Genomic DNA, 57671 nt, shown 5'->3' on the forward strand with positions numbered 1-57671 from the left:
AAGACCTACGCTATCCTCTTGAGGAAACGATACCCACATCTTCCAGTTTTAACAATGCATATACTAATTTTCACGGACAATTGCTCGCAGGATATGAATATCTCTTTAGCGCAAAATTTTCTACTGCTATAGAAGGGGACGCGGATTTATTCACTGGCAAGTCGCACTATAAAATCAATGAATGGTTTTTAAATGAAGATGTTGATGCACAAGAGAAGTTAGAATATGGATTCGCTCTTTTTTTACTGCCCGCGTATCAATACAACGAGGCGGTTCGTTTCTTTGCCGGGCCAGGGATTTCATGGAGCCGTTTTGCAGTTAAAATGGACAATACCGCAGGTAATGTGGGAGTCAGCGCGAATTTCAAGCAATGGCTAACCGGCGGCGGATTAAAGGCAGGAGCAATTACCAAACTAAACAATAGCCTGGATCTGCTTTTAACTTATCAATTCACTCAATACAACAGCATTGAACGCACTCAAATTGAACCCCTATCCGGGGATACTTTACGAGGACATTATAAACCGAATGTAAATACTGTCTTAATTGGCCTTCGAATCAATATGCCAGAGCAAATAGCCAATATGAACTATTTTGTCCCTAAATAAAAGAACATAGGGTTGGGAGAGCATCGACATTTAGTTCCCTATGAGAACAAATTTCGAGAACTATACGATGAATTCGAGATGATATATCACTTTTTCCTACCTAAAAACCTTCTTTATGTATTTGTCTCTCATATTTTGCCCTGAAATCAAAAACCAAACATTAGAAGCCATTGAGAAAAGGCTTCATAATGGAGCTAAATTAAGAAACTTAGGGGCACATTAGGCTTCTAGGGAACCTACTACAGAGGAAAATTGCTTTGTTACTCAAATCCTCACGTACTGCGTGTACACTCCGGTTCTGTGCTCTTTCTTGCACCTCTCTCTTTAGCGAATTTCTGAAGAAATCTATTCAATCGTCCTTGTACAAGCACTTGCACTTTCGCAAAACATTCAATATAGTGAAATATCAAGTTGGTATGTAGTTCCACATTTAGACTATGGATTTAGCTTTATAAGGAATTTTACATGACAAGACTAGAAGAATTACTTTATTCTTTGACTGCTGTTGTAGTTCGCTATCACGACAGTCAACCCAAAGTGAGAAAATTGGTCGTTGCAACTGATGAAAATCTTCTTAGAGAAAAATCACTCTCTTGCGCTAAAGAAATAATTCAGAATCAAAACATCCATTTTAAAATACGCTTGAATGATCTCATTAAACAATGCTCAGACAGCGGCCGAAGACCGTTCTTATATTATATTTTGCATGAAATAACTTCCCTAAAAGAACTACTCGACCAAAAAACTTCTTTTGAACCCTCAAAATTAGAAGAGAACAAGAATCAAATTTCTCAATTATTAATCGATCTTAAGTTTCTTTTAGATACCCCAAAACACAAAACTTACAGAATAACCTACAGTAAACCCGAAGATACCAAAAAGACTACCCTTGATTTATCAGGCTTAAAAAGTGATAGTTATCTTGGCGGGGAGCTTTGTAATTCCGGGGAAATTTTAAATGATGAAGTTTTAAGGCGATTTAATATATGCACCTACACTTCCAATGAACGAATTAAAGATATTGCCGAACAAATTTGCACGGAACATCAACATGCCCTTTTAGTACCTGAACTAATAGAACAAAATGAAGTTCAAAAAAAGATAAATTCAGAACAAGAGCAGGAACTGAGTTCATTAACAAACCAACAAGAAGAAAATCAAAAAAAATTGCAAACTACTTCTACAAAACACTATGCGGCTCTTTATGTGTTTTACATTCTCTTTAAAAGACTGCAAGCGAAAGAACAACAGCAAAAAACAGTAATTGAGCAACAACACGAGAAAATTAGCGAACTGCAACAAAAAATCAGTGAGTTAACCCATGCAGCGGATTCAAAACCAACGAGTTATAGGTTTTATCCCTCTTACTGATGGGTCTTTATATGCACAATGCAATTAGTGTAACCACCAGGAGCTTCACAGGTATATGGCACCCTGTTAGATGCTGCACACCCATATTAAAGACTCACACTAATTACGCCCAGTTTCTGGAAGTGAATCCTTAGTCTTCTTAGACTTTAACTGAATCAATAGATAACCACCAACGACTGCAATAATTAATAAGCTAATGGAGAGGAGCGGTCGGGTAGCAAACCAGGCAATTGCAGTGACAATGAGCCACACACACAAACCTAAGAGGAGCGCTATAAATCCAGTGCCAAATCCTACAATAGTTCCTAAAAAAGGTATGACATCAGCTAAAATAACCAATGGTTTCAGGATTAAAGAAAATCCACCTATCAACAGGAGTAAAGAAAATACACGCAAAACCCATGCAAGGAGAGTATTTTCTGATTGAGCCTGAGCAATCATTTCATCGGATGAATGTTGCCCCGTTGATAAAAGCATAATACTTTGTCCTGCAGGGGCAAAATAAGGCTGAAAAGTCTCTCCTGTTTGCTGCGCAATAATACTCACTGTTTGTGGTTCAATCACCGATAGAGTAATGCGCAGGTCTCCCAGCTGGGGATTTTGATAATCTTGTCCCAAGTATAATTCATTATTCCTCAGAGTGACTGGCTTATTCAATTTGTTCTTTAGAGTTTCTTTATTAACCTTAGTTAAACTTACTGGTTTACTGACATCAATTTGTTTAATTAAAGCTTCGGGCAGCAAAAAATCACCTACGGTTACGGTTTTTGCATAGTTCGTTTGTGACTGAATAGGCATGGTTGGATTTTGATGTCCTGTGGGATTTTTAAAATTAGAGCTGTCGATTGAACTTTCCGACCAGACTTTATCATAGGTATAGGTTGTTACATGTTTTTCTGATCCGCCCAGTTGCGATTCAGTTCTCGTTTCAGTTTTTTGTTTCCATTGATACATTTCAACCTTGCGATGGAGATTGATGGCATTTATTGATACGCCTAACAGGGCGTCGACTAAAGTATCTTTGGTAGTCGCCAAGCCGCTTAAATAAACCACTTTAAGATTATTTTGTTTATTTATAGGGGTATTAGGTACTGAAATGAGAACGCTTTTGGTTTGCTCCAGAGATTGCGCCATATGCAAACTGTGTCCTTCATTCCAAAACACAAGAACAATAGCACCAATAATCAAGGCAATTCCAATAAAAATGCCAAGAAAAGCATCTTTTAATCGAGAAAACCATGAGGTTGTTGTTATTTCTTCCTCTGCCATGATTATAGCACTCCTCGATTACTTATTATTTATAAATAATAGTACTGATGAATAAAATTGACAGGAATGAATTATCTTTTCGATATCAGAAAAAATTAATTATCCACCAGGATTGATCGTCGGCTTTATTGTAATTGCTGTAATTTTTATAGTGAAAGGCTAACTTCTTGAGTCCGCTTACAACGGGCACATAAGCCCTTAATTTCCACTGTACAATTTATAATTGAAAATTGAATTGAATTCGCAAATTCTGTTAGGGCAGAGAAATCCACAACGCATTCTAATTCTTTGACAAAACCACATTGGCTGCAAATGAGGAATTGGGCCTGCCCTATATGATGTCCATGCAAACACGCAACATAGGATTTCAGACTATCAATACAATGAATAAATCCTTCTTGATGCCAAAACTGAATGGCTCGATAAACCGTGGGCGGCTTGGGGTTTTCAGTTTGTTCGGATAGTTTTTGCAGGATTTCATAAGCCCCAAGAGGCTTTCTCTCTTCCACTAAAATTTTGAGGACACGCTCTCTCGGTTCTGTAAATCGATAACCATGCTTTATGCAATGCTTATAGGCCTTGTCCAACAAATTATATTTCATCAATCATTTTTAGGTTTAATAGATCAAATACTATTGTATCACAGTCATTATTTTACCGAAAAATAATTAAACAAATACCTCTAAATATTTAACAGAAATCCTATTGGCATAAAAATTATTAAATGTGACTTGTTCTTTGGCAATAGAATGTTACAATGTAACACTTTCAAAGGGTTGGTTTGCAAATAATTAATAATCATTGTCCTATAGGATTTAAGGACAGGAAAATCTTCTTTGCTTACTGGATCTTATCTAATTTTAAGGTTTAAAAGTTACTGTGACTATCAATGACTTATCTGAAATTCATATTGATGTACAACTGATTAAGTCAGGAGAGTTCGCTTTTATTGTCCTTTAAATGGAGGAAACCAATGTATTTTTATAATTATAGATTCCGCCTTCCAGATGACATCCAGCTGCACAATCCTGAGCAAACTGCAACACGAATTGAACAGATGTTGAATCATTCCCAATGCCCGGGCTTAGTACGTATAGCATTCGATTTGACCAGCCCTCATAAAAGCATCAGTTTGCTATGTGAATCCAAAAATGCTCAAGCCATAGAATCAGCAATGACCCACGTTTTGTGGAAAGAAGGAATTACGTTGTGCGATGAAATGGAGGAAGAAGCACTGTGGTTTGAAGAGCAAATGGCGCCTAACGATCAGGTAACTAAAACGAAGCCGGAGCTTACTGGCAGCGTTAAAAAGAGAAGAAAAAAAACGCATCATAAGCCTTCTCACGACCATTCTCACGGACACTCTCACGGACACTCTCACGACCATTCTCACGGACACTCTCACGGACACTCTCACGGACATTCTCATGGGCATGAAAATCATTGGGTCAAAGCTGCATTAGGTTTGATTTGGGGAATAGGCATGCTCGTTCTTGCTGTGGGAAGTTTTAATATTCCTCTTCTTGCCTATTATGCCTTAACCGGACTGACTACTTTGATGACCCTGTATTTGGGTTACACTGTTTATCAATCATCATGGTATGCATTGCTTGAAAAAAAATGGGATACGACAACTTTATATACGATAAGTACTTTAACCATCGTTGCCGTATCTATTGCTAGTATATTTATTCCCGGACTGCCCATGATGTTTGAGGCAGCACCTTTGGTTTTAGGTTTTTGGCATTTAGGCGAAGGCATTGAACATACCTTAATCGGTAAAATCACTAAAAAATTAGATGTTCGTGATTGTGTGGATCCATTAGTTCAATTAAAAGGTTCGAATACAGAGATTTCAGTTAAGCACATCATTCCAAACGATATAATTCTCATTAAACAAGGACGAGTTATTCCTGTTGATGGGGTATTAACCACAGAAGCGTTACTTTATACCACACGAATCGATGGTTCACCTGAGCTCAAGAAGTTTAAACCGGGAGATGAAGTCAAAGCCGGCATGCGTTTAGCCGATCATATTCCTTCATTGGAAATGCGGGTTACAAAAACCTATCAAAACTCGTACCTTTCATTATTGGCAGAAAATATTAATAAAGCGAATGATGAGAAAGCTCCTGTAGAACTCTTTGCAGATAAGGTATTGAAATATTTTATTCCTAGTTTGCTTGGAATAGCGCTGCTCTCAGGCATTATTATAGGATCAGTGTTTAATCCCGCGCTTGCAATTCAATGTGTTATATCGGTTCTTGTGAGTGCATGTCCATGTGCTTTAAGCTTGATTACACCCCTAGCGGTTAAAATCGGTATGCAAAAGGCGTCTGAAAATGGAATTATTTTTAAGAACGGTAAAGCATTACAATCAGCAGCTGATATTGATACCGTTGTTTTTGATTTAAATGGCACGCTGACTCAAGGAAACGTTCAAGTAGTGAAGTTTAAGATTGATGATGAAAAGCTCTGGAGTCGTGTCGCGTTATTAGAAAGTAAATCTGAGCATCCAATAGGAGAAATTATTAAGAATCATATAGAATCTCGAGGCTTCATTGCAGATGATCAATTATACATAACTGTTGATAAAGAGAACCCCCATCATTCAGGCATTAAAGCTGAAATCAAGGGTAAAGGTGAGATAAAGGGTGAAACATTCATAATCGGCAATAAAGACATGCTTGCTGCGAATCATATCACAGATTTTGGAAACTATAATAACCCTGAAGACGGTTCTATCTATATTGTTCGTGAAAGGAAAGTAGTAGGACAAATCGCCTTAATGGATCCATTACGTGAAGATGCCATTGCTACAGTAAACGAATTAAAGCGTCTGGGTAAAACGGTACATATTTGTACCGGTGCAGATAAAGCCACCGCAGAAAAATATGCAAAATTATTGCGTATCCCTAAAAAGAATATTTTTGCGAATACTGTAGGTGTTGTCACGCGAACTGGCGAGATATCTAAAGAAAGTTATATTGAACAGTTAAAGCATGATGGCTATAAAGTGGCTATGGTAGGTGACGCGCTCAATGATCTCACAGCCATTAAGCACTCCAATCTCGGTATTGCTGTTCAATCGAAAATTGGTGATGACATTACACAGCAATATGCAGGCATAGTGGTTCAGCAAGGAAGATTATTTTCTATTGCAACTGCATTTGATGTCGCAGCAAAAACGAAGCAAAACATTGTCCAAAATTTATGCGTGAGTTTAACCTATAATTCAACAATCACTTTAGTGGCAGCAGGATTGTTTGTTGCTTTAGGTTTTGCCCTTAACCCTGCACTTGGAGTAGCATTGATGGTGCTTGAATCGGCGATTGTTTTAATGAATCTATATCGTTTTAAACAACAAGAAATTGTAACTACTACATCAAATAACAATACAGAGATGGATGTTGTTTCTGAAGATTCAACCTCTGATTTATTGAATAGTTTAGGTTATCGTCCCCAACCTAAATCAAGTCTGGACAGCACAGAAGCAGAACCTTTCACAACGGGCTTTCAAACGAACCCTTTATTTATATCCTCCAAGCCTAAAGCGACGAAACAAACTTTCCCCACTCAAAATCTCCCTGCATACGATGAATTCGATAAAACGTGTCAAATCTTTTGATTAAATTTCTTGCGAACTGAATCGACTAAAATAAATATTTAGAAAATTAAAGCTAGCCAAAGAATTTACAGAGAAAGTATTCAACCTCATATAAGAGGTCCTGCGATTAAGGAGTGCCTGGCGTATTCTCGATGGTATGAAGCAACAAAGACTCATTTTCAATCTTAGGTTCACCTGGTGTTATATTGGCTTGCCAAAAATAGACTCTACTGTCTATGCGCTCTGAGCTGAGATGAGTTAAAGGACAATGACTCTCAGTAAACTCTTCCCAAGTCAAATAACATGGATCCTCCAGTTGATAATCAGCTAAATGAGTTCCAGGGAGCAATTTATTTTTAAAACGATCCCCATATAAAAGACACTCATATATTGAAATGAATTTTTGATACTCATTAAAAGAAAAACGTTCGTAAAATTTACCCCTATAACTATAAAGAATGAATAACAACTCACGAACTCCCGTTGTTGCATCAAGATCCAGAGTGATTGACTCCATACTATTTTTTTTATTAATTATAAGTTTCATTAGTGACCATTAATTAAAAATGAGCCATAACTTATTAATATATTTAAAATAGCGAGAAATCAATATGGTTATCTTCACTTTAACCGTCGCATCGACTAAAAACTCATAATTAGTACTGGAACCTGATTTCACTGCCATGCTTTATTATTGTTCCATATCTGTTTCACCACAACCACTTCATATGGATATGGCGTTTCCTCTCTTCTTAGAAACTCCAGCGCAACATTTTCGGTAAGAAAGAATAAGATCATAAAAAATTCTACATTGTGATCAGTTGATAATATTTTTATCTCATTTTCAGTTAATTCCTTGTTGTCTAACGATTTCTTTCTGGAAGTTATAAATTTTTTGATATGATTAACTGACCTTCGATCGCATTTTGCATTCTTTCAAGTGAGAATTTTGATTAAGATCATCTATTGTCAGGATGTTCATACACTAGGACACTCATAGTTATTAAGATGAAGAGAGCGCATATTATTAAAAATCATCAGAATAACGATACAGTACGTTTAAGAGACATAATATATCACTATTTAATAAACTGGATATTAACATGAAAAAACTGTTTTACAGTCTGTTGGTTGTTTTGGTGAGTTTTGGATTATTGTACTTGTTTCAACCATTCCTGGGATTTAATATTTCAATTTCTGAAGTATTAGGCGGATCTTTTCCATTTTTAAAACCTCAACCTCCTAAAAGTATTGATCTAAAGAATGATTTTATACTTAAACCTTATGTCCAACATTTGGATAGCCCCCGATTTATGTACGTTACTGAGTCTGGAGATTTGCTTGTAACTGAACCTCCAAAAGGAAACGTACTCCTCATACCTTATAAAAAACCAAACCAGAAACGAGTACTGCTTTCGGGGTTGAACAATCCTCACAGTATGGATGTTTACAAGAACTACTTATATGTCGCAGAAGAAAATGCTATTGGACGAGTCGAATATGATGCAAAAGAGGGGCGCACCATTGGTCGTTATGAACGAATAATTAAAAATATTCCGGATGATGGCGGCCATTGGACCAGAACCATTAAGTTTGGTCCTGATGGATATGGCTATGTATCTATTGGTTCTTCTTGCAATGTCTGTATTGAAAAAAATCCCTTAAGGGCCTCTATCTCTCGGTTTAAGCCAGGAGAGGATCATGTGACAGTTTATGCAACAGGGCTACGAAACGCCGTTGGATTTGATTGGTCACCTACAGATGGAGGACTTTATGCAACCGAAAATAGTCGTGATTATTTGGGCGACAATTTTCCCCCCGATGAACTAAATCTAATTCAGGAAAATCAATTTTATGGATGGCCTTATGCAAACGGTGATCGCGTGCCAGATCCAAAATTTGGTAATGGGCAAGAACAAATGATTAATCGATCACAAATTCCTGTTTTAAAATTTGCTGCCCATCAGGCTCCCTTAGGCATCACTTTTATAAAAAATCCCCAATCCCCATTGTATAATAAGGCACTGGTTGCCTTTCATGGCTCCTGGAATAGCTCTATTAAGGTCGGTTATAAAGTAGTTAGTTTAACTTTTGAAAATGGAGTTATAACTCAAAATGATTTTATTACTGGATTTCTCAAAAACGGTAAAGTAATTGGCAGACCAGTACATGTCGTCGAAGGTAAAGAGGGTGAATTGTATCTATCCGATGACTTTAATGGGGTAATTTATGTGATCGAACATAAATAGGGTCTGTTAGCAATTCTACTATATTGGCCAAAATGATGCATGCTAACTGTTTTTGTGTTAAATTGACCCTAATTTTATATTTATTGAGCAGTTAATATGTTTTTTATTCGTTTAGACGCATTATTGATCGCATGTTTTTTAATGTTATTTCAACAATCAGCACACAGCCACGGACTTATAGAAAAACCAATGTCTCGTGAGTATTTTTGTGGCAAAGTGACTCAACCCCATCATATTGAACCTGGCAACAAACTTCCTTATGAAGAATGCCGCCCCATTTTAACAAAGAAAGATGGCAGCTATAATCATGATGTCTACCAGTTTATGAGCGTATTAAGCCATACCAGGGGTTATTATCAAAATGACAATCTACCAAAACACGTTTGCGGCTTTGGAAGCGAAACATTTAAAGGAAAAGCTTCTCCCTGGGATGCTGCCATTAATTGGCCAACCAACAAAATAACCTCAAACATGCAAGAATTTGTCTGGGATGTTTCTTATGGCCCCCACTTTAGTGACACGGAACATTTTCGGTATTGGATTACCAAAGCGGATTATCAATTTAATAGAAATCTACCCCTGAAATGGAGTGATTTTGAGGCAGAACCCTTTTGTGAATTCGCATGGGATGATAAAAATCCGCCTCAAGATAAGAATACCATTTGGGCTGATAAGAAGAGCAATAAATTTCATATGATCTGTACGGTACCTGCACGTGCTGGCCGCCATGTCATCTATGCGGAATGGGGAAGAGATCACAGCACCAATGAACGATTCCACTCATGTATTGATGTTGCCTATTAACTACCATCACTAAATTATAAAAAGGCTGTTGGAGAGGCACTAAAAAATAGGGCGTGTGACCATCCATTCCCAGGCTTTGCGCGATACATAGAGGCTTCATTATTGTTGTAGTGAGCAGTTTATGTATGTATTCAGAACTATTTTAGTTATTATCTATCTGATTTTGCAGAATTATTTTTGTCTTTATATTACCTTAAAAGATCAAACCATTAGTCTCATAACCTTATTTGGTTTGATTTCAGTTTATTTATTTATTTATTGGACTCACTTTTGCTTATTTTTTTACTCTTGGAATTGTTAAGTCCAACTTCGTTTTCTGGTTTAATCACCAAACATGAATCACAAGCAATCTATTTTTCATTTATTACCTTAACAACCGTAGGTTATGGTGAGATTGTACCTCTGAAACCAATTGCTCAAACGATTACCTGGATTGAATCTTTAATAGGACAATTTTATTTAGCCGTTATTATTGGACAAATGGTCGGACGTTTTGTCGCAAGAAAGGAATCCAAGATGTAGCCATCCGAGGTAATGAAACAGGCTCGATTAATTTTTAATACCTAATTAAGAATCAATCGAGCCTTTTGCACTTAATCCATTTATTTAAGATGTAGGGGTAGTGACCTTGATAAGTTTGGGACAGGTTGAATTTCAAACTGCAGCCACTGCATTCTTAGTATGAGTTGCTGGGCTATCATGGCATTATTTTCATTCACTCCTGTAATCCTAATCTTTTCCATACATGCCAGCATAAGTTCAGAAAAACTAATTTCTTTGTTATCTGCCAATGAAATTTTGTCAATTCCATTGTCTTTAAGGGCCACAGCAAAATGAGTGCTGTCAAAAAGCATATGCGAAACCTGAGGATCTAAAATTGCAGAAGAAGAGAGAAACTTTTCTATAAGTACCTCCAAAGTAGGTGGGGTACTATCCAATTTCAAATACTCGAGTAAGGTTTTCAAACCACGATTGACCTCAGAACGAAGTTATATGAAACAGAACTCTGTTTCATCATTTATCCATTATGGGGTTTTATTAAAAAATAAGTTGCCATCTCACCAACTCCTTTGACCAATATAGTTCCTCTCTTTTCAAATTCAAATCGATCTTTCAGGATTTGGTATGTTGCTTCACTTACATGGATTCGACCTGACTCGCCATGAGATTCCATACGGCTTGCTAAGTTGATGGTTTTCCCCCATAGATCATAAGAAAATTTTTTCTTTCCGATGATACCACCTACTACAGCTCCAGTATGAATCCCTATGCGTACTTGGATGGGAAAATGAAGGATTTCGTTCATGCTATTTATCTTTTCAAGCACACTGCATGCAAAATTAGCAACGACTTCCGCATGAAATTGATTGTTTATTGGAGCACCTGCCACCGCCATATAGCAATCGCCTATTGTTTTAATTTTTTCAAGACCGAATTGATCAGTAAGTTCATCCATGGTTGAAAATATAGTATTCAACATTCCGATCAATTTACCCGGACTCAGTTTATCTGCCAAATGAGAAAAATTAACAATATCAATAAATATGGCGGTTACAGAGGGAAATCGCTCAACGATTGTTTGCTCACCTAGTTTTAAACGTTCTGCAATAGCACTCGGCACAATGCTGAGCAATAAATCATCTGATCTTTTCTTGGCTTCTTGTATTTGGATAAGATAAAGTTTTTCTTTATCCCTAAGTATCTTTTTTTCTATAGAAGCTTCGATTCGCGCTTTAAAAATAACCGGATTAAATGGCTTAAGAAGATAATCATCCGCTCCCAGCTCAAGACATCGTACTACTGCATCAATTTCTTTGAGAGGAGAAATAACAATTACAGGAAGATAATAATAACGGCTGTCTCCCATTATTCTTTTTAAAACATCAAAGCCACTTACTCCTGATGTGATAATTGATAAAAGTATTAAATCAAAATCACCAACACTTAGTTCATCAAGTACTTTGGAAGCATCACTACAAGGTGTTGCCTTAAACCCATAATGCTTTAGGCGACGTATTAATAAATCTCTTGCCATTTCATTATCTTCAACAACAAGAATAGAACCTTTGGGAGGTATAGGCTTATAGGTAATTTTATTGTCAAGTGGAGGAATAGAGATAATCACATCATGAATTATAATGTTCGATTTTTTAAATTGTGCTAATAGATCGGTGCCCTTCCATTGTATTTGGGCTAATTTATCTATTTCATTTATGTAAATAATGAACAATTTCGCGGCTAGCAGAATTTTTCCAATATCATGAATAAACTCTTGTTGTTCGTCTGTGAGCTCTTCATCCAAAAGCAGTTCACAATAACCAATAACTGAATTAAGTGGCGTAAGCAAATTAAATTGCAATTCGCTGCTGAATGATTTCAAATTAAACGCTTTTGATTTTCCAGCAGTAGTGCTAAAGCTTAACACCTCATCTACACGACTTTGTAAGAGTTTCCCTGATTGTAAAATCTTCTTAAGATCATCTTCATACGTTTCAAGGTGATGGAATGCAAGTTCATCAAGTAAGATTTCGGCATAGCCAACAATAACATCAAGAGGCGTGGAAAATTCACTACGTAAACTAGCAAATAAAGCCTCTCTTTCACGCATCAAGGTTGAATTATGCTCCTGCTTTGCCTTTTTATCGAAATCCATTAATGATTGTCCTCATTGAGTTTAAATATACTGTGGCTCAACCGGTTTTCACTAATCGCTCAATCTTTTCAAGAAGACGAGGAAGATCAATGGGTTTCACTTCATAATCATCACAGCCTGCTGCTACCGCTTTTTCCCTATCCCCCACCATGGCATGCGCTGTTAGAGCAATAATTGGGATCGAGTTGGTTTTTTGATCGGATTTAAGTTGCCGTGTCGCATCATATCCATCCAAAACAGGGAGGCTTAAATCCATTAAAATGAGATCGGGATTTTCAGCTTTTGCCATGCTCACTCCTTTTTCCCCATCAACTGCACTCATGATCTCATATCCTTTACGTTGCAAACGTCTTGATAGCATATCGAGGTTTAATTCATTATCTTCTACAATTAAAATCTTTACCATGACAAAATCTCCTAACGATTTTTAAGCATTTGTTCAATCTGATCCGTTATCGTTCCAATAAGTTGTTCGCGACTATAGGAATTTTTTTGTAAAACAACTTTGCTCGAATTGATTAGAAAGTCCCGTTCTTCCCGGGTTAATTCTTTTGCTGTTATGATAACCACAGGAATTTGAGCCCATTTCTCATGTTTTTGTAATTCTTTAATCACAGCAAAACCATCCATTTCTGGCATCATTAAATCGAGGAGAATAATTGAAGGAGTGTGGTGCGCTAAAACAGCTAAAGCATCACGGCCATTTTTAGCTTCCAGCACGTTCCAACCAGACTTTTTAATCGATCGTCGAATAATATTTCGCGCATCCTCTTCATCATCCACAATTAATACCGATTTGATAGCGTCCTGAGGCAATACGTGTTCAATTTTCTCCATAAGTGTCCTAGGCTCAATCGGCTTATTGAGATAGTCCACGGCACCTAAAGCAAAACCCAAGTCCTTCTCTAGCAACATCGAAACCAAAATCACGGGAATATTAGCAAGATTGGAATCAGACTTTAACGCCGATAAAGTGGCCCAGCCATCCATCATAGGCATAATCACATCAAGAGTAATCAAGTCAGGTTGATATTTTCTTGCCAAAGAAAGGCCTTCTTCTCCATGGAATGCATGCAATACTCGTATTCCTGCCTTATCTAAAGTTTTTTGCATTATCTCATGTATTTTAGGATCATCATCCACTACTAGAACCGTTTTGGCTGCTATTTTTTCTTGAGTTTTCGATTCCGGTAATTTTACCGGAGATATTTTCTCAACACCAACTGTGCTGATTAGTGGCAACATAATAGTAAAAGTAGAGCCTTTACCATATTCACTATCGATACTCACATCGCCTCCCATGATTTTAGAGAAGCTTTTGGTCAGATACAAACCTAATCCGGTACCACCAAATCGACGCGTTGTCGAGGACTCAGCTTGAGAGAATGCCTTGAACAAGGTACCTAATTGTTCTCGGGTCAGACCGATCCCGGTATCACTGACAGCAAATTGTATGAATGATTTACCATTACTCGTTATCGGTTTCACCGATAACGTAATTGTACCCTCTTTAGTAAATTTAGCCGCATTGCTTATTAAATTTAATAGACATTGCCTGACTTTCACGAGATCTGTATGCATGACATCTACATTAGGATCAATCTCACATTTAAATGTATTCCTATTTTTATTCATCAAGGGAGTGATTATGCCTTCCAGCTCCTTAATCATATCGGGAACTTTGACATCCTCCAGGAAAATATCCATCTTACCCGCTTCGATTTTCGATAAATCCAGTATATCGTTGATGAGAAATAACAAATGTTTGGCGGAAGATTCTATTTTTTTGAGGTCCTCTATATACATCTCATGACCCTCATCTTCCATCTCTTCATGCAATAATTCGCAATAACCGATAATGGCGTTAAGTGGTGTGCGTAATTCATGGCTGGTATTAGCAATAAATTCAGATTTCGCTTTATTGGCCACTTCTGAGTCTTTTTTGGCTTCATTTAATTGCACCACCAACTGTTCCAGATTCTGATTTACATTTTTCAGCTCTTTAGTTCTTGACTCCACTAATTCGTGCAAATGATCTTGAGTATATTGCAGGCTTTCAGCCATACTATTGAAGGCTCCAACGACTCGGTTAAGATCATCATAGGGTGTCATACTTAAACGTTGCTCTAATCCGACTTTGTCTTTGGTGATCTTATGCATTGCAGCGCTTAAACTTCCCAATGACCTGGAAATGGCGTGATACAAAAAGTATCCTACGATACTGATGAATAGAAGTATGCCCAGAGGCAAGACAATCATAATATTACGATTGGTTGCAATCAGTTTATGGAAAGTCCGTAGTGATTGATCCTTTAAGTTCTTGGTTATTTCATCCAAGTTTTGGAACTGTTTTGAGAGCGAAGCTAAATTTTCTTTTACCTCCATATGATTTTGTTGTAATTGCAATTGGAGATCATTGAGCTCTTTTCGCAGAGCAAGGATACTTCCTGAACCTTTGGTTAATTGATCAACAACCAAATTAAATTGATTGCCCAAGTTCAATGCGGCTTGCTGTAGTTGTGGATTATACTGTAATAAATTACTTAATTGTTGCAATTTACTGCGCGTTAAAGGAATGAGCTGTAAGAGTTGATTATCTTTTAAATTATTTAACTCATCCGAATTTTCTTCATCGGCAATTTCTTCGATTAATGCCATGAGCTGTGACAGCTCTGTATTAATTTTTTGGTCAATGCGATGGGCATCAGCAGCATTACTTAAAATCAGATTCTCCAATGCTCCTTTAAGCAAGTCGCTTTGTGACAGTTTTCCCTCCTGGAAATAAGCACGAAGTTGACGTATGTTCTTTTTATATTGATAGGTTAAAATACCACTGATATTCTCTGACTGATTGTGAATATTTTTAATTTGCTGATCAATAATTTTTTTTTGATTCGCCAACTCATTTTTCGCTTTCAAAAGCGATTGGGTCAATGTCAATAACCGATCATCAATTTTTAAAAATTCCTGATAGATCACTTTAAGATTATGCATTGCCTGCAAGACAGAGGAAACTTTATTGGTAACAGAAGCTAAATTTTCCTCACCCTCAATAAAAATTGCCTCTATCGGTAAACGAGGCTCCAGTTTAGATAAATCATTTTCTTCATGTACTGTTAAAATACTTTGTTGTCGTGCCAAAAATTGAGCTCGTGCATTACTCATTTTAAATCGCGCGCTTTCAATTGAACTTACTGTTAATAGAAGGTTTTGATTCTGAAGCAGTCTATGATTAAGATAGAGTGCAGCAAAGCTAAGAATCATCGTAAAAATAACGGTAAGAATATAAAATAACAGAAACACATTGACCAATGATAATCTTAGTTTTCTGTTCATTAGTAATCCTTCCACTTATTCTTTAACTAACGAATGCAATTCAGTCCATTCAAAAGAGATAAATCTTCCATTTCTTAATATAGTAGGCCAAACCGTATGCAATGCCTGATGATTGTTTTTATCATAACTGATGGGAATACCGATGCCTATATCCACATCACGCATATTTTGCATCACATCAATAAGCCCTTCCCGTGTCAATTGATTCGCGTCCGCAGCTCGTTGTAATCCCAGGACAAACAACTTTGTCGCAAGATAGCCCTCTAATGAGATATAGCCTGGGCGGGCGTCATTTGCATATTTTTTTAGACTTTCTCGATACTCTTTGACAGCAGGAAGATCCGAATCATAACTAGGAACAACCTGCGTCACTATCACGCGGTTGTCTCCCAATACCCCAAGCTCCTTGATTAGGGTTTCACTTCCCACAAAAGAAACATTAAGAAACAAGGTACTTGGCAGATCGTCAACTGCCAACTGAATAAATCGGGCAGCTGGCAGATAAGGGGCTACTATAATAACCGCCCTTGGCATTTTTTTTGCGTCCAGTATCTCGGATAGCCCCTCTTCCACATTTAATGTATTTCTGGTGAATCGGCCATGCGTTAATTTTTCTGAATCTTTATACCCTTCTTCTTTTAATGCTTTTATAGCGCCAAAATAACCGGAATCCCCAAACGAATCATTTTGCGTAAAAAATGCAATTTCATCGGGTTTAATTCCTGCCTTCAATAAACCTTTTACCATAGCCGCGGTTTCTTCCGCATAGCCTGCACGAAAATTAAAAACGTACCGATCGGGTGGCCTTTTACGCAGCACTTCTGTTCCAGCATAACTCCCATAGAGCAGTGTTTTCAATTCTTCCGCAATAGGTACCGAAACCACCGCAGTTGGTGATCCCACATTGCCGATGACGGCCAGGACCTGATCCTGCATAATTAATTTACGCATGTTTGGTGCAGCGAGCGAAGGTTCATATGAATCATTATAGACAATCAATGTCAATTTTTGACCGTTGATGCCACCAGCAGCATTTATTCTGGCAAAATACGTTTTTATTCCAAGGGTCATGCCTTGCCCTAGAGTTTGCGCTGGTCCCTCTAAAGCAGTGCTGCTTCCTATTCTAATAGGTGATTGATTAGCCGTGGGCTGGGCAAATGATAGTTGAGCAAAAATAAGAAGTATAAAAATAATACTCCTCCTGAATGAAAATGAAATCCATTCCTTTATCATTTATTTACCCAAAAAAATTTATTAAAAAAATTATAGTTGATTAAACGAACGTAAGCACCTCGAATAAACATATATTCGCGAAATAAATTTATTCTATCCATAGATCCCATATATATATACCATTCATTAATGTTCCATACTCATAGTGGATTACCACATTAACAATGTTGTTGAAACATTGAGATGCAGCAACCCAAAGCAAAAGGAATAACAAATTACTCCGGATAATAATTAAGCATTAACAGAGTCACTGCAGCACCTTTAGCGCTTCTGTTGTAAGTCGCAAAATCATAAAACTCAACTGCTCTCAGCGCAAATCTAGAGTTAATTTGATAAGATAATGAGCCGCCAAGAAAAGGATCCACGTCAACAGAGTTTGTGTTCTGAGAAAAAAATTCACGCGGAGCAACAGTAGTCGCTGTCAGGTATGTCGAGATAACTGAGGCGCCACCAACCAAACTGGCTCTTAATCTATTTTTAGGATTAAGGGTATAGCCTATGATAGCTACCAATGACTTACTTGATCTGGAAATTTTTAATCCATCTTTTGTTTTTGAATGAGTAAAAATTTGATTGTAATCCAATTCATAAGTGAAGGGTAACTTGCCACCAAAGCCTGATCCAAACCCCCAACGCATCCCGTTCCCATTGTTAGGAAAAGCATCCTGAGGTGTAAAATTAATTTTTGGTTGTTCAGGGGGGGATAATGACAATTGATTGTCATTGAAAAAAGTATGTACAAATACATACCCGCCTGTTAAGTAAAAAGAACCATGGCAGCTCCAATCTGCTTTATTACAGTTTTTTTCAGTTCCTGCTGCACAAGTTAAGTTGCTTAGAATCATCGAAAAGATTATTGCTACTAGATGTTTAACCACATGCTTGTCCTTAAAAATTAATCCATCCTATTTTATATAAAGCTCAAACTATTGGAATACTTAATTCTGCCTTTTATGTAACGAACAAAAATACATCATACCAATAAATTACGTAATTTATGACCCTAGCACTTATATAAATAAAATGAGTCAAAACAATTTATTTTCCAATTAATTCCGTATATTTCTGAATTGTATTGGCTGTGATTTCTCTAAATCGTTCCGCTGTTAGGTCATCCGCAAGATGACTGGAGTTCGTGCTGTGAATTAAAAATTTTTCATAGGCATTTTCACCGAGGAGCGTAAATAAATTATTTAATTCTGGAATAGTAAAATTTAATAGAACCAAATTTTCTTCCGGCATAAGCGGCAGAATACTTTGCTTCGTCTGCGTCTCATAAGCATAAGCAATCTCAATTAAAGTTCCTTCTTGATATTGTTTACTAATTAACTCAACGCCAATAGGCATATGTGTATCGTGACTATAGCCTACATTAATACTGAGCGCAGGTAATCCAGAGTTAGATGAGATTGGGGCTCGCCAAGTATTCACCTTCATCGCATCATACGTCGCTGATCCATTCGAAGTAATCGGCATGAGTAAAGCATCCAGCTGATTTTTATTCATAACCTGCTCCACATATGTCTTATTTTTTTTAAAATTTTCTAAAGCTTTTTTGTAAGGTACGCTGAATTTGCTTGCAGTGTTTTTCATAAAATGCAGGCAATCTTTAATCGAACCAAAATTTCTTGTACGGTTCGATTCACAAATATCACGAAAACTCTTTCTCGTCGATGGAAATGAGGCGAGATATTGATTCACGTCCTGGATTTCCCCAGCTTGATTGAATTGTCGATCATTATTGAAATCCGGAAGTGTGATATCGATGAGCGTCGCTCCCATTTTTTGCATATCATTTGTGGCCTTTTTTATTATTTCTTCAATGTGTGGAGACATCTTATTAAATGGATTAATACCATTTACATTATGTACAATGCCAATTTTCTTGTTCTTTAAGCCATTGCTTTTCAAAAAAGTAGAATAAGTTTTTACTCGGGGAATATTGAGTGTTTTATGATCCTGAAGATCAGGCTGGGCAATCACATCAAGTAAAATAGCCAAGTCTTGCGTAGTACGCGCAATCGGCCCTGCTGCTCCATCAAGATTGCCCATTGGAAAAATCCCGTTCTGACTGATTAAGCCAGTACTTGGGCGCAGTCCGACTAAGCCATTAAATGCAGAAGGTATTCTAACCGATCCACTATTATCGGTACCGATACCAAGCAAAGCAAAATGTGCACTGACTGCAGCGGCTGGTCCACCACTAGATCCCCCAGGATTTTGGTTGGGATCATAAGCATTACCAATTCTGCCGCTACGACTGCTGATGCCAAACATTCCCCAGGCAAACTCATCCATTCCCCCCTTTCCCAAAATAATGGCGCCAGCATCGCGTAATTTTTTCACTAAAAAAGCATCGTGTATCGGTTGACTCCCCAATAAAGCAAAAGACCCTGAAGTAGTGGTCGTATCAAAAGAATCAATATTATCTTTCAAAATAACAGGGATACAATGGAGCGGCCCTAATGTCTGACCTGTTTTTTTATAATAATCATCTAACTACCGTGCGTACATTAACACCGAAGGATTAAGTTCGCTAAAAGCATTAATGGGTGCCTTGCTCTTTACGCTTAAGTTGTATTTTTTAATACGTTCCAAATATGCATTGGTTAGCTGTAAACATGATATTTGATGTTGTGCAAGCGCATTATGAAGCGAATGAATGGTCGCAACCTCTAAATGAAGAGGAAACACTTTCGATGGGCTTGCAATGGAGATCTGACAACTTAATAAAGTTGTAAAAAATAATGTAATCAAACGACTTGGCATAATGATATGACTCAAATAGAGCGGCAGTTTTATTACACCATATTTTATCTATACTTACATCACCACACAGGCTTGATATACCCGTTATTTACTCCGTGTTGCGAAGACAGTGGCACAAAGTACCATTTAAAATAGATTAGTTTGATAGCCAGATGGAAACCAATAATATTCGTTTTGCTAATCCTCGCACGACTAAGAGCTCTACTTTTGAAATGGAATTACGTGATTTTACAGAGTCATTTGCTTACGTTGATAAAGAAACATCTCTGCGAAATGCCGATTTTATTCCCGAACAGAATGAAACACCCACGCTCACTTAATCAATGAGATGGATTCAAATCATACTTTGAGTTTTAGCAAAAAAAATAAACAAACTGCCCTTTTTTAATAATTCCTTAATGTATCCAAGCTATCATAAGCAAAAAATTAGCTCCAATATGAATTACAATGAGGAAAATCCTGTGTTTAGTAAGCCGTTAAATACAACAACAGATAAAGTAAATGAAAAAATTGCTGGTATTACTCGTGCCACAGAAGTACAAGACATCCGATCTCTGCCAAATTTTGATGAAATTTTGAGTAAAAACCCGCACCGTGAAAAAGTTCAAGGTTATTATGTTGAGATTCCATTATCTCAGTATAAAACATTTGTTCCTAATGGTCCTAAATTTCCCGATCGCTATGGCAATAATTATACAGGCGGTCAATTCGATGCACCATTATTCACATTAAAAGAATGGCGTGACAACTGGACACAAGGTCACCCTGGTAGTGATAAGCCCGATTTATTAGTCAATGCGAACTGGTTTAATGTGTGGACAACGGGTGTACCCAATGTGGGAGAAAAAATCAACCCTAGAACACAACCACGTACCTTTCTTGCCGGATTATCGGTAAGTAATGGGGAGCTGGTGTCCACATATAAAGTGCTTGATCAGAATAATGTTGGGTTAGATACCATTGTTTTTGATACTACACATAAAAAAGCAGCTATCATCTCACATAGTGATATTGATGACACGTTACAAACAAATCCCAATTTTTATGATGATAAAAATGCCGTCTCCGGATTTATTATTCTAAGGGATGAAACGAGATTAAAGACACCCGATTTAAATAATAACCATGGAAATCGATTGCCACGTACTGGGGTTGGCTACAAAAATAATGGCGATAATATTGTTGTCATGGTCATTCATAATCCTGATCGTAACTGCGGTGTTACTGCAGAAGAGTTTGCAGATTTATTTGCAGCACTCGGTTGTACTGATGCCATCAACTTAGATAATAGTGGCTCTGTAGAGCTTTATTACCACGGATTAGGTGAGCTTGGTAAAAAAACTGTCACTGTGCAAACAAAAACCTGCGATTTTGGGGCGCCAACTGAACGACCCAAGCCTAATTGTTTGGGCTTTAAAAATGTAAGCAGACATACATTATTTGCCAAGGACGACTCCGATATCCCTACAAGAAAGCAACCAAGTTCTGATGTGGAAAAACCATCAGCCAAAACTGATGATGAGATAACGTATACTTATCATATTAAACGCTAACTTAAGGTCTACGAAAACTATCATAGGCAATGTGCATTTTCTCATCCATAGAAATTGTCTCAGATGAAGATACATCCGAGGCAATTTTTACTGCCAACTCAATAGGAAATTGAGTCTGACTAAAAAAACTCGTACGATCTCGATATGCTTGAGCAAGCATATGAGATACATATTGTATTTTAAAGCGTTCGGCGAAATAGGGACATAGTACTGCGATATGAAACTTTGAACCAGTGTCATGTATGCGTCTATCATTGATATAGAGTGTGCAATCGTCGACATTAGAAGCAACAAGCCTAGCTTTATCTAAATTAAGTAGATAAATAAAGTTATCTTTAGATTTAATCGTCGGAAAAGTAACGGCTAATTGCTGATTTTTTGACAAAAAAGCCGGAAGACAAACACTGTTTCCATGAATGATTATTGAATCGGTTTCTTTATTTAAACCGGATCGATGCAAAAATATATCGCACATTTCCTTATCAGGAAACTCAATTGCCAATAATTTATTTTTGTCTCTAACGCGCTCGGATAATTTGATTACTGGACCAATTACTTGCTGAGTAAAATGATTCAATCGTTGGTACAGCACCTGATCACCATAGCAATAACGCTCAATAATTCGGGTAAACCAAGTAGTACCCTGATTATTTTCAGTCAGTGCTGCACGAAATTGTTCATAGAGGTCATTAAGTAATTTTTGTTGGGCTGCTGTCTCCTGTTCTGATGTCAGGGAACCTGGTGATGATATTTGGGCACTAGCAATTTGACGAACAATATTTAGAAGAGAGCGAATTCGCGAATAATTTGCCGATTTTCGCGATAAACCATGTAACAAAGCGAAAAGATCGTTTTCGCAGGTAGTTATCCAATTTTTAGAATAAAGTTTTATATCATGCATTAGATTTCTTATTACTTTAATAGGGTTGGATCACTCTATCAAAATCAACTTGATTATGTCTAATATTTTCCATTGTGTGACTTTATTTGTCATATTTATTAGAAAACACCGTTTAGCAATTCCCGCGAACTAGTCCTGAGGGGCCTCACAAGATTCAACCAGGTAGAATTCATTGGTTACTTGAATCCATCCAGTCTAAGGAATGGACACCTATCTCGAAGTCAAAAGGGCTGTCATCCCTGTAGATGTAGAGTAGGTGTTTTCCTGCTTCGATTTTGTGAGGAATTCTCAGGAACAAATCGCGGGACGTAGAGGTAGAACATAAAGTCCTTCGTTATTAAGTTAAGAAAAGAACATTCAAGCGCGCTGAACGCAGATACTACCCAAACCATAAAATTAAACACCCATCTCCGAGCAAGACTTATTTAACACATGATCCTCCTTTATTATATTGGCTATAAAGGATACAACCACCTCCGATCAAAATGATTCCTCCGGCAAATAAAGAAAATTTGGCTAAAGGACTCCAGCCCTTTGCAGATGAGGGCTTACCTCTCTTCGCACAGGGGAGATCTTCAATATCCTCATCACTTTCTAGGAAGTCGATCGCTTTACTCAGCAATTTGTTGAATTCGCTTTTTTGGAGTTCATCATGACACTCATCTAATGAAATACCAAAAATACTCTCCGGTTTTTCCTTTCTCAACCGTGTTACTATGTTTAAGCTTAATTCATATTCATCCTCTGCAGAATGAGTGGGTAACCCCGTCTCCTCTTCATTTAATTCTAATCCAAAGTGCTTTTCTTTATTAGAAATACAAATTCCTGTTGGACTTGGCGCCTGGGAAACTTGAGGAGCTCGCGGAATTGTTTCAAAAAAATCACAGGAATTTTCTTCACTCAATACAAACGATACGGTATTTTCAAAGAAATTAGTCCCGCCTTGGGAAACGGTGGAAGATAACATCACACCGCATTGAGGATGAAGCAGGCTAGAAAAGTCAGTTGCATAAGATGCACTAAAGCAACTTCCAAAGATTATGCTGTTGATCACAACTTCCCTTTTTATGAGGCAATTATGGATTTCCTCAACATGTTGTGTTTTCAGAGCAGATAACATGCCATTCCATTTATGCTTAGGCCATCCATGCCCTCCTCCAATATAGAGTACGTGTAACTGTTGGTCTTGGCTTAATTCTCTTTCCAAATTTTCTTTAACATACTGACTCTCTTTACGTCCACATGAATCCTCATCTACTTTATTCGAATAAATAATCAGTGAAGTATTTTGCTCTTTGGCCTTTTTATTTAAGTACCTACGAATGTTTTTGATTTTTTGGTTTTCCAGGTCACTTTTTGGGGTATCAAGATTTGCTCTAAGTAGATCACCTATTTCATGAAGAGGATTGGGATGTGAGAAACACTTGGATTTCAGTTTTGGCCACAATTGATAATTGAGCGTATCTACTGTTTGGTGATTTAAATGGGTTTTTAGCTCAGCTAATTTTACCCCACAAAGATAGCCTTCTCGCGCTTCATCCTCGGTAATTTTTGAAATTTCTTTTTCAAAACGACTTCCATCGGTTTTTTTTGCAACAAGATACCATTTGTTTCCATCCTGTTCATCACACACGAGTCGTATTTCATTTTTTACAGCAGGAACATCCTCAACGACACATTTCTCAAAACCAGGCCTCACCGCAAACTTTGCAATAGAAGTACTTGTTTCATTACGTTCATAATATATCTTTGCAAGTTCAAGAAATTGTTTCACTCCTGCAGGTGCTTTTGCAATCGCTGAATCAAAATCCATCCCTTTCGTAATTCCTGCCAACATCAAAATACTTAAAATATCCTTATCTTCTAAACTCGCCGTATTTAACAAAAATAAATTACTCATACCACTATTGCCCCTCTATACTTCTTTTTTCTATTAAAAAAACACAGGTTAACAAAAAAACATTAAGGGTTTATTAAACACAATAAGAATTATAATTAAGCACAAATGGGTGTGTAGTTTGGAGTACCGCGGGAAATTGCTGGAGTAAGCCAATGCCTTCTAATGAGGCAAAATGTCACGTGTAACCACCCTGGGGGGTTAAGCCGTTTGTCCAGGAAGATAGTCTTCAATAGTCTGCCCTATTGTTAATTTGGATAATGCAGGGAAGAAAACTTAATCCGAACTAAGTTTTTCAAAATAAAACCATTGATTGCTAAGCGGATTGCTAAAAACTTACCTGTCCGGCAATAATCTAAAATAATGAGTATAATTAATAAATGTTCACTGCAACAAGGATGTTTTTTATGTATGAAGATCTGACTGTTCCTTATCAAGCGCCCAAAGATGTAGCTTCGTTACAGCTGGGAGGCATTCTTGCTGAGGATAAGGTGTTAGAAAATGCCCCCGTTAATCTCGTACTCAAATCATTTAACCGCCATGGCTTGATTGCTGGAGCAACCGGTAGTGGGAAAACAAAAACCATACAAGTGCTTTCTGAGCAATTGTCCTTAGCTGGAGTTCCTTGCCTGGTGATGGATATTAAAGGTGATGTCTCTGGTTTGGCAATGCCAGGAGAAGTCAATCCAGGTATTGAGAAACGGTGTAAATCCTTGCACTTATCCTTTACTCCCCGCGCTTTCCCTGTAGAGTTGTATACCCTAAGCAGCGTTCCAGGAGTTCCTTTACGTGCAAAGATTTCTGATTTTGGTGCCTTACTCTTTTCAAGGATGTTAGGGATTAACGAAACTCAAGCGGGTGTTGTCACGATTCTTTTTGAATATGCTAAAGACACCGCAATGCCGCTCATTGATCTGCAGGATTTTAAAGCTTTATTGCAATACGTACAAAGTAAAGAAGGTAATGCAGAAATAGAGTCACAATATGGCAGCGTTGCTGCAGCTTCTATTGGTTCCATTATGCGCAAAATTGTTGAATTGGAATCACAAGGTGGTGAAGATTTTTTTGGTGAGCCCGCATTTAAAATTGAGGATTTATTACAATATAACGGAAACGGCCAGGGAATTATCTCCGTTATTCGTTTAATGGACATGCAGGATCGACCCCAGTTGTTTTCAACATTTATGTTAAAGTTGCTTACCGATATTTACCGTCAACTACCTGAGTTAGGCGATCCCGATAAGCCAAAATTAGTTTTATTTATTGACGAAGCACATTTGATCTTCAAAAATGCCAGTAAAGCCTTATTAAGTACATTAGATACCATTGTTAAATTAATTCGCTCAAAAGGCGTAGGCTTAATTTTTTGCACGCAAACACCTAACGATATTCCCGAGGCTGTTTTAGGGCAACTCGGATTGAAAATTCAGCATGCCCTGCGTGCGTTTACAGCAAAAGATCGGCAAGCAATGAAATTAGTTGCGCAAAACTTCCCTCCATCAACCCATTATGATACAGAGAATATGTTAACTTCTTTAGGCATTGGTGAGGCCCTTTTGAGCGCTCTTGACGCAGAAGGAGAACCCACTCCGTTAATTCACTGTTTGATGCGGCCGCCAGAGTCAAGAATGGGGGTATTAACTGAGGTTGAAGTCCAGCAGTTGCTTAACAAATCTCTTTTGTTTCAACGCTATTCTCGCCGGGAAAACTCTCCCTCTGCTGCCGAAATGCTTGCAGCAAAAAAACAAAGCACAACAATGGAGATGCCCCAGCCTTCACAAGAAAAAACCACACCATCAGAACCTTCTATATTCGTAACAATGAGTAAAAATACTCTAGTGAGACAAGTCATTCGGGATTTTTTTCGGTGGATACTAAAAAATTTGACCAAGCGTGGACGCTAACATAAGGTCGAATTCTTACGCCCCATTTATTAAATAAGAAATTAACAGCAGGATGAATCAAGGCCCAGCCTGCTACTGGATTTTTATTGCATGTTCCCTTACTCTGAATCAAAACACAAAATAATTTCAGGGAAAAGCATGAAATCGATAATCATATTTGGTGCAAGTGGGATGATTGGGCAAGGAGTATTACGCGAGAGTTTGCTAGATAGCCAAATCGAGAAAGTCATCATCGTTGTGCGAAATCCTTTAGGTCAATCTCATCCTAAACTGCATGAGATCGTACAAAAAGACTTGTTCGACTATAAGAATATCGAGGACCAGTTGGTTCATATCGATGCATGTTATTTCTGCCTAGGCACACCTTCGGCTGGAAAAACAGAAGCAGAGTACGCGCGGATCACCAAAGAGTTAACCTTAATAGCCGCACAGACCTTATTGAGATTGAATCCTCAACTTACTTTTATCTACGTTTCTGGTGAAGGAGCAGATAGCAGTGAAACGAGTCCAATGATGTGGGCGCGTGTCCGGGGCCAAACTGAAAATGAATTACTCAAGATGCCCTTTAAGCAGGTTTTCATCTTTCGTCCGGGAATAATTCAACCCCTGGATGGAATTCAGAGCAGAACTCGTTTATATCGCTTGGGGTATAGTATGCTAAAACCTCTATTACCCATTTTGCGCTATTTTTTACCTGGATTTATCTCTTCAACCCAATTGTTAGGACAGGCGATGTTAAAAATCACCCGCAATGGCTATAACAAATCTATTTTAAAAACTAAAGACTTTTACCTTCTGAGTTTATCCGAATAGAAAAATAAGCAATCGCAGTACGTAGAGAAACTTAAGTGGTACATGATAAATTTAAAAAACTGACGATCGTTCAGGGCCTGTATACCTGCGGTATTGTCAGTTTTTGAGAAACCTCCACTAAATTTTTCGCCTACCTACCGCGCTTAATTTCTTTGTCTACGTACCGCGCTTTATGCGCGGTATCCAGGGGATCTTTCTATAGAAATGCTCAGCGGCATCTTAAAATATCGTTCTGGATACCGCGCATAAAGCGCGGTACGTAGGAAAGCAGTACGTAGAGAAACTTAAGTGGTACATGATAAATTTAAAAAACTGACGATCGTTCAGGGTCTGTTTACCTGAGGTATCGTCAGTTTTGAGAAACTCCACTAAATTTTTCGCCTACCTACCGCGCTTAATTTCTTTGTCTACGTACCGTGCTTTATGCGCGGTATCCAGGGATCTTGCTATAGAAATGCTCAGCGGCATCTTAAAATATCGTTCTGGATACCGCGCATAAAGCACGGTACGTAGGAGTAAAGCTGGACTGGTTTTTCCGATGTGTAGAAGATTCCATTGCGACTAATTAATCTCCTAATTTTATTTCCTCCTTTACGCGTCGCTTTTTACCCAATCTGTTCTTAAAAATTTTCCTTAACTTAAATTTGCAAAAAATGTATCATCAATGAAAATTTAAACAGAGCTTTTTAAGAGAATACGATGTCACTAGCAGAAATATATGCAGAAGAATCCAAAGATTTCGAACAAAGAGTGAAAAAAATATCGAAAACAGCAAAAGAAATTCTGTCAAAATATCCCCATGATTTTGATGAGGGACTCTTGATCTTTGCAGTTCGGTCTATACTAAGAGCTAATAAGATAGATGCCTATGACGAAATTCCAGAAGCCAGGTTGTCAGAAATACTTAATGCGAAAACACTCTTTAATGCAATTCTTGCTGACTATTTTTCAGCGCTTGATGAGCAGCTCTTTCGACAGTCAAATTGGCTTCAGAAAAATGATGTACCTACAGAAAAGGATTACATTAATTTACGTAGCCAATTTTTAAGTGATTTGTATGCTGTTCGGGAAAAAAAATTTGAGGGGCATTCTATTGAGGAAGCAATTCGATTTAAGTTAAAACAAGTCCAAGAATTAAGTGATGTAATAGCAAAAACCGATATAGAAAGCCTTAAAGATCATCAAACACTAAAGACCATGGAAGTTATTTCCAGCTTATTAAAATTATTTTGTATGGCCATTTTTTCTCCGCTTTATTTCGATCCCATAATTGCAAACAAATGCAGTATGGGAAATGCATTCGGTACCATTTGGTCAGGAAAATCATTAAACACGATTCACATGGAGCATTTGAAAGCCAAATCTGAACAACTGGAACAAGCATGCAACATAGTAAGTAAGGCTTTAGCAATTTCGCCCGATAATCTTAGTGAAGATACCGTCTCAATAATGCGTAACTAACAGGATTTTACTCAATTCCTGTCTGTTATTTATCAAAATCATGATAACAACATTCTTGAATAACTCCAGGATGGAGCACATTGATGCCGTCAAGTGAATGTTCTAACGTTAAAGCAAGAAGATGGAACATACCCAATCTTCTTGCTTATTTCTTACTTCGGACTCAATACAGAAAAATAAGAACTATTCGCTATATGATGTTCCGTAGCCTTTTCTAGATGATGCTCACTTGCATACTGAGCAATTTTCATCATTGCTTCATTTTGTATGGCAGCCATTTTTCGATGCGTCGTTTTTTCGAAAGATTGGATCTGTTTGGGTTCTAGCTTAGGAAAAAAAAGTCCTTGCCGCTGTCCTGATGCTAAGATTTTTGCAGCTTTTCTGATTGCTACAAAATCCTTAGCACCATCATCAATCATCTTGGGCAATGAAGGCGAGCAGGGGGTTCCCCCTAAATCCTCTGCTAAAGCTATAGAATTGATCGGATCGCTGATAATGCTATCAAAATTTAATTGATCCAATTGCTTACTATTCGCCAAACATCGTGCAGCACTAGTCAGCGTTTTAACATATTTCAACTTGGGTATTACCTTATGAAAATTGGATATATCCAAGAGATTTGTTGACTTCATTATTTCGCATAATTGAAGCAAAGAATCATCAGTTAATTCAGCTTTACACACTGCAGCAACAACTGCATCAGTAGGCAGTTTAATTCTGCCGTTAGCCGCTCCAAGTTTATTATTTGAATGATGTATTAGCGAGTTTTCTTGTAAGTACTCAATAACTTTTGCTACCTTGTCAGCACTTTGAGGATATTGATCTAATCCGTCATAGGCTGCATCAACAGTGCAGTTGAGATGGCTCAATTGAATCATGGCCTGTGCTAACCCAATAGCATGTTCAGGATGAGAACAAATAACATCTGGTGTTTGATTATTGAAAAGCTTTGCCTTTTTAAGCAGCACCACTGCTTCAGCAACTCGATCAGGATATTGAGTGGCAAAAGCCAGATTTAACGCATCCTCTTCCAAACTTTCTTGATTTAAGATAGCCACAGCATTGACTAATGCCATGCCCTCATTGGATCGGACAAATAGTGTTTCTAGAATCAGAGGCAGTAACTCAGGTTTGATGGTCATTTCTTTTAGCTTATCCGTAGCACACTTTATAGCGAATCTATCTCTATCAACACTTAAAATATAGTGCAAATAAGGCTGCAGCTCCCAACCTGCATATTTAAAATTGCTGATAATTTCTTCGGCAAAAGCACACTTATCGAGTATGCCATCAACAGCAAACAACCGATTTAAGCTATCTTGCGTATCAGGAAGACGATCTAACAATTTATAAAAATGATGGGGATTTTTTAATTGGATAATGTTAAGAACATTATCATTATTGAATAATTGCGGGTTAATCCTATATAACGTTTCCAATGCCTGTTTCATACTAAAAAGCTGTTTCGCTTTGCTTAATAGAGGCACCACATCATCTGTATTCATGCCGTGACGATTAAGTAGGCTGAGTGTTTCAAAAAAAATCAAATCATCCCCTGCGGATGCAAACTTCTCAAAATATTGGAACATCTCTACTAATCGCTCTGGTTTTGCCATCATTCCTGCTGCATGCAGTACGATTGTCATGTCAGAAGAGGAAAGTTTTTTGCCAATAGAGGCCAATAATGGTGCGATTGCTTTGGCGTGTGTATGATTTTTCTCCAAAAACGCAACATGTTCAGCGGTAAGTTGTTTCTGATTGTTTAAACTGTCTAATGCTTCATAACCCCCGAAATAACCAACAAGCTTTCTAAAGATAATACTGCTCAATGAGTCGCCATCCCTATCCTTCTTATCAAGCAAAATATTGGCTAATTCTAAAAGTAACGATGGGGATAAGGTATCGATACTCTCAAGTTTTTGGGTACAAAATTCACGCAGCACTTTAATATGCGACTCATCCATCAACACCCTAAAATATCCTTTTTTTCGATCATAACGACTCATTTGCTTCTTTACAGTTTCTGCCTTCATCGACTAATCCTTTTGTTGTTACTCCTGTTTTACCCCTCGACATCATACTGCAGCAATAAATAAATAAACAGGCAAAATGCCTATTCTCATCGAAGATCAACAACAAAGCTTAAAGGCCACAAAAAATAAAAATGACTAATAGAAAAATTGTCTCTAGTGTACGCAACTGTCCCTTATATTGATGCAACAATAGCTTATTTAATAATCATAAAAACAATTTAATAATCACTTAATTATAATATTGTACAATTATGTAGTGCTCAAATTTTTTAAGCCTACACCATGAATAGCAAGGAACAAATACACGAAGTGATTTCAACCGATGAAAAAAAATTAAGTGATTTTCAATCAATAGCACCAAAATCGGAAGGCAAGAGATGGGGGTTTGTTGGAAAATACAGCAATGGGGATGAAAGCGCGTATGTAGTTAAACGTGAACTCGGCGGTTATGAGACTGTACTCACAAAAGCTGAAAATGACATGATCGTATTAGAATGTCTGAGCGCTACTTTAATAAAATTGATTTTAGGTGATACTTTTGCAGCAGAAACATTTCCCATAAAACTTGATTGTGAGTCCTTTCCTCGCCATATAAAATCAGGTGAAGGGGGTGCATTAGTTACTGAAACACTTCCTATTGATCCTTTATCGAACTACGGATTAGCATCGAAAATACTGAGTGCTACTGGTTATCAACGATCTAAAAAAGTAATTTCCAATGAAGAGGAATTGGTAGCATTATCCTTAGTAGTTCGCATACTTGGTGTCACCGATGTGAAACAAGAGCATTTAATACCTCATTATAGGGAAGAAGGTCATTGCTTAAAGAAACATACGGCCATTATTGATTGTGCTGCAGATCTAAATGGACATACCTTATCTTTAGATGCTCTCTTGGCTGGTAATAAAAAAATTCATCCTATTATACCCAAAGATTATGGCATCGTTTTAAAAATACTTAATCATATAATAGAGATTGAGTCTGATTTGATTCACGCTGTAGATAATTATAAACACATTCAAGTATCTGAATTGTGTGAAAATTCCATCTTAAAAACTAAGTTACACCAGACTGTTTCTCATATAAAGGAGTGCATACCGCAATTAGAAATGATAATTCAATCTGCCATCCCAAATGGAGATTTAAAATTAGACCACTATGCTTACAAGGAGTTAGCTCGATTATTGGAAAAATTTCCTGAAAAATATCGACTTCAAATTTTAATTAGCAATTTAGATGTTTTTAAGAAAGAAGATGAAGAGGAGCAAGAAGACATTTTAAAGCTTCTTCCAGAAGAAGATCGTAAAATTTTTAGAGAATGTATAAAAGGTGAAAATCAACCGACACCATCAATTACCACAAGTCATTATTCTTTTTTCAGCAATGACAAAAATGATAAAACATCGCCTTCCTTCAGTCCATCGGCGAGTATCTGATATTCAAACTAAAATAATGAGTCATTATTTTAGTTTAGAATTTTATGCCAAGCTGATTACCAAGACCCCAATGAAAATTAAAAGCCCACCAATAATGACGGAAAAATTCACATGCGCTTGATTAAACAAAAACCAAGTAAAAATAATGGTAAATAAGGGATAAGTTAATTCGACAATCCCTGCAATCGTAGCATTTTTAAGAGTAATGGATGCAGCAATGAAATAACTGGCGATGAGTACAATTGCAATCTCGGCTATTGTTAATAAAAGCAAACCAGAGTCTGTGCTTAATACCTCAACGTCTTTTTTCATCGTAGTAAAAAAAGAAATGCCGGTAAACAATATAGCCCCAATGGTCATTTCTAATGCCAATAAGGTAATAGGGGAAATGCTGCTTAATATTTTTTCAGCTAAAGCGTAATTAAATCCCCATAAGATGGCAGCAAAAATAGCAAAGGTGAACCACATGATTTACTCCCTAAAGACAAACTTTCTTTGATTTTTTTATTTTGAACCAGAGCCAGCCTTACTAAGATCGAAGCTAGATCTCAAAATAATCTGAATATTATAACATCAAATAGATAAAAAATCAATCACTTATCGAAAAATACATAGGGAGAGGGGTCTTATGCCCTGTCCTAATAAATCAGAAATAAGTAAAATATTAATAACACTACAGAAGTAAATTGCAGGGAAATTATAATGAGTCATGCCTTAAAAATTAGATTTGCAACAGCATCGGATACACCTTTAATTTTAGAATTTATTAAAGAGTTAGCTGAATATGAGCGATTACTGCATGAGGTAGTCGCTACTGAAGAGCAATTGTTGAAAACTCTGTTTGGTTCTAAGGCTTATGCTGAAGTCATTATTGGTTATCTTGAGAAAAAACCAGTGAGTTTTGCTTTATTCTTTCATAATTACTCAACATTCTTAGCAAAACCAGGTCTTTATTTGGAAGATTTATATGTTAAGCCCGAAGCACGCGGTCAGGGCATAGGACAAATTATGCTGGTTTACCTGGCTAAGTTAGCTAAGGAGAGGGGTTGTGGACGTTTTGAATGGTGGGTATTGGATTGGAATGAAACTGCGATTAAGTTTTATGAAAAGCTTGGTGCCAAACCTATGGACGAATGGACAGTACATCGAGTTAGTGGTCAAGCATTAGATGAGTTAGCCGCCAGCTATACGGAATTGGCACCGATGCAATGCTAACTTGAATATTTTATTCTATTCAAGTAAATTGCCTTAACTCATTGGCTAAGGGCTTAGCAAGAAATATGCATCAAATTATTCAGACACTTTTTTTTATTGGATTTTTTGTTATAGCATTCATTATAGCATTACCTTGTAAGCGTCTCTTTAATATAAGTGACGCGAAAGATCATCAATACAAACATTTAGATGGCATAAGGGCATTAGCTGCATTAAGTGTTGTAGGGTGCCACTCGAATCAATACCTTCTTACTTATTTTGGTATTCCTGGCAGAGCCCTGACTGGGGATCGCATTGGTATTATTGGTGTACAGATTTTTTTTACTTTAACCGCTTACTTATTTACTAAAAAAGCCTTAGAAAATAAACTTAATCCCAATTCTTTTTATATGGCAAGAGTAAGACGAATAGCCCCGCTTTATCTTGTTGTTGCTTCAATAACGGTTATTATGTGTTCTTACCTCTCTCTAAGGGGTTACCAGCTCACTGTAAGAGCACCTAATGATCCCCCAATGCTTCTTAAAGAAATTTTTGATATATTTGCATTTGGTTTTTTAGGTGGGGTGACGCTCAATTTTGGTAGTGTCAATGCTTTGTCCTTTATTGGCATCGCATGGACTTTAAGTTATGAATGGAAATTTTATTTAGTCTTACCTCTCTTATACTCCCTATATCGCCATTCTATGTTAATGGCTACTGTAGTCGTTTTATCTGTTCTTTTATTAGCCTTCCATGATTTTTACGTTTTTACCAATGTGCAATGGCCATTTTTTATCATTGGAAGTTTTAGCGCATGGCTAATTCATCATTATCCGAGTCTAAGCAATTCAAAAATAAAATCCATTTTTGGGGCTTTAGCATTATTAACATTCATCTTTTCTATCTTCACTTCTAATTACTTCGATTACAAACATTTTTTTCTAACAGGTGCTTTGTTTATAAGTATTCTCATAGCACAACCCAGGATATTAGCTTTCAAGCCTTTACTCTTTCTTGGGCAGATAAGCTACAGTATTTATCTTCTTCAATATCTTGTTTTATTCCCCGTTCAGCTCTTTGTCGCAATGCATCCTGCATTAGTCGCTCATTCGATACAAAAATTTATAGTATGTTTTAGTATTGGCGTCATACTAATTCCCGCAGCTACCCTTTCTTATAAATTGATTGAATTGCCTGGGATGGAAGGGACTTTTTGGAGACAATTTGCTTTTATCAAAAATTTAGCGTGGAGAAAACAAAGGTTGCTCGCCGAATAATTAAAACCTGAAATCTTATGAATAATTGAACGAACATGCCTATGAGTATTAACTTAGCCTGGCTGCTTACAACCAGGATTGCAACTTAATCCCTTTTCAATGCAACTAAAATAAAGAACTCAGCAGTACCTTACTGGATACCGCGCATAAAGCGCGGTACGTAGAAGGGTTTAAATGAAAACTGACACCCATCAGGCAAGCTCTCCCAAATAAACACGTTTTAAACCTCTTAAAATTTTTGCTAAGATGATTTCATCTTTTTTTAATGTATCCAAATACTCTTAATGCCTAAGCAATCAATTAAAAAACCCTCATTTTTTGGAATGAATTTTGAAGATGTATTTACTGAAGAAAATATATTTACACAGGATTTAAAGAAAAGTGCATTAACAACAAATCCCACCCCAATTCCTGAAATTGATTTAGTATACGTGCTCGCCGCCAGAACAACTGTTTTAAGCCAGATTGCTGATGTGGAATTAATTCAACAAGGTAAAAGAAAAGAAGAGGAGTTTGATCGTGTAGATGACATTCATCGCATGAAACTTGGTATTGAGATTGCAACGCAAGTATGTGCGCTGCGTGCCGGTAAAATGCCTGAAGAATTAAGCGAAAATGATTACGTCATTCCTATTTTTTATAATGGGAGAAAAATCCATAATGAAGACTTAAAAAGAGCCTTAAGAGATCACAAGCTTCAGAAAAAATTAGGTCGCGAACCACTTCCTTATTATCCGGCGGGATTATTCACAATCGCCCCCCTTTATAATCCCAGGAAAAATAACATAGGTCAAAATACTGTGGCACAAGCGCAATCGTTTCGCCATTACCTCGAACATCACGCTCATAAACACATCGCGGTTGTTTCCAGTGCCTTCCATTTACCCCGCGTCGCCAGAACTTTGGGCCTGGACTCTCCGCAAATGGATGATTCTTTTATGGATCAGGAAGCAGAATTAAGCTCGACTCATTCTCTGAGCGATATACAGTTGTACTTGTATGGTGTACACAAAAATGAAGCGCGAAACGGCATCAAGCTGGATCTTATCGGAGAAAATGATGCCATGCAGAATTATTCTTCTGGCAATAATCCATCGATTTCCAGGGATCTCAGCAGGAATGTATTTTTTACGAATGAGGAGATTCTTGCATATAAAAGTTTGGCTAAAGCCAGATTCTGGAGCAAACATACACAGGGGGGCACTCATCAAATCACTGCAACTGAAGAAAAGACTGAACCCTGTAAGACAAGCTTATAGTTAGTTTCCCCAAGTAACATTCAATTCAGGTAAATCAATTAAATCAAATCGTACATAAACTAAAGTATCTGTCACTGCTCCTGTAACGGGCTTTACACGATTTGATTTCATAATCGATTCAAGTTGATATCCTAAACGCTCTGGAATCTTCTTACTCCGTTCATTATCTATATCACAAGTAATTGTTATTCGTTTTACTTTTAATGCGTGAAAAGCATATTGGGTAATGGCATTTATTGCTTCGGTCATTAATCCCTGCCCCGCATATTTTTTGCGGATCCAATATCCGGTTTCTACACAAGGAACGTCCCAATTTATATCATGAAAACCCGTTGCGCCAATGAAGTCATTGGTTTTTTTATCTAAAATTAATAACATGAGTTCAGGATCTTCCTTTTTTATAAATACCCAATTTGCAGCTTCCCGTCTTACAATTTCTTCAGAGTCGTCTCGTGATGGTTTTTCATTTGCCCAAGGCATAAACATATTTAATAAATCGAAACTCTCTAAAACTGCAGTATTTAACATGATGCCATCACCTCGTTTGGGTGGCCTCAATAAAAGTCTTGGCGTCTCGATTGGTATTGGTAAATCAATTAATGAAGGATTGATTTTTTTCATATCAGAACTCACTCTTAGGAAATTATTTGGCTTTTCTTTTTTAACACAATATTTAAACGACAAAATATATCAACACAAAAAACATGATTTTATTAACCAACAAATTAATAAATATAATTCGTTTGATTGAAAGGCCTTGTTTATTACACGTTCTTTATTTATTAAAGATTGGATAGCAAACAACAGCAAGTAATGCTTATAACATAGGGCATAAAGGCGTATGGTTTGAATCTAAAAATAAAAATTACTTCTTTTCACTCACGGGTTAAGTATGGGAAAACATTCCTTTACCCACTTACGGGAATAAAAATAGTAATCCTTATCAAAAACCCGTTCTGCTAACTACGGATGAAGTTACATCCCTGCGGATAGATCCCTCCATTTTTATTGACCATGCACCAGCGGATCATTCTATATTGGGAAAACACTTAAAAACTTTTAGCGGCTAGTCAGAAATTAAAACGATTCATGTAAATACAAGATGTTGAGATTTTTTATGCCATCGAGCATGAAGAAAGTAAATAAAAGACGCAACTGTTATTTTTAGACATGCCCCAAATAAGAAAGGCCAAACTCCAATTAACCAAGCTTCTTTAGGATTGAAATAAAAACTTAAAAATAAAAACCCACAAAATAAAATTGAGGATTCATTAAAAGAAAAACGACTCCATATCTGTAAGTAATTTTGAGGTTTTGTGAAAGGCAGTAATCGGGGCAATAAAAATGAAGAAATAAGAAATCCAAAATAGTAGCCTGCATAAGGCGCTAAATACCATTTATTATTCGACGCTCCTTCAGCCAAAATCGGAAAACCAAAAGAAGCCAAAATTAAATAGATAAGAATTACTCCCGCAGCCCTTTTCTCTAAAAAGATAACGAGTATTGAAATGCTTAAACTTTGTAATGACATCTCGATAGAGGTTGCAGGAATCGGGAGTTTCTTTAAGGCCATTAATATGACAAATAACAATCCCATTAGGATTAAAAATAAATTAGACCCTTTGTGAGAGGACTTTTTCATTCACCGTTACCTTTTTCAATGCTAAATGTAATCGATTTTAGACTAAGGGAGTTAACATAGAAAGATTAATGAGTAAGATGATTATCGTACCACCATCCGACCTTCCTACGTACCGCGACGGGTTCGCGGTATCCATAGAGGATGTAATGGAAGAAAAGATTCTAAACGCGGCAGAAGATCGTTCTGGATACCGCGCATGAAGCACGGTACGTAGGCAGTGGAGTCAGAAAGGCTGAGGTTTTTTATAATAAATCCCCAGTTTTTTTGCCATCCACCCATTATCGGGAAAAGTTGTTCCCGGTACTTCCCAAATTCCTGTTGCAAAAGCGCCTGCGCCCCATAAAATTGAAAATACATGAGCATCAACAGCTTCTTTTAATTGGTCGGAATTATTATGAGCCCAATTAAAGTTGTTTAAAGTCAAACACTGAATCGCATTTTTACCAGCGCACAAACTATACCCTTTGGATAAATGGGCAATATCGACATTAATCCAGGAAGCAATATTGCTTAAATCCGCTTGCAAGTTTTGGTCACCAAAAAAATACACCGGAGCAGAACCCTCTTCATGAGCTTCTAAAACAGGCTCATTCTGGGTAGGTATATGGGCTGCAGGGATTTGCCATAACATGGCAGGTATATAATTTTTGCCTGCTTGTTGTCCTAATCCTTCACTAATTTGTTTGGTCATTGTTAAAAAATTCTGCCAGGCAACATCATTGTAAAATGTTGCCTGATTCATGAGTAAACTGGGAAATTTACTGCTGTAATCATCAGCGCCATAGCGATCAAAATAAATAAAATCAGGTTTGTATTTATTGGTAAATAATTCAAAACTCTTTAAGTCGGCCAGAACCTTATCAACATAGGGCTGTACAGCAGTTGGGCCCTGATGGATCCACCATCCCCCCTCTGGCACTGCAGAAATATTTTCATGAACGCCAAGTGCGACATGCGGTCCAAAGTATTTGGCCATCCAGTTTTGAGCGTGTAACCAACCATTAAAATTATCTGAGAAATCAGGGAAGTTACTATTTGGGGTTGCCGCGGAACAAAGGGGCATCACATAATCATTAATACACGTGGAAAAAGCTTGGCCCGCAGTATAATTATCCGTTTTCGACTTTAACCATACCAACAAATCAGTTGGAGTACCACGAGCTATTACCTGTTTATTATCCCAGCCATAAGTGCAATTGGGTGTGTTCAAGGCATTGTAGTCCATTTTTTTAGTCATGATGCAATAAGCATTCGAAATCGCTTGACCAACGGGTATGTTTAAAGACTGTACTGTTTCTACACGATTTGTATTCCCGAGGTAGCCAAGCATATCTGGGTTTAATAATATGGTTCCATAGGTTCCTGTATTGCTATATGCATTATCTTCCAACGTTTTAGACAAGAACATGAGATTAAAGAAATGTTTTGTGAGATCGTCTAAATGAGTCACGCTGTCTGTATTCCAGCCTCCGCTGAGTTGCCAGCCGTATTCAACTAAAACAGGATTAACAGGATGGCCGGTATTCGTTTTTATATTTTTGGCCATGTTCATCATATTCCAAATTTTATAAGGGGTTTCTATTTTTCCAGGATCCCCGTCACCTCCTGCACCATTATAGGTAAATACTGAATCAATTCGAATATTAGTCGGTTCTTGCGGCGCTCCATTCGTTATGGTTCCCATGGCTAAGTAATTTGGCCAACCCGAAACCGTAGCCTTATTTTGGGTCTGGCCATAAGAAGGACTTGAGGTGATGAAAAGAAGCAAAAAATTAAGAACCATTTTTTTCATTGAATATTTCCCCAATACTTATTCATTAGAGAAAACAGCAGTGACAAAATATAATTTGTTGATGATTTCACTGAATGAATTAATAATTAAAAAGATTCAAATTATACTATAATTAATCATTTTGATCCAAAAATGATTCTTTTTAAATGCTTACTGTCCCTACACTGGAGATTATCCCGCTCTTTTGCAGTATGTTCTGGCATCCTGATTGCTTGCAACTGAATCTTCTACACATCGCTGAAAAACCAGTCCAGCGCTACTCCCGACGTCTTGGGGGTTACAGGATCCAGAAGATTTGCACTAAAACACTGGACCCCGCGGACAAGCCCTGAACGATCATCAGTTTTTTAAATTTATCATGTACCACTTAAGTTTCTCTACGTACCGCTTAAATTTCTCCACGTACTGCTTTCCTACGTACCGCGCTTTATGCGCGGTATCCAGAACGATATTTTAAGATGCCGCTGAGCATTTCTAGAGCAAGATCCCCTGGATACCGCGCATAAAGCGCGGTACGTAGACGAAGAAATTAAGCGCGGGGCGTAGGGAGAGATAGGATCAATTAAAATTACAAGGTTCTTTCAGAGGTCTTGTTTTCATTAATTGTCTTTTTGAGGATTTCTTTTTTATCTGGCCATTGCTGAATTAATGACTTATTCAACTGGGAACAATGTTCAGCAAACCAAGGCCCTACTTGTACCAAGATCAAAGGTATTTTAGGTTTGATACAGGTTTCAAATTCTTTCCGCGCCTCTTTTTTACACAGATCCTTGTTGTCGAGACAGCTTTTTATAATATCATCAGTTAATTGCTGCCAATTTTCTGGTGGGGCCACTCCCAGAAAGGATTCTGTCATCATTTTTGACAGGATATTTTGACTGATCGATGCGAATTTTTTGGGATCAATTTTTTCTTCGCAAAACTCATGCCGTAAGAGCTCATTGATTTGTTTCCCAATCTGTTCAACTTCATTCATATTAAAACATGGGGTTAAGTTAGTACCCGATTGCGGTGCAGCATTTGCAGTGAGTAAATTGCTGCTTAAACCAAGAACTAAACCAATTAATATCCTTATCATGTCTTCATCCTTAATCGTTTCCTTAATGAAAATAAATATAGAAGAAAAATCAGGAACATTCTATTTCGGGTAGCTCCTGATCGCACGCAATCAGGGTACGTTTCTGATGAGGTATTCATCTCCATACATCAGATTTTAGATATTAAATGTTGGATATTTATGCATTTTTAAAAATTATATTGGTTTCATAAGCATGGATATCAAGATTAAAGCCAATTACTTCAACACTCTAAATTACAATTCAGAAGAAGCTTTCATCTCCTGAGATTCAAGATATTTCATCAGTGAGGTATAGCGTGGTGAAACATAACTTAAAGAATGCATTTTAGAAGATTGAAAGAAAGAGTGATGATGCACATCTCCTTTATTTAAAATTAATTCTACCTCTTTATCTAATTTCATTTCCGTTTCATGCCAACCGGATGCATCATGCACTAACATGGGTAAGGCGGTAGCCTTAGAAGATAACGCCTGATTTAATTGACGGCTGTATACTCTTAACTGGAATCTTAAAGGGTCAGCTAAACACGTTTCAGCGCTATAACCTAAGGTATATAACTTATTTGTTTCTTTGGGCGTTACGCCTGGAGTAGCAATTTCTTTAAAATCATTAAAAGAAAAAACCTGAGGTACTTTTTTTAAATAATTATAAACTACAGTCCCTTCATTGCTCTCAACAACCCTATGTTTACCGGATGAGGGAACCTCAGAAAAACCCATTTTATCCAAGGCCTTCAGAATTTTTTGATCAAGCTCCCCCTTACCCGATTTTTTTATTAAATCAATGGTAAATTCGCCATCCATAAGAGCAACTTCACCCATAATGAATGATAAATCAGTATCTGAATCAACATGAGTTAAACTGACATTGCCTTTTTTATCAGCAATAATTATTGCCACACATCCTTCTAACCCGACGGTAGCTGGGAATCCTTTTTGAGCCGCCATTTTTCTCACTGTTTCATTTTGCCCCGCAATCCACATCACTCTAGGCTCACGTTCAGTCATTTTATTTTCATACATTTTTATCTTCTCATAAAATTATTTAGATATGCTTAAGCATACTCAACCTAGCTTTTAATTTATTCATTATAGATAAAAATAAATCTCATATAAACCTGAATTCAATTCCCTAGTTGCTTATTCTGGTCTGCTACCAATTTGAGGCGACCCGTTCGAAAGAAAAGGAAACATACTTACCAGAATAAGTACACAGTGGCATAAAAAATCAATACGTTGGCGCGGTACATGATGGCTCAGAAAACAATCATATCCAGCATTTCGCATGGGTTCCAGCTAACTGGTAAACTCATCTGCGGAAGGAGGGTTAGATGACCACAACATTTTTATTTTAAAATTACCATGCCCAGGATCAGACGATATCGCTAAACTGCCATCTTCCAAGGTCTTAAGGCTGAACGTAATTTTGAGTTCCTTGGGTTTCTTCTTTGTCGGTATTTTATCGACTGAATCAACAAAGGTACGAATGACTTCGGGTAAGACGGATAAAGAGTCTTTGAAATTACCGCTCCCTTCTCCAGTGCTTCCTTCTTCTACTTCAATGAGAATAGAAGTATTGCTTCCAGCAAATGATTTATATTTAGGCATTGTCGTCGTCATCCTCAGTAGTTCCGGCTTCAAGATCCGGCAATTCCATGTCACTTTGCAACCATACAAGTGTGGTTGGAACCTTAAACATCCAGGCCTCAGGGTCATCTGGTGCGATGACTATATCCTCATTGATATCACCAATCATACTTTCATTTTGTAATTCAGCAACGTACTCTTTATAGAGTTTAAATTCTGCATCTGTATTATCTTCTACACCCGGGGCAACAATCGTTCCGGAGGGGTCAGGCGGATCAAATTGCGGCATATCACCTCCAGGCCACATTTTACCGGTCAGTTGGTAAAAGAGGACTGCTTTGGTTGCCTCAATACGAACAGGGACAAGCACTCGGGCAGCACCAGCACGTAAAAAATCTGCAAACAAGGGGTCGTTATCTTTAATTGGATAAATATCAAGCCAATATTTTTTCCTCCCCCAGTAATAGGGATAAAACTCATAGCTCATGTTCTTCCAATCAAAGGATTGTTCCAAAAATTGAATTTCCGGAGTCATTTCCAAAGCATTATCTACATGAATTTCCGGATAATTATTTGGGACATTAGCATTGGTATTGTGAGTTATTCCGGGTACGGCATTGTATTTAAAACCGGTCCACAGGGTAATACATCCTTTTTTTAGTTCTTCTCTTTCAATTGTACGATTAAGAAGTGGATTGTTTCCTCCAATTTCAACACCCTCTTGCACCTGTGCTGCTGCAAGGCGTTCTTCATATTCAAGTCTTTTTTTGTTGTAGGCAGCAATAATCGTTTGATATGTTTTAAGCCGCCATTCATCTTCATATTCCTGGGTTAATTTGCAAACAATCGCAATACTTATCATCAAAGAACCAATTCCATGCCCCCGCACACCAACAGGAAACATGCCGCTGATCGCGGGTATGCTTACCCCATTTGAAGTGGACTCCTTCTCATCACGACTGAGCACATGTACCGAGCGGTGGATTGAAAAGCGATAAACGTCTCCTGCTCCTCCAAAGGTATAATACCAAGAGCTGCTGCCGTAAACGTATCCGGGAGGAATTTCCCATTCATTGTCTGTGAACACCCATTGTTCTTCTGACTTTAATTCACGTCCTATGACCCGAGAAGCAATTATTTCTTTTCTCGGCGGGGGGGCTATCCCATCCGCACCATAGCTTTGAGCTAAAGCAAGGTAGTTGGTACGGGTAATATGGTGAGGACCTAACGGTTCATTTGTAACTGGGTCGGCTGGTGGCAAGGGTTCTTCAGGCAGTATTTCATTATCAAGCGTATGGTGGCGTGAAAAAATATAAAATGCAGCAGGCTCAGGTATCATAAATTCATAATATAAACGTTTTCCATAGTTCACTACTTTGGCCCGGTAATATTTATCAACCCAGCGATAAATACCACTTTTATTTTCGCCGTCCGTATTCTCAAACTGATGATAATTTTTTTCTTCAAATTCATCTAAAGTTCGGATGACGCGTTCCTCCCGAACACGTTCAACCAAGCTCTCTAAGGAGTGTTCCACCACTTCCTTGGCGTAATTGATTGCATTAAGATCAGATTCGGTTTTAGAGTTGCTTGTAGAAAATTGTGTTGAGACACCGATTTGCACGGGTCCAAACCCAGCCGAAATTTCGGCACCTATCTGAAACCGTGTTTCAGATTGAATGGTTTTTTGAGTTTCCTGCTGCATCTCAAATCGCTCGGTCGTTTGTAGATCCCGTTTACTCTCTTCCGTGCGTTCAAACTCACTGGTAATCGTTTCTTCTGTTTGTCGTAAACGCCGATGATGACGGCCACGGCTTTCGGTCGCCATAACATTCTCGATATGAGCAACTTCTCCTGCAGCATAGCGAACGAGCGTTTGCTTCACTACTTTTAAATCGGCAATGCCAATGGGTTTAATCTTTGATTTGGTCATTTGATGCATCCTTTCTTCGTACTATTACAGGGACACCCCTAACCAAGGTAACTCGTTTTGTATACTCTAATTTAAAAACTTCACTCTCCAGTTCCGCTTCTTGTCTTTCTAATAAAGAACTGAGTTGGGTTGCGTCATGCGTATCCAAAGAGATACCCAAATGTTCCAAAGTCTTTGCCGCATCGCTGCCAATTTCTTTAGCCGTTAGGATCCAGGGTGCTTTTCGAGTGCTGGTTGAGCCCCCAGAATCTGGAATAGGTTTGGTTTTTTCTGATTCTTCTTTTTCGGTAACTTCAGCCAGTTTGGCATGAAATACTTTGACGATTTGTGCGCGCGTAGCTTGCAATTGTGCGATTGTCTTTCTTGTCTCAGCAATTTTAGTGCTGATGCTCGCAGGGATTGAACTACTGCCTGTATGCTGCTCCGATTCTTCGGTATCTTCCGTTTTTACTGCCCGCACCAATTGATTGGGCACGGCAAAAGACCACTTATTAAAACCATCGATTAAATCCTTAAATTCATCTCCAGCCACCAGCCGTTCTAAAAAATGCCAGAATCTAAGCCAGAATTCGAGTACAGGACGATCTTGAGCGCGTCTCGTGATTAAGGCAATATTACTGTAATAACTATGCCATAATTGTTCTTTGAGCTGCTTAAATTCCTTACCCCCTACAAAATGTTCCAAGGAATTAAAACTCGAATTAATTTGTTTTAATAAAGGAGTAAAAAAGGATTTAAATTGGGCTTCGTTTTCAGAGATTTTTAAAAGACGCTGAATTTCTGCCTGTCGCGCTAAAAAAGGTTGCCAATTGGGCGAACGCAGAAAATAAGTGGATGAATCCATAAAATCATTGGAAACACGACGCCGTGCGTCGTCCAAAGAAACATCATTTGTGGCGAGCCCTGTTATGCGATTCACCCATTGATGACTTTCAAAATTAATGGTCCGCCCTGGGGTTGATTCCTCAACTTCAGGATTTCTTATTACAGCAAATTTGAATAAAATTTCTGTTTTCATCATTTTGATTTATGTCTCATCCTGAGACTTTATAGTCCATAATAAAACAGTATAGTTCTTGAACAGAATTTTTCAAACAACAGGATAAGGATATGAGTGTTTACGAAAATTTCTCTGCCGAAATAAGTAACCATAAAATCAAATTGATTTTTACCTATATTTTAAGCGGGAAAAAACTGGTTATCGAACTCAGTGATTTACGTGGCACACAGGCTAAAGGACGAATGCCTGCTCATTATCAATATTTGGAACCCACATCTGAGCGACCTTATGCTATTTTTAAACTCATAGCGGGACCTGGAGTAAGTATTACGCTCAACGGATATCCACCCGAGCCTTATGCACCCAGTTCATTTTACCCTTTGGTTGAGATCATTAGAGTACAAGATCCCGAACTCGTACCCATCATTGGCACTGATTTTAATACCCATAACCTGCTTGGTGAATTCCAGGTAAATCCACCTGAACCTCCGCAAGGCAAAGATGTTGGGGATCTTAGAAAATGGTATCTGTATTCAATTCCCCCCAGTAATTTTTTTATGCTTTCACCGCTTAATAATGGAATTATTATTCGCCACCTACAATCGAAGCAGGATTTGATTGTTACCGTACCTCGTCATAGCGGTGATATAGAATTTTTAGATTTATTAAACCAGGTTGATCAAATACATTCAGATGCACAATTTGCGTTCCAGATTAATGCAGAAGGAAGCATAGATGCCCGGCGCGGAAATAAATTCAGTAATCTTCCATTGCTTGAAATAGTGAAGACACCCGCGGTTAAGGTCGAATTGGTACGAGAACCCATTTATTATACTCCTGGCAACGTATTACTCGGTGGCAAAAAAACCTCAAGTGCAGTGAATTTTTTTGAAATTTATGAAACAGAAAAAATAGCGAATGTACCCATGCAAGGGCTGAAATTTAATGAGATCAAATCCTATTGGCAACGTCTTAATCCAAAATCAATTCCAATTATTCAACCCATAGTGCTTAGTCCTGAACTAACGGCCATCGATTTAGCCGTTCGTTTTGTACCCGCTATAGGCGATGTAGTTGATATTGCTGAATTTACTAAAGGTTTGTACAGCGGTCGTGATTTATATGGCCGAAAATTATCGAGTACAGAAATTGCAATACTGGGTATCGGAGCGTTGCTTCCATTTGCGGCAAGCGGGGCTGCCCGCAGTGTGTCGATATTAAGACGTTCTTTTGGCCGTAGGGCAGAAAAAACGGCGCGATTACTTGAAAAAATAAAAAAAGGGGGAATCAATGCGGAAGATGCAAAACTGATTCGCGAAACTGAAAAGAGAATTAAAAAAGGACTAGCAGCTACAGTACAACAAGTAGAGGAACTGAGTAGAATCTATAAAAAAATTAAAAGCGAACCACCTACTGTTGATGATCTGCTTAATGTGGACGGTACGGGATTTATGCATGCTGAGTTACAAGAGGCTTATCGCGCCTACACAAAAGGTAAATCAAACCCAGAAAGCCCCCGCAAATGGGCCCTGGGTAAAACGCGCAATCCTGAAGCAATCAAATTACTTAAAGGTTTTTTAGGCAGCGACTATATAAGGCGCGCCAAATATAAACTAAGACAAACACAGCATCTTATTAATAATTTTGAGGTTCCACGGCCAATGGACCTGTCTGATGACGAAGCCATGCAATTGTTAGCGAAGTTCTTTAAGCAACCCCAAAAACTTACAGAACGACTTGAAGATTTTTTTCCAACTACCTTTGCTGGCATTAACCCTAAAGATGTATTAAAAACTTATCGAATTCGCACAGCCACTGTCACTCAGGGAAGTTTCAATGTTCTTAAAGGCAATTTAGCTGAAATACTTTCAAAGGAAATCAAACTCAAACATCTGGATGAAATTCGCAAAACCGTACCCGATGCCAAGCTGATTAGCGGTCTTAAAATTCAATTAATGGAAAATGGGAAACTCAATCCAGAAAAATTATTTGCTGATGATGTCATCGCTGTCATGGAAAAGGGTAATTTAAAAATTCTCAAATTGTATGAGGTAAAATCAGGTTATCGAGGGGGGCACGAAGCAACCGAACAGATTTTTGATTGGATAGAAGGACGTCTGCCTCACGCCGAAGGCAGTAGGCTGCTTCTGCCCAATGGCCAACATTTTACCTACGATCCGGGCAGCATGGGTAAAGGTCGGGTCATTGGACTAAACAACGCCCCTCGTTGCATTATAACCGCTAAAGGAGCTTCGCATTTAGGGGTTGATTCCAGCATGCAAGTGGCTGCGAGAACGGAGCGTATCGAACTTGAAATAACCTCAGCACAAATGGAAGAAAAGTTAAAAAAGCAATTTTTCACTGAATATCTTGAAGAAGTTGCGCGCAAGAAACAGTTAGCTGATTTTAGTGAGGAATTTATGGATGAATTAGCGAGTAGAAAGATAAGAACCGAGTTCAGTAAAGAATATCAGGACCAATTGGCACGTAAAAAATCAACTGAAATCTTGGTAGATATTATTCCGACACCGCAAGTGGAATACCTTGAAGAGGTGACCTCGTCCCAACTTGATTATCTTGTTGCAGAAATTTTCAGCAAGGTCACAATAAAATAAAGCAGGACACACTTTGGTTCCCAAACCTGCAAATTCCGTATCCAGCTGAATTAACGAGATATAATGTCGGTATCATCCGATTTTATTCCGCGAGTAGAATCACCCTCGTGACGAAGACCGCAGAAATCCTTGGCCTGTTCCTTTAAACAGTGTGCTTGACTAAGCTTTTTTTGCAAAAACCGACTGGTATTGATGGCTTCTTTCGAATTGTCATGTAACCAATAAGCCATAGTCATTAGAAAAATGAGCGTCAACCCCGTCTCTTCAATGGCGCGGTGGTAATAAGTTGCTGAGCGTTTGGCTGCCTCCCGCCACCATTGTACGGTCCTGCTCACTCGCAAAAGCGCAGGAAATTGCACATGAAGATGCCCCATCTCAAGTTGTGACCAAAGCATTTGTCGCACCACATTGCGATTGCTTTGCAGCACGTGAAACCAAGACATTAAGAGTTTATGCAACCGCTCTGGGGTGTTGAGTTCCATCATTTCTGTCTGCTCTGCCATGGTTAGCATTGCTTTGTCCGCCCTATCGAAAAAAGCATCTACTAATTCATTTTTTTCACGGAAACAATAACGAATATCCTCTAGATTAACGTTAAGCCGCTTGGCAATCTCAAATAACCTCACATTCTCCCATGAGGTTTGTTCAGCAAGAGAGAGCGCAGCATTCACAATTTCATCCACAGTCAGTTGTACTTTTTTCATGGTTAAAATCCTTTCCTCAAACTCTATACTCAGTGGAGGTATTTGCTTTTTATTAGGTTATGACTAAGATGGGGGGTTGGGGGCATCATGAATTTGTAATCCCTCAAATAAGTCGAGCACTGGTGGAGCATCCCTAACTGCCCATCTCATGCTTTGAGCATGAGTAGCTACCTCGCGAGATAGAACGTTTGCAATGATAACACCAGGTACACCAGTAAACATGGGATCTATCCCTTCTTGAGCACATTTAGCTTCGTAATCCTCAATCGCTAATCTCAGGATTACGACTTGGTCGGCAACTTGCTCTTCAATGTCTTCTGGACGTGCTTGTTGGAGGTCTGTTCCGCTTTTTTCTTTTCTTCTTAATTGGTTCACAACATTTGCCATAAATTCTATATCTAATTTATGGGGTCTCTCTTCACGACCCTCTGGAACGTTTTCCCCGTAACCTAACGTAATTTCAGTAGCTTCTTCGTGACGATCTTTAAGATAACGAGTAAGCAGGCCTCCAACTTGGTTCGATGTTTGTTCTATCCAGTCTTTTGAAATATTCATAAAGCATCCACGCAAAATCATTTTTCCTGCATTATTGGGGCCAATTATATGTTCAGGTTGGATTCGACTAGGCATAACTGCATCCCTATAGTTATGTATTTAGTAAAAGTATAGGGATGATTTAAAAGAAATCAAACTGCTCTCTTTTGTTTCTTTTTAAGTTTTTCAAATAAAATCAGGGTTATGCGCTAAGGGATCAAAAAGTAAATTAGAGGGCATATTTCCCATTGACTGTTTGGTAAGAACATTTCAATAAAGAAATACGCCATAAGGTTCCTAGACTTATGAAAAAGACTTATGGGGATCAATAACAAATTTTTTCGGCGCCCCATGGTCAAATTCAACATAAGCACGAGGTGCTTCATCTAAAGTAATCACTGAAACATTGACAGCCTTTGCTATTGGAAGCCGGTCGTTTAAAATAGCCATCATTAAACCATAATTATATTTCATTACCGGCGTCTGGCCTGTAGCAAATGACAGTGATTTTGCCCAACCCGTCCCAAGGTGCAAATTCAAAATACCTTTTTTTGCAGCTTTATCGACAGCTCCTGGATCTGCTGTGACATATAAACCAGGAATCCCAATGGCGCCAGCCGCCCGGGTTACGTCCATCAATTGATTGAGCACCACAGCAGGTTCCTCAATCGTTTTTCCATCCGCATCATGACCTCTCGCTTCAAACCCAACGCAATCAATAGCGGAGTCGACTTCAGGTACTCCTAAAATTTGCTGGATTTGTTCGCGCATAGATACGTCCAGGGAGGGATTAACCGTTTGACAGCCAAAGCTTGTGGCATGAGCTAACCGCTCTTCATTAACATCACAAATAATCACAACAGCTGCGCCAAGGAAAAATGCAGAAGCAGCTGCAGCAAGACCAACAGGACCCGCACCGGATATAAATACAGTTGATCCTGATTTAACACCCGCTTTGATACAACCATGATAACCTGTTGGTAAGATATCAGAAAGACACGTTAAATCACGAATTTTTGCTAAAGCCTGATCTTTATCAGGAAATTTTAATAAATTAAAATCTGCATACGGAATCATGACATATTCTGCTTGACCACCAATCCAGCCTCCCAGGTCGACATAGCCATAAGCACCTCCAGCACGCGAATCATTTACATTGAGACATACATCCGTGAATTGTTCCTTGCAATTTTTACAACGTCCACAGGCAACATTAAAGGGAACGGAACAAAGATCACCTACCTTTATAAACTCGACATCAGATCCTGCTTCAATCACTTCACCTGTAATCTCATGACCTAAAATCATTCCTACTGGCGCTGTCGTTCTTCCTCTCACCATGTGTTGATCACTACCACAAATATTAGTAGATATCACTTTGAGTAGTACTGCATGATTAATTTTTTTCCCTTTAGGATTAACAAATTTTGGGAAATCGATTGCATCCACCTTAACCGTTCCTTTACCGGTATAAATAACACCTCGATTTGTTTGCATTCCATGCTCCTTAAAAATTAGGTAGAAACTTTTTTCTGACAAGAATCGAATCAAACACCTTCGGCTACTCATTTAATTTTAGCTCTTCTTGTCTTATTTTCCTGGCTAAACTTAGATGTACCTTGTAAATGAATCCCTGCCTACGCAGCCATGACGTCTTTTTTTAGCCCTGTAGGCTGTAGAATACGTATTTTTTCTGTTTGTGAAGATCGCTCACCCTTTATGCACAGTATCCAGCCTGGCCTTCATGCTGGATGCAATGCATATGGCGAGTAGGGTAAATAACATGATATAAAATCAAAATACCTGCATATCGAAATATCAAAAAGCCTACGTTCCGCGCTTTATGCGCGGAATCCAGCTCCAGTCTTCAATACACAATCGACTGGATGCCGTGCTTAAAGCACGTCAAGTAGATAAAAAAGATAATTATTGCACTCAGTGTACTAAGATATATATATACCCTCCACTGCAGGTACGTTATGGAAAACTATCTGATAAAAACCCAACATCTTGGGATACGCTTAATTAAAAAAGGTGATGACAAACATTTAAAACTTATAGAAAGAGATCCAGAGGTTAAAGAGTTTTTTCCTGAAGGTCTTTTAAGCGATAAAGACATCAAGGATTACATTAATGAATGCCTGGTTTCGTATAAAGAGAAACATTTACCCTGTTTTGTTATTTTTAAGTTATCTAATGATGAATTTGTAGGAGAATCCTATTTCAACGAGCTCGAAACTGGAGAAATAAAAGTAGGGTATCTCTTACATCAAAAATTTTGGCATAAAGGGTATGCTACAGAAATATTAAAAGCGCTTCTGCGCTGGGCAAGAGAGAACATAGAAACAGATTATATTATCGCCTATGCTGATAGGGAGAATACCGCTTCATTTCGGGTTATGCAAAAATGCGGCATGAAGTATTATAAAAAAGGGCATTATAAGGATATGGCGTGTTATTTTTACCGAATTCGTAATCAATAATCTAAACTTTGTCATTGCACACAGAAAAAAGTGATCACATTCCTCATTACTTTTTCACAAAGGTTAAGTTGTTCTATCGTTATAAATTCGTTAGGATTATGTGCTTGTTTAATATCACCAGGGCCACAAATCACTGTAGGGATATGCGCATTTTGGATTACTCCTGCTTCCGTTCCATAGGAAACTTTTAATCGTTCCTTTATTCCAGTCACTGCGCGAACTATCTTCGTGATGGATGAGTCCTCTAAGGCACGAAATCCAGGTGCATCAGAGGTTTCATCAAAATAAATCATTGCTTCGGAATAGGTTTTTCTCATCTCAGGCAGTAGCTCATTATTAATATAATTTTCAATTTGACTGCAAAAATTTACAATGGGAAATTGATTGATATAACGTACTTCAAGAATAAACTCACATACTCCAGGAATTACATTCGTTGCATTGCCACCACTGACAATATTGACAGTTATCGTACTGAATGGACAATCAAAATCATTATCAAATGGCCCATTTTCTTTTACATAATGAGCAATAGAATTAATATAAGAAATTAAACGACTCCCATACTCGATTGCATTACATCCTTCAAAAGCAAGAGAAGAATGAACTGCTTTTCCCTGTATCTGACAATGATAAAGTTTTCTGGATTTTCCACCTATTATTGGTCGCATGTTGGTAGGCTCACCAACAATACACCCCTCGGGTCGAATTTCATTTTTTTTTAAAAAATCAATTACATAAGGTATGCCAACACAACCTATTTCCTCATCGCACGTAAATGAAAAGTGAATCGGCTTCAATAGGTTTAACTTTTTAAACTCAGGAGCAAGAGCAAGAATAACTGCAAGAAATCCCTTCATATCACATGCGCCGCGACCATAAATTTTATTATCACATTCTTTGGCTACAAAAGGATCTGTATTCCATATTTGCCCCGCTACAGGAACCACATCAGTATGACCTGACAGAAGAATACCTCCTTCTGTTTGACCATTACGTGCAGGAATTGTTGCAAATAAATTAACTCTTGATTCTGTCGGTCCAGGTATAATTTGAGAATGAATATGATGTAATTTAAACCAGTCATCTATTGTTTCAATAAGTTCCAAATTCGCAGTGTTGGAAATCGAATTGAAGCTGATGAGATGAGCTAACCATTGTAAAATATCCATTGCAGTCCTTGCATGACCAATTAGTAATCACTTTGGACTACAAATTATATAGTGTCAAGACGCCTGGGCTCGCAATGATTCAAGTTTACTTAACACAGGCTCGATATATTTCGAAATAAGAGTGGATTAGAAGCGGGACATTAGCGTTAATCTAGAGCGAATTTATACGGGTAATATCTCAATAAATCCCAGCAGTATCTTTTATTTAGATTATAATTAACCCAAAGGATTTATTTCTCAAGGAGATTTTATGAGAAATCTTCGCTTCAAAAAATCTTCTGTTGGAACAATTGGCGTTGAATTAGAACTTCAACTTATTGACCCCAAATCTTTTTCATTAATTTCCAAAGCCAAAGATTTGATTCGAAATATTAAAACCAGCCCGAACCAACTAAGAATAAAACCTGAGATAACCCAAAGTATGATTGAAATTAATACTTCCATTCATCAGTCACCCCAAACAATGATACAGGAATTATTTGAATTAAAATCCTATTTGTTAGAAGAAGCTTCGAACCTTGGAATTGTAATTTGTGGTGGTGGAAGCCATCCTTTCCAAAGCTGGGCCATGCAGAAAATATTCCCTACGTTAAGATATAAAAATATTTCAAGAAGGTATCGTTTTTTATCCCAAATGGCTACCGAATTTGGTCAACACATCCATATAGGCTGCGGAAACTCAGAGAATTCACTTTATCTTACGCACGCACTTTCGCGATATGTTCCTCAATTAATTGCACTGTCAGCTTCCTCGCCTTTTTATCAAAGTGTGAATACCAGCTTTTGCTCGTCCCGCTCTATAATGTTTAATGCATTTCCACTAAGCGGTGTTATACCTTATTTAATCAATTGGAAAGAATTCTCAGAATATTTTTATAAAATGCGGCATTTGGGTATTGTCACCTCCATGAAAGATTTTTATTGGGACATTAGACCCAAACCCGAATATGGCACGGTTGAAATTAGGGTTTTTGATGCCCCCTTAACCATGAAAAAAGCTATTTTAATTACCGCTTATATTCAGTCTCTGGCCATTTACTTATTGGAGGAGCGGCCTACACAAGTAGGAAATGACTTATATTATCTCTACAACCAAAACCGATTTGAAGCATCCCGCTATGGGTTCGATGGTACTTTTATTAATCCATATACGATGAAGCGAGGTTTAATTATTGACGATATATTTGAAACGGTTGAGAAAATAAAAAAATATACGCGTCAATTAGGGAATACAGACTATGTGGCTCAGTTATTGGATGACGTAACAAATAATATTAATGATTCCTTTATATTATTACAAATATTGAAAAAAGTAGGTTCCTTACCTAAAGTTGTTGAAGAGCAATGCAGAATATGGTGCGAAGAAAGGAAATAACAAGAATATCATTACTGAGGATATATCAATGGATAACATGGTTATTGAATCGGATGAGAGCGAGTTAAATCTTAATAAACAGCTGACTCGTAGCATAGGTGACTTTCTGAACCCGCTGGAGCTGGAACTCCTGGTTAAATACGCTAAAACTTCTTCATTCACGGAAGGTGAAACCATTGTGCATCAAGGAGAAAGAGCAGACAGTGTCTATCTTATTCTTGAAGGTACAGTCCTTGTAACTGCACGAGTAATGAGCGAGAGTGTCACTAATATGGAAACGCTTCAGCCAGGTATTTTTTTTACAGCAAGCAGCTTTATTGAGGATGAACCTTGCTCTACCTCATTTATCGCATCCAGTACAGTTCTCTGCTTAGTCATACCTAGAAGTTACTTTGAATTACTTTCTGCTGATTTTCCGGAAACACGATATAAGCTGTTACAGGTTATTGCACAACAGATTTGTAACCGTTTAAAAACCGTACACGATATCATTACTTCTTTTATTTCTGATTCGGATATGACGAGCTTGTCATTTTTTGAAAGAATGATTTACTCATTAAATCAACCCAAGAAAATTATTTTTGAAGCAAGTACTATCGATAAGAGCGAGATAGAAAATCTACTTTTATATAAATCATTTACGCAAGATGAAATTGATACCCTACTCAAACAGTTTGTTATTCTGAATGCGCCAAAGAATTGTAAACTGGTAAATGAAGGAGATAACACTGCCTCATGCTACCTGGTTATTTATGGTGCGATTCAATCCTGCATCATACAAGACGGCAAACTCGCTAAATTATCGGTGATTGGTCCTGGAAGATTAATTGCCAGCATTGGTTGTGTTGAACATGATGTCCTATTTAATTTTACCTATGTGACCTGCGAACACACTATCTTATGCAAGCTTTCTGAATCAACCATACAACTGATTCAAAAAAATAATCCTCGACTTTGGTATAAGCTATTTAATTTAATTTTTGAATCGTTGGTAGCACTGAAAAAATCCATTTATAAACTGGATATAAGACTCCATATAGAGAACTATAATAGGTAACATGATATGTGCAGAATATTGACCTACCTTGGTAAACCGATTGTGGTTGAAGAACTGCTCTATAAGCCAGATAATTCATTTATCAAACAAAGTTATAATCCAAAATATATGTCCCATTTACTTAATCTGGCAGGGTTTGGTATGGCAGCTTGGGACCTTACCTCACATAACCCCCACTGTCCTTATCTATATAAAACAACGCAATTGCCTTTTTACGACGGCAATCTGTATAACCTTGCCTCTAAAATTTCGCCCTACTGCCTGCTCGCTCATCTACGCGGAGTTTCTTATCACGAACGGCAAATCATCTCGAACCAAAATGTGCATCCTTTCATTTTTTCGGGTTCGAATGTAGTGCTTGCTCATAATGGTTCGTTAAGCGATTTTGAAAAGATGCGTTATGATTTACTCGAATACATTGATCCTAAATATAAAAAACACATTCATGGAACTACGGACAGTGAATGGATTTATTCTATTTTTTTATCCCAGTTACCCAATGCCATGGGAAATTATCAGACTGAGGATATCATTAAGGCGATTATTGAAACTTTAAAAATACTTCATCGTATCCGTCAAAAACGAAATATAAAAATTAATTCACCGGTTAATCTATTTATAACGAATGGCGAGTTTATTGCTGCCACCCGATTTGTTCTGGATTATGGATGGCCAGAGCCCGATGACCCATCTCCTTCTGCCCACTCCGGCTATCATTCGTTATGGTATACCTATGGCGACAATTATGGGTTGTATGACAATGAATACAAAATGAAAGAAGGGACTAAAAAAAGCATTATTATCGCTTCCGAACCTTTGACTGAGGACACAACTACTTGGCTTGAAGTTCCCGAATACACTCTTGTTGTCGCAAGACAATCTGGAGACGAAATTAAAATAACCTCTCAAGATATTAATTTATAATTTCAGACCCTGCGACTTTGCTGAAAATTATACAAATCCTAGTTGCTTGCAACTGAATCTTCTACACCTCTCTGAAGAATCAGTTCAATTCTACTCCGACGACCCGTCCCACGACTTGTTCCTGAGAGTTCCTCACAAAATGGGAAACCGGAAAATACATATTCTATATCTACAGTCCTGCCTGAAAGATTGTCATCCCTGCGGAGGCAGGGATGACAATCTTTTTGACTTCGAGGGTGTCCCATTCCTAAGACTGGATGGATTCAAGTAACAAATGAATTCTACCAGGTTAAATTTTTGAGGATCTCTCGGGACTTGTTCGCGGGCTCCAGAAGATCTGTGCTAAAAATACTGGACCCCGCGGACAAACCCTGAACGATCGTCAGTTTTTTAAATTTATCATGTACCACTTAAGTTTCTCTACGTACTGCTTTAAATTTCTCTACGTACCGCGCTTTATCCCTGAGAGATGGTCACTTTTTGTGACCATCTCTCAGGGACATACCGCGGGGAGTAGGCAGAAATGTGGGACAGTTGCTTGTAACCAGGCGTTATAAATCCGATGCATTAGATGAGCAGCGGATTGGGAGTTCCAACTAAAGGAGTCTTATCAGTCACACTTGTTTGCCCCAAAGATGCAGGTTTAAAGAACCTCTCTCGGGACGGAGAATCCGATGGAGCGAGGGTCTTTAAGGTTTGAGCTTCTGCATTAATCAGCAAGTCAATTAATACATCATTTGCGCTTGCCTGTGGACGACGCAAAGCAGCAAATTTGGAAGATTCCCTTATTTTTTCATTTAGAGGTTTAATCTGGCTCTCGTAATTTTTTAGTACTTCTTCAAGATCAAATGTGTCGTTTAGAGCGGATGATTTTATTTTTATATAGTTACTCAGGCACAGATCTGAATCCAATTCCAGAAACACCCTGACATTAAATTTATTGCGTAGTTTTTCATTCAAAAAAATATCTGGACCAAAAATTATGATATCACCCTGCGCACTCTCTATAGCAGATAATAATAAATCGATAGAATTATAAGCGGAACTATCAATTAACGTAGCGTACTTTTTATTTAATAAAGAATAACATCGTTCACTGAACGCCTTGTAATCACTACCTATAGGTCCACAAACAGCCAATATTGTCATCGCAATCACCATGGTGAATAAAAAAACGGCAATTATACGGCTTTGCTAATCAATTTGAAACTGTTGAATCAACTTATAATCAATAACGGGTCATTTAAACCCTATATGAGAAAATGAGAAACAGGATTACCATAGCCTGATTGCTTGCAACCAGAATTCTATAAAATTTGAATCCTTAACCAATAGTCCTATAATAGAAACAAACCACCCACCCACTTTTAAAAATGATTACACTCATCACTGGTGCTTCAAGAGGAATTGGCCATGCGTTAGCGTTTGAGTTTGCACGCCACGGCCATGATCTAATTATAACCGCGCGAAATCAGAGTTTATTGGAAGATCTCGCTAGTCAAATCAAAGAAAAGTATTCAGTCCAGGTAAGTGTCATTGCATTGGATTTAAACGAACCGAAAGCAGCTGCTGACTTAGTCAATCAAATCGAGGCACTTAATATAGAAATCGATTGTTTAGTGAATAATGCAGGCATAGGTTACCTTGGTGATTTCATCTCTATGGATGCAGAGTATTTAAATGCATTGATGCAACTCAACATGGCGACATTGACGATGCTCACTTATTATTTTGCCAAAAAATTTGTTCACAAAGGCCAGGGTAAGATACTCCAGGTTGCTTCTACTGCTGGATTTCAACCAGGCCCTTTTATGGCAGTATATTACGCCTCCAAAAGTTACGTGGCTTCTTTTTCGGAAGCACTGGCTTATGAATTAAAAGGAACAGGAGTTACCCTTTCAATTCTCTGCCCAGGCCCTACGCAGTCCGATTTTTTTAAAGAAGCCGGAATGGAAAATAGCTTTTTAGCTAGAGGTTTTATTGGGATAAAATCTACTGAGCAAATCGCCACAGCTGCCTATCGCGGCTTTAAGAAAAACAAACTATTTATTATTCCTGGTATCATAAATAAAATACTTGCTTACTCTGCTAAATTTACGCCTGACGCACTAAGTATCAGAATTACCGCTTTTCTCCATAGACGCAAT

Annotated in this window: 47 protein-coding genes and 1 pseudogene (2 of these 48 running past the window's edge); 21 read left to right on the forward strand and 27 right to left on the reverse strand. The window is 37.8% G+C overall.

Annotated elements, in window-relative coordinates:
• Window positions 1-608: the 3' portion of an outer membrane protein gene (locus LXO92_RS00750; protein WP_182350849.1), read on the forward strand. Its footprint begins 109 nt before the window's first position; the window shows 608 of its 717 coding nt (coding positions 110-717); its start codon lies beyond the left edge, outside the window; the stop codon is at window positions 606-608.
• A 465-nt stretch (window positions 609-1073) separates the two neighbouring features.
• A complete protein-coding gene (locus LXO92_RS00755; protein WP_182350850.1) occupies window positions 1074-1979 on the forward strand; it encodes a hypothetical protein in 906 nt (301 codons plus the stop codon).
• Between the two features lie 99 nt (window positions 1980-2078).
• Here the strand turns inward: LXO92_RS00755 and LXO92_RS00760 are convergent, their stop codons facing one another.
• Window positions 2079-3248 (reverse strand): TMEM43 family protein, encoded by a 1170-nt coding sequence (locus tag LXO92_RS00760; protein WP_232890138.1) that lies wholly within the window; start codon window positions 3246-3248, stop codon window positions 2079-2081.
• 146 nt (window positions 3249-3394) lie between these two features.
• Complete coding sequence (locus tag LXO92_RS00765) at window positions 3395-3850, reverse strand: Fur family transcriptional regulator (protein ID WP_182350852.1); 456 nt, start codon at window positions 3848-3850, stop codon at window positions 3395-3397.
• A gap of 371 nt (window positions 3851-4221) precedes the next feature.
• Here LXO92_RS00765 and LXO92_RS00770 point away from each other — a divergent pair, with 371 nt between their 5' ends.
• Window positions 4222-6876, forward strand: coding sequence for a heavy metal translocating P-type ATPase (locus LXO92_RS00770; protein WP_232890140.1), 2655 nt, complete (start codon window positions 4222-4224; stop codon window positions 6874-6876).
• A 106-nt stretch (window positions 6877-6982) separates the two neighbouring features.
• On the opposite strand, the gene LXO92_RS00775 is transcribed toward LXO92_RS00770, so the two are convergent.
• Window positions 6983-7402: a hypothetical protein gene (locus LXO92_RS00775; RefSeq protein ID WP_232890143.1), complete on the reverse strand. Its 420-nt coding sequence runs from the start codon at window positions 7400-7402 to the stop codon at window positions 6983-6985.
• 556 nt (window positions 7403-7958) lie between these two features.
• Here LXO92_RS00775 and LXO92_RS00780 point away from each other — a divergent pair.
• From LXO92_RS00780 to LXO92_RS00790, 3 genes are all read left to right on the forward strand, one after another.
• The gene (locus tag LXO92_RS00780) at window positions 7959-9104 is read left to right on the forward strand and encodes a PQQ-dependent sugar dehydrogenase (RefSeq protein ID WP_232890144.1); all 1146 of its coding nucleotides are present in this window, start codon (window positions 7959-7961) and stop codon (window positions 9102-9104) included.
• Between the two features lie 96 nt (window positions 9105-9200).
• Window positions 9201-9908, forward strand: coding sequence for a lytic polysaccharide monooxygenase auxiliary activity family 9 protein (locus LXO92_RS00785; protein WP_232890146.1), 708 nt, complete (start codon window positions 9201-9203; stop codon window positions 9906-9908).
• A 270-nt stretch (window positions 9909-10178) separates the two neighbouring features.
• Window positions 10179-10430, forward strand: a complete 252-nt coding sequence (locus LXO92_RS00790) for a potassium channel family protein (RefSeq protein ID WP_232890147.1) — start codon at window positions 10179-10181, stop codon at window positions 10428-10430.
• 80 nt (window positions 10431-10510) lie between these two features.
• Here LXO92_RS00790 and LXO92_RS00795 read toward each other — a convergent pair whose 3' ends face one another.
• The 7 genes and pseudogenes from LXO92_RS00795 to LXO92_RS00825 all read right to left on the reverse strand — a co-directional run.
• Window positions 10511-10873, reverse strand: a complete 363-nt coding sequence (locus LXO92_RS00795; protein WP_232890149.1) for a hypothetical protein — start codon at window positions 10871-10873, stop codon at window positions 10511-10513.
• 53 nt (window positions 10874-10926) lie between these two features.
• The gene (locus tag LXO92_RS00800; RefSeq protein WP_220471041.1) at window positions 10927-12561 is read right to left on the reverse strand and encodes an adenylate/guanylate cyclase domain-containing protein; all 1635 of its coding nucleotides are present in this window, start codon (window positions 12559-12561) and stop codon (window positions 10927-10929) included.
• 37 nt (window positions 12562-12598) lie between these two features.
• Window positions 12599-12967, reverse strand: a complete 369-nt coding sequence (locus tag LXO92_RS00805; RefSeq protein WP_182350858.1) for a response regulator — start codon at window positions 12965-12967, stop codon at window positions 12599-12601.
• Window positions 12968-12978: 11 nt separating this feature from the next.
• Window positions 12979-15897: a response regulator gene (locus LXO92_RS00810; protein ID WP_182350859.1), complete on the reverse strand. Its 2919-nt coding sequence runs from the start codon at window positions 15895-15897 to the stop codon at window positions 12979-12981.
• A gap of 15 nt (window positions 15898-15912) precedes the next feature.
• The gene (locus tag LXO92_RS00815) at window positions 15913-17130 is read right to left on the reverse strand and encodes an ABC transporter substrate-binding protein (RefSeq protein ID WP_232890150.1); all 1218 of its coding nucleotides are present in this window, start codon (window positions 17128-17130) and stop codon (window positions 15913-15915) included.
• 215 nt (window positions 17131-17345) lie between these two features.
• Window positions 17346-18008: a hypothetical protein gene (locus tag LXO92_RS00820; RefSeq protein WP_182350861.1), complete on the reverse strand. Its 663-nt coding sequence runs from the start codon at window positions 18006-18008 to the stop codon at window positions 17346-17348.
• A 160-nt stretch (window positions 18009-18168) separates the two neighbouring features.
• Window positions 18169-19614: pseudogene (locus LXO92_RS00825) on the reverse strand (amidase); the annotation flags it as partial.
• A 437-nt stretch (window positions 19615-20051) separates the two neighbouring features.
• Here LXO92_RS00825 and LXO92_RS00830 point away from each other — a divergent pair.
• Together LXO92_RS00830 and LXO92_RS00835 are read left to right on the forward strand one after the other, a co-directional pair.
• Window positions 20052-20219 (forward strand): hypothetical protein, encoded by a 168-nt coding sequence (locus tag LXO92_RS00830; protein ID WP_232890152.1) that lies wholly within the window; start codon window positions 20052-20054, stop codon window positions 20217-20219.
• A 141-nt stretch (window positions 20220-20360) separates the two neighbouring features.
• On the forward strand, window positions 20361-21452 hold the full coding sequence (locus tag LXO92_RS00835; RefSeq protein WP_232890154.1) for a phosphodiester glycosidase family protein: 1092 nt from the start codon (window positions 20361-20363) through the stop codon (window positions 21450-21452).
• A 1-nt stretch (window position 21453) separates the two neighbouring features.
• Here the strand turns inward: LXO92_RS00835 and LXO92_RS00840 are convergent, their stop codons facing one another.
• Together LXO92_RS00840 and LXO92_RS00845 are read right to left on the reverse strand one after the other, a co-directional pair.
• Window positions 21454-22353 (reverse strand): hypothetical protein, encoded by a 900-nt coding sequence (locus LXO92_RS00840; RefSeq protein WP_182350863.1) that lies wholly within the window; start codon window positions 22351-22353, stop codon window positions 21454-21456.
• Window positions 22354-22774: 421 nt separating this feature from the next.
• On the reverse strand, window positions 22775-24253 hold the full coding sequence (locus LXO92_RS00845; RefSeq protein ID WP_232890155.1) for a hypothetical protein: 1479 nt from the start codon (window positions 24251-24253) through the stop codon (window positions 22775-22777).
• A 404-nt stretch (window positions 24254-24657) separates the two neighbouring features.
• Between LXO92_RS00845 and LXO92_RS00850 the strand changes: the two genes are divergently transcribed.
• From LXO92_RS00850 to LXO92_RS00860, 3 genes are all read left to right on the forward strand, one after another.
• Window positions 24658-26154, forward strand: a complete 1497-nt coding sequence (locus LXO92_RS00850; RefSeq protein WP_182350865.1) for a helicase HerA-like domain-containing protein — start codon at window positions 24658-24660, stop codon at window positions 26152-26154.
• Window positions 26155-26292: 138 nt separating this feature from the next.
• Window positions 26293-26967, forward strand: a complete 675-nt coding sequence (locus LXO92_RS00855; protein WP_182350866.1) for an NAD-dependent epimerase/dehydratase family protein — start codon at window positions 26293-26295, stop codon at window positions 26965-26967.
• A 699-nt stretch (window positions 26968-27666) separates the two neighbouring features.
• Window positions 27667-28428, forward strand: coding sequence for a hypothetical protein (locus LXO92_RS00860; RefSeq protein ID WP_232890156.1), 762 nt, complete (start codon window positions 27667-27669; stop codon window positions 28426-28428).
• A gap of 152 nt (window positions 28429-28580) precedes the next feature.
• Here the strand turns inward: LXO92_RS00860 and LXO92_RS00865 are convergent, their stop codons facing one another.
• Window positions 28581-30461 (reverse strand): hypothetical protein, encoded by a 1881-nt coding sequence (locus tag LXO92_RS00865; protein WP_232890158.1) that lies wholly within the window; start codon window positions 30459-30461, stop codon window positions 28581-28583.
• A 282-nt stretch (window positions 30462-30743) separates the two neighbouring features.
• Between LXO92_RS00865 and LXO92_RS00870 the strand changes: the two genes are divergently transcribed.
• On the forward strand, window positions 30744-31898 hold the full coding sequence (locus LXO92_RS00870; RefSeq protein ID WP_232890159.1) for a hypothetical protein: 1155 nt from the start codon (window positions 30744-30746) through the stop codon (window positions 31896-31898).
• Window positions 31899-31940: 42 nt separating this feature from the next.
• Here the strand turns inward: LXO92_RS00870 and LXO92_RS00875 are convergent, their stop codons facing one another.
• The gene (locus LXO92_RS00875) at window positions 31941-32366 is read right to left on the reverse strand and encodes a DMT family transporter (protein WP_182350870.1); all 426 of its coding nucleotides are present in this window, start codon (window positions 32364-32366) and stop codon (window positions 31941-31943) included.
• Between the two features lie 234 nt (window positions 32367-32600).
• Here LXO92_RS00875 and LXO92_RS00880 point away from each other — a divergent pair, with 234 nt between their 5' ends.
• The 3 genes from LXO92_RS00880 to LXO92_RS00890 all read left to right on the forward strand — a co-directional run bounded on the left by LXO92_RS00880 (window position 32601) and on the right by LXO92_RS00890 (window position 35628).
• Window positions 32601-33113 carry a GNAT family N-acetyltransferase gene (locus LXO92_RS00880; RefSeq protein ID WP_232890160.1) on the forward strand — a complete coding sequence of 171 codons (513 nt, stop codon included), beginning with the start codon at window positions 32601-32603 and terminating at the stop codon, window positions 33111-33113.
• A 65-nt stretch (window positions 33114-33178) separates the two neighbouring features.
• Window positions 33179-34369, forward strand: coding sequence for an acyltransferase family protein (locus LXO92_RS00885; RefSeq protein ID WP_232890161.1), 1191 nt, complete (start codon window positions 33179-33181; stop codon window positions 34367-34369).
• 284 nt (window positions 34370-34653) lie between these two features.
• Window positions 34654-35628, forward strand: coding sequence for a hypothetical protein (locus LXO92_RS00890; protein WP_182350873.1), 975 nt, complete (start codon window positions 34654-34656; stop codon window positions 35626-35628).
• Here LXO92_RS00890 and LXO92_RS00895 read toward each other — a convergent pair whose 3' ends face one another.
• The 8 genes from LXO92_RS00895 to LXO92_RS00930 form a co-directional block, all read right to left on the reverse strand.
• Window positions 35629-36249, reverse strand: a complete 621-nt coding sequence (locus LXO92_RS00895) for a GNAT family N-acetyltransferase (protein WP_182350874.1) — start codon at window positions 36247-36249, stop codon at window positions 35629-35631.
• Between the two features lie 466 nt (window positions 36250-36715).
• Window positions 36716-37270: a biotin transporter BioY gene (locus LXO92_RS00900; RefSeq protein WP_232890162.1), complete on the reverse strand. Its 555-nt coding sequence runs from the start codon at window positions 37268-37270 to the stop codon at window positions 36716-36718.
• A 223-nt stretch (window positions 37271-37493) separates the two neighbouring features.
• Window positions 37494-39062: a hypothetical protein gene (locus tag LXO92_RS00905; RefSeq protein WP_232890164.1), complete on the reverse strand. Its 1569-nt coding sequence runs from the start codon at window positions 39060-39062 to the stop codon at window positions 37494-37496.
• Window positions 39063-39630: 568 nt separating this feature from the next.
• The gene (locus tag LXO92_RS00910; protein WP_232890166.1) at window positions 39631-40140 is read right to left on the reverse strand and encodes a hypothetical protein; all 510 of its coding nucleotides are present in this window, start codon (window positions 40138-40140) and stop codon (window positions 39631-39633) included.
• Between the two features lie 234 nt (window positions 40141-40374).
• Window positions 40375-41163, reverse strand: coding sequence for a hypothetical protein (locus tag LXO92_RS00915; RefSeq protein ID WP_232890168.1), 789 nt, complete (start codon window positions 41161-41163; stop codon window positions 40375-40377).
• 273 nt (window positions 41164-41436) lie between these two features.
• Window positions 41437-41748 (reverse strand): CU044_2847 family protein, encoded by a 312-nt coding sequence (locus LXO92_RS00920; RefSeq protein ID WP_182350879.1) that lies wholly within the window; start codon window positions 41746-41748, stop codon window positions 41437-41439.
• Window positions 41741-43660, reverse strand: coding sequence for a hypothetical protein (locus LXO92_RS00925; protein ID WP_232890170.1), 1920 nt, complete (start codon window positions 43658-43660; stop codon window positions 41741-41743). Before LXO92_RS00925 ends, LXO92_RS00920 begins: the two co-directional genes overlap by 8 nt.
• The gene (locus LXO92_RS00930) at window positions 43641-44681 is read right to left on the reverse strand and encodes a hypothetical protein (RefSeq protein WP_182350881.1); all 1041 of its coding nucleotides are present in this window, start codon (window positions 44679-44681) and stop codon (window positions 43641-43643) included. Before LXO92_RS00930 ends, LXO92_RS00925 begins: the two co-directional genes overlap by 20 nt.
• Before the next feature lie 89 nt (window positions 44682-44770).
• On the opposite strand from LXO92_RS00930, the gene LXO92_RS00935 reads away from it, so the two are divergent.
• On the forward strand, window positions 44771-47275 hold the full coding sequence (locus tag LXO92_RS00935; protein WP_182350882.1) for a hypothetical protein: 2505 nt from the start codon (window positions 44771-44773) through the stop codon (window positions 47273-47275).
• Between the two features lie 50 nt (window positions 47276-47325).
• On the opposite strand, the gene LXO92_RS00940 is transcribed toward LXO92_RS00935, so the two are convergent.
• The 3 genes from LXO92_RS00940 to fdhA form a co-directional block, all read right to left on the reverse strand.
• Entirely contained in the window at window positions 47326-47979 is a 654-nt protein-coding gene (locus tag LXO92_RS00940; RefSeq protein ID WP_182350883.1) for a TetR/AcrR family transcriptional regulator, read from the reverse strand.
• A gap of 63 nt (window positions 47980-48042) precedes the next feature.
• A complete protein-coding gene (locus tag LXO92_RS00945; protein WP_182350884.1) occupies window positions 48043-48609 on the reverse strand; it encodes a hypothetical protein in 567 nt (188 codons plus the stop codon).
• Window positions 48610-48816: 207 nt separating this feature from the next.
• A complete protein-coding gene (fdhA, locus tag LXO92_RS00950) occupies window positions 48817-50010 on the reverse strand; it encodes a formaldehyde dehydrogenase, glutathione-independent (protein ID WP_182350885.1) in 1194 nt (397 codons plus the stop codon).
• 482 nt (window positions 50011-50492) lie between these two features.
• On the opposite strand from fdhA, the gene LXO92_RS00955 reads away from it, so the two are divergent.
• A complete protein-coding gene (locus LXO92_RS00955) occupies window positions 50493-50996 on the forward strand; it encodes a GNAT family N-acetyltransferase (RefSeq protein ID WP_182350886.1) in 504 nt (167 codons plus the stop codon).
• A gap of 11 nt (window positions 50997-51007) precedes the next feature.
• Here the strand turns inward: LXO92_RS00955 and argE are convergent, their stop codons facing one another.
• Window positions 51008-52168, reverse strand: coding sequence for an acetylornithine deacetylase (argE, locus tag LXO92_RS00960; RefSeq protein WP_182350887.1), 1161 nt, complete (start codon window positions 52166-52168; stop codon window positions 51008-51010).
• A gap of 250 nt (window positions 52169-52418) precedes the next feature.
• On the opposite strand from argE, the gene LXO92_RS00965 reads away from it, so the two are divergent.
• From LXO92_RS00965 to LXO92_RS00975, 3 genes are read left to right on the forward strand one after another with little or no spacing between them, the layout of a single operon-like run.
• A complete protein-coding gene (locus LXO92_RS00965; protein ID WP_182350888.1) occupies window positions 52419-53543 on the forward strand; it encodes a YbdK family carboxylate-amine ligase in 1125 nt (374 codons plus the stop codon).
• Window positions 53544-53571: 28 nt separating this feature from the next.
• Window positions 53572-54600, forward strand: a complete 1029-nt coding sequence (locus LXO92_RS00970) for a cyclic nucleotide-binding domain-containing protein (RefSeq protein WP_182350889.1) — start codon at window positions 53572-53574, stop codon at window positions 54598-54600.
• Window positions 54601-54606: 6 nt separating this feature from the next.
• Window positions 54607-55524: a class II glutamine amidotransferase gene (locus LXO92_RS00975; RefSeq protein WP_182350890.1), complete on the forward strand. Its 918-nt coding sequence runs from the start codon at window positions 54607-54609 to the stop codon at window positions 55522-55524.
• 567 nt (window positions 55525-56091) lie between these two features.
• Here the strand turns inward: LXO92_RS00975 and LXO92_RS00980 are convergent.
• Entirely contained in the window at window positions 56092-56673 is a 582-nt protein-coding gene (locus LXO92_RS00980; protein WP_182350891.1) for a nucleoside/nucleotide kinase family protein, read from the reverse strand.
• Between the two features lie 224 nt (window positions 56674-56897).
• Here LXO92_RS00980 and LXO92_RS00985 point away from each other — a divergent pair, with 224 nt between their 5' ends.
• A protein-coding gene (locus tag LXO92_RS00985; protein WP_182350892.1) for an SDR family NAD(P)-dependent oxidoreductase crosses the window boundary here: on the forward strand, window positions 56898-57671 show its 5' portion. The gene runs 15 nt beyond the window's last position; 774 of the gene's 789 nt are visible here — the first part of the coding sequence; its start codon is at window positions 56898-56900; its stop codon lies off the right edge, out of view.

Origin of the sequence: Legionella resiliens, assembly GCF_021344005.1 — a bacterium.
In the GTDB taxonomy this organism is placed as follows: Bacteria; Pseudomonadota; Gammaproteobacteria; order Legionellales; family Legionellaceae; genus Legionella; species Legionella resiliens.

Coding starts and splice junctions, on each gene's coding strand:
- LXO92_RS00755 (WP_182350850.1), top strand. CDS start 1,074: ATGACAAGACTAGAAGAATTACTTTATTCTTTGACTGCTGTTGTAGTT.
- LXO92_RS00760 (WP_232890138.1), bottom strand. CDS start 3,248: ATGGCAGAGGAAGAAATAACAACAACCTCATGGTTTTCTCGATTAAAA.
- LXO92_RS00765 (WP_182350852.1), bottom strand. CDS start 3,850: ATGAAATATAATTTGTTGGACAAGGCCTATAAGCATTGCATAAAGCAT.
- LXO92_RS00770 (WP_232890140.1), top strand. CDS start 4,222: ATGTATTTTTATAATTATAGATTCCGCCTTCCAGATGACATCCAGCTG.
- LXO92_RS00775 (WP_232890143.1), bottom strand. CDS start 7,402: ATGAAACTTATAATTAATAAAAAAAATAGTATGGAGTCAATCACTCTG.
- LXO92_RS00780 (WP_232890144.1), top strand. CDS start 7,959: ATGAAAAAACTGTTTTACAGTCTGTTGGTTGTTTTGGTGAGTTTTGGA.
- LXO92_RS00785 (WP_232890146.1), top strand. CDS start 9,201: ATGTTTTTTATTCGTTTAGACGCATTATTGATCGCATGTTTTTTAATG.
- LXO92_RS00800 (WP_220471041.1), bottom strand. CDS start 12,561: ATGGATTTCGATAAAAAGGCAAAGCAGGAGCATAATTCAACCTTGATG.
- LXO92_RS00805 (WP_182350858.1), bottom strand. CDS start 12,967: ATGGTAAAGATTTTAATTGTAGAAGATAATGAATTAAACCTCGATATG.
- LXO92_RS00810 (WP_182350859.1), bottom strand. CDS start 15,897: ATGAACAGAAAACTAAGATTATCATTGGTCAATGTGTTTCTGTTATTT.
- LXO92_RS00815 (WP_232890150.1), bottom strand. CDS start 17,130: ATGATAAAGGAATGGATTTCATTTTCATTCAGGAGGAGTATTATTTTT.
- LXO92_RS00830 (WP_232890152.1), top strand. CDS start 20,052: ATGGAAACCAATAATATTCGTTTTGCTAATCCTCGCACGACTAAGAGC.
- LXO92_RS00840 (WP_182350863.1), bottom strand. CDS start 22,353: ATGCATGATATAAAACTTTATTCTAAAAATTGGATAACTACCTGCGAA.
- LXO92_RS00845 (WP_232890155.1), bottom strand. CDS start 24,253: ATGAGTAATTTATTTTTGTTAAATACGGCGAGTTTAGAAGATAAGGAT.
- LXO92_RS00850 (WP_182350865.1), top strand. CDS start 24,658: ATGTATGAAGATCTGACTGTTCCTTATCAAGCGCCCAAAGATGTAGCT.
- LXO92_RS00855 (WP_182350866.1), top strand. CDS start 26,293: ATGAAATCGATAATCATATTTGGTGCAAGTGGGATGATTGGGCAAGGA.
- LXO92_RS00860 (WP_232890156.1), top strand. CDS start 27,667: ATGTCACTAGCAGAAATATATGCAGAAGAATCCAAAGATTTCGAACAA.
- LXO92_RS00865 (WP_232890158.1), bottom strand. CDS start 30,461: ATGAAGGCAGAAACTGTAAAGAAGCAAATGAGTCGTTATGATCGAAAA.
- LXO92_RS00870 (WP_232890159.1), top strand. CDS start 30,744: ATGAATAGCAAGGAACAAATACACGAAGTGATTTCAACCGATGAAAAA.
- LXO92_RS00875 (WP_182350870.1), bottom strand. CDS start 32,366: ATGTGGTTCACCTTTGCTATTTTTGCTGCCATCTTATGGGGATTTAAT.
- LXO92_RS00880 (WP_232890160.1), top strand. CDS start 32,601: ATGAGTCATGCCTTAAAAATTAGATTTGCAACAGCATCGGATACACCT.
- LXO92_RS00885 (WP_232890161.1), top strand. CDS start 33,179: ATGCATCAAATTATTCAGACACTTTTTTTTATTGGATTTTTTGTTATA.
- LXO92_RS00890 (WP_182350873.1), top strand. CDS start 34,654: ATGCCTAAGCAATCAATTAAAAAACCCTCATTTTTTGGAATGAATTTT.
- LXO92_RS00895 (WP_182350874.1), bottom strand. CDS start 36,249: ATGAAAAAAATCAATCCTTCATTAATTGATTTACCAATACCAATCGAG.
- LXO92_RS00900 (WP_232890162.1), bottom strand. CDS start 37,270: ATGAAAAAGTCCTCTCACAAAGGGTCTAATTTATTTTTAATCCTAATG.
- LXO92_RS00905 (WP_232890164.1), bottom strand. CDS start 39,062: ATGAAAAAAATGGTTCTTAATTTTTTGCTTCTTTTCATCACCTCAAGT.
- LXO92_RS00910 (WP_232890166.1), bottom strand. CDS start 40,140: ATGATAAGGATATTAATTGGTTTAGTTCTTGGTTTAAGCAGCAATTTA.
- LXO92_RS00915 (WP_232890168.1), bottom strand. CDS start 41,163: ATGTATGAAAATAAAATGACTGAACGTGAGCCTAGAGTGATGTGGATT.
- LXO92_RS00920 (WP_182350879.1), bottom strand. CDS start 41,748: ATGCCTAAATATAAATCATTTGCTGGAAGCAATACTTCTATTCTCATT.
- LXO92_RS00925 (WP_232890170.1), bottom strand. CDS start 43,660: ATGACCAAATCAAAGATTAAACCCATTGGCATTGCCGATTTAAAAGTA.
- LXO92_RS00930 (WP_182350881.1), bottom strand. CDS start 44,681: ATGATGAAAACAGAAATTTTATTCAAATTTGCTGTAATAAGAAATCCT.
- LXO92_RS00935 (WP_182350882.1), top strand. CDS start 44,771: ATGAGTGTTTACGAAAATTTCTCTGCCGAAATAAGTAACCATAAAATC.
- LXO92_RS00940 (WP_182350883.1), bottom strand. CDS start 47,979: ATGAAAAAAGTACAACTGACTGTGGATGAAATTGTGAATGCTGCGCTC.
- LXO92_RS00945 (WP_182350884.1), bottom strand. CDS start 48,609: ATGCCTAGTCGAATCCAACCTGAACATATAATTGGCCCCAATAATGCA.
- fdhA (WP_182350885.1), bottom strand. CDS start 50,010: ATGCAAACAAATCGAGGTGTTATTTATACCGGTAAAGGAACGGTTAAG.
- LXO92_RS00955 (WP_182350886.1), top strand. CDS start 50,493: ATGGAAAACTATCTGATAAAAACCCAACATCTTGGGATACGCTTAATT.
- argE (WP_182350887.1), bottom strand. CDS start 52,168: ATGGATATTTTACAATGGTTAGCTCATCTCATCAGCTTCAATTCGATT.
- LXO92_RS00965 (WP_182350888.1), top strand. CDS start 52,419: ATGAGAAATCTTCGCTTCAAAAAATCTTCTGTTGGAACAATTGGCGTT.
- LXO92_RS00970 (WP_182350889.1), top strand. CDS start 53,572: ATGGATAACATGGTTATTGAATCGGATGAGAGCGAGTTAAATCTTAAT.
- LXO92_RS00975 (WP_182350890.1), top strand. CDS start 54,607: ATGTGCAGAATATTGACCTACCTTGGTAAACCGATTGTGGTTGAAGAA.
- LXO92_RS00980 (WP_182350891.1), bottom strand. CDS start 56,673: ATGACAATATTGGCTGTTTGTGGACCTATAGGTAGTGATTACAAGGCG.